This is a genomic window from Vibrio sp. TH_r3 (genome assembly GCF_033101115.1).
GTDB lineage: Bacteria > Pseudomonadota > Gammaproteobacteria > Enterobacterales > Vibrionaceae > Vibrio.
Map to the genome: position 1 here is coordinate 1 of NZ_JAWMPW010000021.1, position 54,307 is coordinate 54,307.

The 54,307-nt window shown below is 39.7% G+C and carries 54 protein-coding genes; 33 read left to right on the forward strand and 21 right to left on the reverse strand.

All coding sequences use genetic code 11. The features are described from left to right. Positions 1 to 146: 146 nt before the first annotated feature. The 4 genes from gyrB to dnaA are packed head-to-tail and all read right to left on the reverse strand — an operon-like array spanning position 147 to position 6,236. Positions 147 to 2,564: a DNA topoisomerase (ATP-hydrolyzing) subunit B gene (gyrB, locus tag R3X26_RS14910; protein WP_317718118.1), complete on the reverse strand. Its 2,418-nt coding sequence runs from the start codon at positions 2,562 to 2,564 to the stop codon at positions 147 to 149. Positions 2,565 to 2,567: 3 nt separating this feature from the next. After that, a complete protein-coding gene (gene recF / locus R3X26_RS14915; protein ID WP_317718119.1) occupies positions 2,568 to 3,677 on the reverse strand; it encodes a DNA replication/repair protein RecF in 1,110 nt (369 codons plus the stop codon). Positions 3,678 to 3,694: 17 nt separating this feature from the next. Further along, positions 3,695 to 4,795: a DNA polymerase III subunit beta gene (gene dnaN / locus R3X26_RS14920; protein ID WP_317718120.1), complete on the reverse strand. Its 1,101-nt coding sequence runs from the start codon at positions 4,793 to 4,795 to the stop codon at positions 3,695 to 3,697. A 28-nt stretch (positions 4,796 to 4,823) separates the two neighbouring features. Next, positions 4,824 to 6,236, reverse strand: a complete 1,413-nt coding sequence (gene dnaA / locus R3X26_RS14925) for a chromosomal replication initiator protein DnaA (protein ID WP_317718121.1) — start codon at positions 6,234 to 6,236, stop codon at positions 4,824 to 4,826. A 333-nt stretch (positions 6,237 to 6,569) separates the two neighbouring features. Here dnaA and R3X26_RS14930 point away from each other — a divergent pair, with 333 nt between their 5' ends. The 23 genes from R3X26_RS14930 (at position 6,570) to glmU (ending at position 27,076) form a co-directional block, all read left to right on the forward strand. Continuing rightward, positions 6,570 to 7,328, forward strand: a complete 759-nt coding sequence (locus R3X26_RS14930; protein ID WP_317718122.1) for an amino acid ABC transporter substrate-binding protein — start codon at positions 6,570 to 6,572, stop codon at positions 7,326 to 7,328. Positions 7,329 to 7,365: 37 nt separating this feature from the next. Further along, complete coding sequence (locus R3X26_RS14935) at positions 7,366 to 8,037, forward strand: amino acid ABC transporter permease (RefSeq protein WP_317718123.1); 672 nt, start codon at positions 7,366 to 7,368, stop codon at positions 8,035 to 8,037. Continuing rightward, positions 8,034 to 8,771: an amino acid ABC transporter ATP-binding protein gene (locus R3X26_RS14940; RefSeq protein ID WP_317718124.1), complete on the forward strand. Its 738-nt coding sequence runs from the start codon at positions 8,034 to 8,036 to the stop codon at positions 8,769 to 8,771. Before R3X26_RS14935 ends, R3X26_RS14940 begins: the two co-directional genes overlap by 4 nt. Positions 8,772 to 8,964: 193 nt before the next feature. Next, complete coding sequence (gene rpmH, locus R3X26_RS14945) at positions 8,965 to 9,099, forward strand: 50S ribosomal protein L34 (RefSeq protein WP_272132512.1); 135 nt, start codon at positions 8,965 to 8,967, stop codon at positions 9,097 to 9,099. Positions 9,100 to 9,111: 12 nt separating this feature from the next. Further along, positions 9,112 to 9,468: a ribonuclease P protein component gene (gene rnpA, locus R3X26_RS14950; RefSeq protein WP_317718125.1), complete on the forward strand. Its 357-nt coding sequence runs from the start codon at positions 9,112 to 9,114 to the stop codon at positions 9,466 to 9,468. After that, positions 9,435 to 9,692 (forward strand): membrane protein insertion efficiency factor YidD, encoded by a 258-nt coding sequence (gene yidD, locus R3X26_RS14955; protein ID WP_317718126.1) that lies wholly within the window; start codon positions 9,435 to 9,437, stop codon positions 9,690 to 9,692. Before rnpA ends, yidD begins: the two co-directional genes overlap by 34 nt. Before the next feature lie 2 nt (positions 9,693 to 9,694). Further along, on the forward strand, positions 9,695 to 11,317 hold the full coding sequence (yidC, locus tag R3X26_RS14960; RefSeq protein WP_317718127.1) for a membrane protein insertase YidC: 1,623 nt from the start codon (positions 9,695 to 9,697) through the stop codon (positions 11,315 to 11,317). A gap of 148 nt (positions 11,318 to 11,465) precedes the next feature. Then, complete coding sequence (mnmE, locus tag R3X26_RS14965; protein WP_317718128.1) at positions 11,466 to 12,827, forward strand: tRNA uridine-5-carboxymethylaminomethyl(34) synthesis GTPase MnmE; 1,362 nt, start codon at positions 11,466 to 11,468, stop codon at positions 12,825 to 12,827. A 379-nt stretch (positions 12,828 to 13,206) separates the two neighbouring features. Continuing rightward, a complete protein-coding gene (mioC, locus tag R3X26_RS14970; RefSeq protein WP_317718129.1) occupies positions 13,207 to 13,641 on the forward strand; it encodes an FMN-binding protein MioC in 435 nt (144 codons plus the stop codon). Between the two features lie 480 nt (positions 13,642 to 14,121). Then, positions 14,122 to 16,014: a tRNA uridine-5-carboxymethylaminomethyl(34) synthesis enzyme MnmG gene (mnmG, locus tag R3X26_RS14975; RefSeq protein ID WP_317718130.1), complete on the forward strand. Its 1,893-nt coding sequence runs from the start codon at positions 14,122 to 14,124 to the stop codon at positions 16,012 to 16,014. Further along, positions 16,015 to 16,650: a 16S rRNA (guanine(527)-N(7))-methyltransferase RsmG gene (gene rsmG / locus R3X26_RS14980; RefSeq protein WP_317718131.1), complete on the forward strand. Its 636-nt coding sequence runs from the start codon at positions 16,015 to 16,017 to the stop codon at positions 16,648 to 16,650. It begins immediately after the preceding gene. Positions 16,651 to 16,660: 10 nt separating this feature from the next. Next, on the forward strand, positions 16,661 to 17,434 hold the full coding sequence (locus R3X26_RS14985) for a ParA family protein (RefSeq protein ID WP_317718132.1): 774 nt from the start codon (positions 16,661 to 16,663) through the stop codon (positions 17,432 to 17,434). A gap of 25 nt (positions 17,435 to 17,459) precedes the next feature. After that, positions 17,460 to 18,341 (forward strand): ParB/RepB/Spo0J family partition protein, encoded by an 882-nt coding sequence (locus R3X26_RS14990; RefSeq protein ID WP_317718133.1) that lies wholly within the window; start codon positions 17,460 to 17,462, stop codon positions 18,339 to 18,341. 216 nt (positions 18,342 to 18,557) lie between these two features. Continuing rightward, positions 18,558 to 18,953 carry a F0F1 ATP synthase subunit I gene (locus R3X26_RS14995; protein WP_317718134.1) on the forward strand — a complete coding sequence of 132 codons (396 nt, stop codon included), beginning with the start codon at positions 18,558 to 18,560 and terminating at the stop codon, positions 18,951 to 18,953. 3 nt (positions 18,954 to 18,956) lie between these two features. Continuing rightward, entirely contained in the window at positions 18,957 to 19,787 is an 831-nt protein-coding gene (gene atpB, locus R3X26_RS15000) for a F0F1 ATP synthase subunit A (RefSeq protein ID WP_317718135.1), read from the forward strand. 63 nt (positions 19,788 to 19,850) lie between these two features. Further along, the gene (gene atpE / locus R3X26_RS15005) at positions 19,851 to 20,105 is read left to right on the forward strand and encodes a F0F1 ATP synthase subunit C (RefSeq protein WP_244358802.1); all 255 of its coding nucleotides are present in this window, start codon (positions 19,851 to 19,853) and stop codon (positions 20,103 to 20,105) included. A 75-nt stretch (positions 20,106 to 20,180) separates the two neighbouring features. Further along, complete coding sequence (atpF, locus tag R3X26_RS15010; RefSeq protein WP_317718136.1) at positions 20,181 to 20,651, forward strand: F0F1 ATP synthase subunit B; 471 nt, start codon at positions 20,181 to 20,183, stop codon at positions 20,649 to 20,651. Between the two features lie 14 nt (positions 20,652 to 20,665). Then, positions 20,666 to 21,199: a F0F1 ATP synthase subunit delta gene (gene atpH, locus R3X26_RS15015; RefSeq protein WP_317718137.1), complete on the forward strand. Its 534-nt coding sequence runs from the start codon at positions 20,666 to 20,668 to the stop codon at positions 21,197 to 21,199. 13 nt (positions 21,200 to 21,212) lie between these two features. Further along, positions 21,213 to 22,754: a F0F1 ATP synthase subunit alpha gene (gene atpA / locus R3X26_RS15020; RefSeq protein WP_317718138.1), complete on the forward strand. Its 1,542-nt coding sequence runs from the start codon at positions 21,213 to 21,215 to the stop codon at positions 22,752 to 22,754. A 64-nt stretch (positions 22,755 to 22,818) separates the two neighbouring features. Further along, positions 22,819 to 23,685 (forward strand): F0F1 ATP synthase subunit gamma, encoded by an 867-nt coding sequence (atpG, locus tag R3X26_RS15025; protein WP_317718139.1) that lies wholly within the window; start codon positions 22,819 to 22,821, stop codon positions 23,683 to 23,685. Positions 23,686 to 23,719: 34 nt separating this feature from the next. Then, on the forward strand, positions 23,720 to 25,123 hold the full coding sequence (atpD, locus tag R3X26_RS15030) for a F0F1 ATP synthase subunit beta (RefSeq protein ID WP_317718140.1): 1,404 nt from the start codon (positions 23,720 to 23,722) through the stop codon (positions 25,121 to 25,123). Positions 25,124 to 25,141: 18 nt separating this feature from the next. Next, positions 25,142 to 25,564, forward strand: a complete 423-nt coding sequence (locus R3X26_RS15035; RefSeq protein WP_317718141.1) for a F0F1 ATP synthase subunit epsilon — start codon at positions 25,142 to 25,144, stop codon at positions 25,562 to 25,564. A 150-nt stretch (positions 25,565 to 25,714) separates the two neighbouring features. Then, positions 25,715 to 27,076: a bifunctional UDP-N-acetylglucosamine diphosphorylase/glucosamine-1-phosphate N-acetyltransferase GlmU gene (gene glmU / locus R3X26_RS15040; protein ID WP_317718142.1), complete on the forward strand. Its 1,362-nt coding sequence runs from the start codon at positions 25,715 to 25,717 to the stop codon at positions 27,074 to 27,076. An 81-nt stretch (positions 27,077 to 27,157) separates the two neighbouring features. On the opposite strand, the gene ilvA is transcribed toward glmU, so the two are convergent. From ilvA to ilvG, 5 genes are read right to left on the reverse strand one after another with little or no spacing between them, the layout of a single operon-like run. Continuing rightward, positions 27,158 to 28,702, reverse strand: coding sequence for a threonine ammonia-lyase, biosynthetic (gene ilvA, locus R3X26_RS15045; RefSeq protein ID WP_317718143.1), 1,545 nt, complete (start codon positions 28,700 to 28,702; stop codon positions 27,158 to 27,160). Positions 28,703 to 28,707: 5 nt separating this feature from the next. Continuing rightward, entirely contained in the window at positions 28,708 to 30,558 is a 1,851-nt protein-coding gene (ilvD, locus tag R3X26_RS15050; protein ID WP_317718144.1) for a dihydroxy-acid dehydratase, read from the reverse strand. A 20-nt stretch (positions 30,559 to 30,578) separates the two neighbouring features. Then, complete coding sequence (locus tag R3X26_RS15055) at positions 30,579 to 31,532, reverse strand: branched-chain amino acid transaminase (RefSeq protein WP_317718145.1); 954 nt, start codon at positions 31,530 to 31,532, stop codon at positions 30,579 to 30,581. A gap of 14 nt (positions 31,533 to 31,546) precedes the next feature. Continuing rightward, the gene (gene ilvM / locus R3X26_RS15060) at positions 31,547 to 31,816 is read right to left on the reverse strand and encodes an acetolactate synthase 2 small subunit (RefSeq protein WP_317718146.1); all 270 of its coding nucleotides are present in this window, start codon (positions 31,814 to 31,816) and stop codon (positions 31,547 to 31,549) included. After that, the gene (ilvG, locus tag R3X26_RS15065) at positions 31,816 to 33,462 is read right to left on the reverse strand and encodes an acetolactate synthase 2 catalytic subunit (RefSeq protein ID WP_317718147.1); all 1,647 of its coding nucleotides are present in this window, start codon (positions 33,460 to 33,462) and stop codon (positions 31,816 to 31,818) included. The genes ilvM and ilvG overlap by 1 nt, the downstream gene beginning before the upstream one ends. Positions 33,463 to 33,886: 424 nt before the next feature. Between ilvG and R3X26_RS15070 the strand changes: the two genes are divergently transcribed. After that, positions 33,887 to 35,410 (forward strand): YifB family Mg chelatase-like AAA ATPase, encoded by a 1,524-nt coding sequence (locus tag R3X26_RS15070; protein WP_317718148.1) that lies wholly within the window; start codon positions 33,887 to 33,889, stop codon positions 35,408 to 35,410. A 48-nt stretch (positions 35,411 to 35,458) separates the two neighbouring features. Here R3X26_RS15070 and R3X26_RS15075 read toward each other — a convergent pair whose 3' ends face one another. From R3X26_RS15075 to R3X26_RS15090, 4 genes are all read right to left on the reverse strand, one after another. After that, a complete protein-coding gene (locus R3X26_RS15075) occupies positions 35,459 to 36,463 on the reverse strand; it encodes a serine/threonine protein kinase (protein ID WP_317718149.1) in 1,005 nt (334 codons plus the stop codon). A gap of 87 nt (positions 36,464 to 36,550) precedes the next feature. Next, positions 36,551 to 37,969, reverse strand: a complete 1,419-nt coding sequence (ccoG, locus tag R3X26_RS15080; protein WP_317718150.1) for a cytochrome c oxidase accessory protein CcoG — start codon at positions 37,967 to 37,969, stop codon at positions 36,551 to 36,553. Between the two features lie 197 nt (positions 37,970 to 38,166). Next, positions 38,167 to 38,433, reverse strand: coding sequence for a YihD family protein (locus R3X26_RS15085; RefSeq protein ID WP_317718151.1), 267 nt, complete (start codon positions 38,431 to 38,433; stop codon positions 38,167 to 38,169). Positions 38,434 to 38,546: 113 nt separating this feature from the next. Beyond that, the gene (locus tag R3X26_RS15090) at positions 38,547 to 38,693 is read right to left on the reverse strand and encodes a hypothetical protein (protein WP_317718152.1); all 147 of its coding nucleotides are present in this window, start codon (positions 38,691 to 38,693) and stop codon (positions 38,547 to 38,549) included. A gap of 294 nt (positions 38,694 to 38,987) precedes the next feature. Here R3X26_RS15090 and R3X26_RS15095 point away from each other — a divergent pair, with 294 nt between their 5' ends. Beyond that, positions 38,988 to 39,791 carry a sporulation protein gene (locus R3X26_RS15095; protein ID WP_317718153.1) on the forward strand — a complete coding sequence of 268 codons (804 nt, stop codon included), beginning with the start codon at positions 38,988 to 38,990 and terminating at the stop codon, positions 39,789 to 39,791. Positions 39,792 to 39,895: 104 nt separating this feature from the next. Further along, on the forward strand, positions 39,896 to 40,549 hold the full coding sequence (gene trhA / locus R3X26_RS15100) for a PAQR family membrane homeostasis protein TrhA (protein ID WP_317718154.1): 654 nt from the start codon (positions 39,896 to 39,898) through the stop codon (positions 40,547 to 40,549). 86 nt (positions 40,550 to 40,635) lie between these two features. Here the strand turns inward: trhA and R3X26_RS15105 are convergent, their stop codons facing one another. The 5 genes from R3X26_RS15105 to def all read right to left on the reverse strand — a co-directional run bounded on the left by R3X26_RS15105 (position 40,636) and on the right by def (position 46,400). Continuing rightward, the gene (locus R3X26_RS15105) at positions 40,636 to 42,081 is read right to left on the reverse strand and encodes a TrkH family potassium uptake protein (RefSeq protein WP_317718155.1); all 1,446 of its coding nucleotides are present in this window, start codon (positions 42,079 to 42,081) and stop codon (positions 40,636 to 40,638) included. A 13-nt stretch (positions 42,082 to 42,094) separates the two neighbouring features. Next, complete coding sequence (gene trkA, locus R3X26_RS15110) at positions 42,095 to 43,471, reverse strand: Trk system potassium transporter TrkA (RefSeq protein WP_317718156.1); 1,377 nt, start codon at positions 43,469 to 43,471, stop codon at positions 42,095 to 42,097. A 74-nt stretch (positions 43,472 to 43,545) separates the two neighbouring features. Continuing rightward, entirely contained in the window at positions 43,546 to 44,826 is a 1,281-nt protein-coding gene (gene rsmB, locus R3X26_RS15115; RefSeq protein WP_317718157.1) for a 16S rRNA (cytosine(967)-C(5))-methyltransferase RsmB, read from the reverse strand. 100 nt (positions 44,827 to 44,926) lie between these two features. Continuing rightward, positions 44,927 to 45,874, reverse strand: coding sequence for a methionyl-tRNA formyltransferase (gene fmt, locus R3X26_RS15120; protein WP_317718158.1), 948 nt, complete (start codon positions 45,872 to 45,874; stop codon positions 44,927 to 44,929). Between the two features lie 10 nt (positions 45,875 to 45,884). After that, positions 45,885 to 46,400 (reverse strand): peptide deformylase, encoded by a 516-nt coding sequence (gene def, locus R3X26_RS15125; RefSeq protein WP_317718159.1) that lies wholly within the window; start codon positions 46,398 to 46,400, stop codon positions 45,885 to 45,887. Positions 46,401 to 46,624: 224 nt separating this feature from the next. Here def and dprA point away from each other — a divergent pair, with 224 nt between their 5' ends. From dprA to R3X26_RS15140, 3 genes are read left to right on the forward strand one after another with little or no spacing between them, the layout of a single operon-like run. Then, positions 46,625 to 47,731, forward strand: a complete 1,107-nt coding sequence (gene dprA / locus R3X26_RS15130; RefSeq protein ID WP_317718160.1) for a DNA-processing protein DprA — start codon at positions 46,625 to 46,627, stop codon at positions 47,729 to 47,731. A 2-nt stretch (positions 47,732 to 47,733) separates the two neighbouring features. Then, positions 47,734 to 48,207, forward strand: a complete 474-nt coding sequence (locus tag R3X26_RS15135; protein WP_317718161.1) for a DUF494 family protein — start codon at positions 47,734 to 47,736, stop codon at positions 48,205 to 48,207. Positions 48,208 to 48,227: 20 nt separating this feature from the next. Then, on the forward strand, positions 48,228 to 48,821 hold the full coding sequence (locus R3X26_RS15140) for a type I DNA topoisomerase (protein ID WP_317718162.1): 594 nt from the start codon (positions 48,228 to 48,230) through the stop codon (positions 48,819 to 48,821). A 28-nt stretch (positions 48,822 to 48,849) separates the two neighbouring features. On the opposite strand, the gene R3X26_RS15145 is transcribed toward R3X26_RS15140, so the two are convergent. Together R3X26_RS15145 and purE are read right to left on the reverse strand one after the other, a co-directional pair. Next, the gene (locus R3X26_RS15145) at positions 48,850 to 49,998 is read right to left on the reverse strand and encodes a 5-(carboxyamino)imidazole ribonucleotide synthase (RefSeq protein WP_317718169.1); all 1,149 of its coding nucleotides are present in this window, start codon (positions 49,996 to 49,998) and stop codon (positions 48,850 to 48,852) included. A gap of 2 nt (positions 49,999 to 50,000) precedes the next feature. Further along, on the reverse strand, positions 50,001 to 50,486 hold the full coding sequence (gene purE, locus R3X26_RS15150) for a 5-(carboxyamino)imidazole ribonucleotide mutase (protein ID WP_317718163.1): 486 nt from the start codon (positions 50,484 to 50,486) through the stop codon (positions 50,001 to 50,003). Positions 50,487 to 50,788: 302 nt separating this feature from the next. Here purE and R3X26_RS15155 point away from each other — a divergent pair, with 302 nt between their 5' ends. From R3X26_RS15155 to R3X26_RS15170, 4 genes are all read left to right on the forward strand, one after another. Next, entirely contained in the window at positions 50,789 to 51,361 is a 573-nt protein-coding gene (locus R3X26_RS15155) for an L-threonylcarbamoyladenylate synthase (RefSeq protein WP_317718164.1), read from the forward strand. A 46-nt stretch (positions 51,362 to 51,407) separates the two neighbouring features. Then, complete coding sequence (hemF, locus tag R3X26_RS15160) at positions 51,408 to 52,316, forward strand: oxygen-dependent coproporphyrinogen oxidase (RefSeq protein ID WP_317718165.1); 909 nt, start codon at positions 51,408 to 51,410, stop codon at positions 52,314 to 52,316. A 138-nt stretch (positions 52,317 to 52,454) separates the two neighbouring features. After that, positions 52,455 to 53,288: a shikimate dehydrogenase gene (aroE, locus tag R3X26_RS15165; protein ID WP_317718166.1), complete on the forward strand. Its 834-nt coding sequence runs from the start codon at positions 52,455 to 52,457 to the stop codon at positions 53,286 to 53,288. Continuing rightward, positions 53,288 to 53,551, forward strand: coding sequence for a DUF1488 domain-containing protein (locus tag R3X26_RS15170; RefSeq protein ID WP_317718167.1), 264 nt, complete (start codon positions 53,288 to 53,290; stop codon positions 53,549 to 53,551). Before aroE ends, R3X26_RS15170 begins: the two co-directional genes overlap by 1 nt. On the opposite strand, the gene R3X26_RS15175 is transcribed toward R3X26_RS15170, so the two are convergent. Further along, positions 53,544 to 54,092, reverse strand: coding sequence for a gamma carbonic anhydrase family protein (locus R3X26_RS15175; RefSeq protein ID WP_317718168.1), 549 nt, complete (start codon positions 54,090 to 54,092; stop codon positions 53,544 to 53,546). The genes R3X26_RS15170 and R3X26_RS15175 overlap by 8 nt on opposite strands. Positions 54,093 to 54,307 lie beyond the last annotated feature (215 nt).

The following is a 54,307-nucleotide window of genomic DNA, read 5'->3' on the forward strand; positions in this document are numbered from 1 at the left end:
ACTTGAGAAACGTGCATAAAAAAATCCGATAAATAGGGTCTATCGGATTTTTACATGTTGGTAGGATCATTCAACTGATCTGCCGATTATTATCTTAACTGATCGGCATTACTGCCAAAGCAGTGTTTTTTATCACTCAAATAAAATTACACATCTAAGTTAGCAACTTTCAATGCATTATCTTCGATAAAGTTACGGCGAGGCTCAACTTGATCACCCATCAAGGTAGTAAATAGTTGATCCGCTCCAACAGCATCATCGATTTTAACTTGCATCATACGACGAGTTTCAGGATCCATGGTTGTTTCCCAAAGTTGATCTGGGTTCATCTCACCTAGACCTTTATAACGTTGTAAGCTCAAACCTCTACGCGATTCTTTTTTCAACCACTCTAAAGCTTGTGCAAAGCTGGTTACTTCTAAAGTACGTTCACCACGCTTAATGTAAGCACCAGCTTCAATTAACCCTTCTAATGCTTCAGATAAAGACGCCAATTTAGCGTATTCTTTGGTTTCTAATAGATCTAAACCAATCACATATTCATGTGTCACGCCATGTGTACGAATGACTATTTTAGCCAAAGAAACATTCAGTTCTTCGTGTCTTTCTACTTCAAGACTATATTGACTCGCACCAGTTTCTTTTTCTTTTAGTTGTTCAACTAAACGTTTACCCCACGCTTCAACTTGGCTTGCATCTTGACTCATTTCAACTGTTAGGCGAGGAACATAAACCAATTCATGTACAAGAGCACGAGGATAACGACGAGTCATACGATCAACAAGCTTCATACCAGCATTGTACTGCTGTACTAATTGCTCTAACGATTCACCAACAATCGCGGGTGCATCTTTATTAACGTGTAATTCTGCATTATCAAGAGCCAATGAAACTTGATACTGATCCATCGCATCTTCATCTTTAATATACTGCTCTTGCTTACCTTTCTTAACTTTATAGAGAGGTGGTTGGGCGATATAAATATAACCGCGCTCAATAAGCTCAGGCATTTGACGGTAGAAGAATGTAAGCAACAACGTACGAATATGAGAACCATCAACGTCGGCATCGGTCATGATGATGATGTTATGATAACGCAGTTTATCTGGATTATATTCGTCACGGCCAATACCACAACCAAGAGCGGTGATCAGTGTGGCAACTTCTTGAGAAGAAAGCATTTTATCAAAACGTGCTTTTTCTACGTTAAGGATTTTACCTTTAAGTGGTAGTATTGCTTGGTTCTTACGATTACGCCCCTGCTTGGCTGAACCGCCAGCAGAGTCCCCTTCCACAATATAGAGTTCAGAAAGAGCCGGATCTTTTTCCTGACAATCAGCAAGTTTACCCGGTAAACCTGCAAGATCTAATGCACCTTTACGACGTGTCATTTCTCTTGCTTTACGAGCCGCATCACGAGCACGAGCCGCATCAATGATCTTGCCACAAACGATTTTAGCTTCACCTGGGTTCTCAATTAAGAACTCAGACAGTTTTTCGCCCATAGCCGATTCCACTGCTGATTTCACTTCAGATGAAACCAACTTATCTTTTGTTTGACTAGAGAATTTAGGATCAGGCACTTTAACGGATACAACCGCAGTTAAACCTTCTCGTGCATCATCACCAGATGTCGCTGTTTTAGCTTTTTTAGAGAAGCCTTCCTTATCCATAAAGCTGTTCAATGTACGAGTTAATGCTGAACGGAAACCAGCTAAATGGGTACCACCATCTTTTTGCGGAATATTGTTGGTATAACAAAAAATATTCTCTTGGTAACCATCATTCCACTGCATTGCTACTTCAACAGTAATACCGTCTTCACGTTCAAAATCAAAATGAAATACTTTCTGAATAATAGGCGTTTTATTGGTATTTAGGTAATCAACAAATGCTTTAGTACCGCCTTCGTACATGAAGTGGTCCATTTTGTCTTCTTCTCGCTCATCAATCAATTTGATTGATACACCAGAGTTAAGAAACGACAATTCTCGTAAGCGTTTGGCTAAAATTTCGTAGTGAAATTTAACGTTAGTAAACGTTTCTTCACTTGGCCAAAAACGAATAACCGTACCAGTTTTGTCAGTATCACCTGTAACAGCAAGTGGCGATTGAGGCACACCATGAGAGTATGTTTGCTTGTGAACTTTTCCTTGACGATAAATAGTCAAATCAACCTGCTTAGACAAAGCGTTCACTACCGAGACACCTACACCATGCAAGCCTCCTGATACTTTATAGGAGTTATCATCAAATTTACCACCAGCATGCAATACTGTCATGATAACTTCTGCGGCAGACACTCCCTCTTCTTCGTGAATTTCTGTCGGAATACCACGACCGTCATCACTAACAGATACAGAGTTATCCTCATGGATGGTAATGATAATATCATTACAATGTCCTGCCAACGCTTCATCGATGGAGTTATCAACAACTTCGAAAACCATATGGTGGAGACCGGTACCGTCATCCGTGTCGCCAATGTACATTCCAGGACGCTTACGTACAGCATCCAATCCTTTCAGTACTTTAATACTCGATGAATCGTAATTTTCTGCCATGAGTTACTCTCTATTAGGGCTATCAGCCCGCTTATCAATACACTCTATTTTGCCATGTTCCACATGAAACATCCTGCCATTTTCGTCGTACATTTCTTCGATTTGGCTGGCGGTAATAGAACTTACAAAAACTTGTGCCCCCGTCTGTTTTAAACACGTTGCTAAACTTGCTCGACGTTGGCTATCTAATTCAGAGGCAAAATCATCTATCAAATAGAGACATTGCTTTCCTGTCACTTGAGTTAAATGTTGACCTTGTGCAACACGTAATGCACATACCATCAATTTTAACTGACCACGCGATAACACATCTTCAACCGGTGTGTTATTCACTTTAATTTTTAAATCTGCTTTATTCGGACCACTAAAGGTATATCCAAGTAGTTGATCCCTCTCGAAGTTTTTTTCGAGAATGTCTGCATAAGAGGTATTTTTTTCCCAACCACGATAATACGTTAATTTGATATCAAATTCTGGTAAAAAACCTCGACAAATCGCTTCTGCAACACATTTTAACTCATCGATATAAGCATTTCGCCATTTATCAATTTTTTCCGCAAGTTGAGCTAACTCTTGATCCCAATAGCTCAGCTCTTTATAACTTCTTGCTGATTTCAACAGCGCATTTCTCTGTTTGGCTAAACGTTTTAATCTACCCCATGCATCATAAAAACTCGACTCAGTGTGAAATACACCCCAATCCATAAATGCTCTACGATGTTTAGGACCTTCCGTTAATAAGTCAAATCCTTCAGGATGGATCAGTTGCAATGGCAGCACTTTTGCTAGTTGTGCAAGCTTTTGTCCTGATTGACCACCTATTTTAACTTCTGTTGTACCATCACGCTGTTTGTTTAAACCAACAGGCAGTTCAAAATGGTCAGCATTACGTAACTTTCCATGAATAAACAATTCTGACCGATCATTTTGAATTACACGGCCAGTTAACGAGCTCTTAAAAGATCGTCCGTGACCAAGCATGTATATCGCTTCAAGAACGCTAGTCTTCCCACTACCGTTAGGGCCAATAATAAAATTGAAGCCTGCCGATAGGTCTATATCACAAGCTTCGATATTCCTAAATTGTCGAACCATTAAACGGGTTAAAGACATCTATTTATCGTTTTCAACTATAACCGAATTGGCATAACAACATACATAGCGCTGTCATCGTCGACATTCTCAATTAACGCACTTGCGTTGGCATCAGACATAGAAACCCTTACCTTTTCACAACGTAATGTTCCTAACACATCCAGGACATAACTCACGTTAAAACCTATTTCTAAGTCTTCGCCTTCAAAGTTAACATCCAATAATTCTTCGGCTTCTTCTTGTTCTGGATTATTAGCAGTAATACGCATTTCACTACCGTATAAATTAACTCTTACTCCACGAAATTTTTCATTGGATAAAATGGCAGCACGAGAAAAAGCTTGTCGAAGTTCATCGCAACCAGCTTCTAATGTCTTAGTGGTACTTTGCGGCATAACCCGTCGATAATCAGGAAAACGACCATCAACCAATTTTGAAGTAAAAATAAAATTATTCACTTCTGCACGTATATTCGATTGGCCAATTTGTAACGTTACTGTATTTTCGGGTGCATCTAACAAGCGAACTAACTCTTGAACCCCTTTACGTGGAACAATCACTTGTTGTGAATTAACATCAGCATCAAGAGTGGTCTGAGAGACTGCCATTCTGTGTCCATCGGTGGCAACAGAACGTAGTGTAGAACCGTCAAGTTCAAATAGCATACCATTGAGATAATATCGAACATCTTGATTAGCCATTGAAAATTGAGTTTTTTCTATAAGCTTACGAAGTTCATTTTGTGAAAGTGTAATTTCAACCTCACTTTGCCAATCTTCAATATTTGGGAAATCAGCAGCTGGTAAGGTTGCTAATGAAAAACGGCTTCGTCCAGAACGGATTTGCAACCGCTCATTATCCAAAACGACCGTAATAATGGCATTATCAGGCAGCCCACGCCAAATATCTAAAAACTTACGTGACGGAACAGTAATACTTCCAGCTTCGAATTCACCCTCAAGATGGATTCGAGCAACCAGTTCGACTTCTAGATCCGTCGCTGTCATAGATAAGGTATTGTTTTCGACTTTTAAAAGTATGTTACCTAAAATTGGTAATGTAGGACGCCCACCCAAAGCACCTGATACTTGCTGTAATGGCTTGATAAGATGGTTGCGATCAATGGTAAATTTCATAATATTCTCTTTTCGACTTACCGTACTATTAAGAAGAAAGGGTACGAATTAAATTCGAATAATCTTCTTTTATATCGTGGCTCTCTTCACGCAGTTGTTCTATTTTTCTACAAGCGTGCAATACTGTCGTATGATCACGGCCACCAAAAGCATCACCTATTTCTGGCAAGCTATGATTTGTTAATTCTTTTGCTAGCGCCATCGCTAGCTGGCGTGGTCTTGCCACTGAACGTGAACGGCGTTTAGATAATAAATCAGCAACTTTAATTTTATAATATTCTGCTACTGTTTTTTGAATATTATCAATAGTGACGAGCTTCTCTTGTAAAGCAAGTAAATCTCTTAACGCTTCACGAACAAAATCAATGGTAATTGGACGACCGGTAAAATTAGCATTAGCAATAACGCGGTTAAGCGCCCCTTCTAATTCACGCACATTTGAACGTAAACGTTTAGCAATAAAGAATGCTACTTCATCAGCTAAATGAATCTTATGGTCTTCCGCTTTTTTCATTAATATCGCGACACGTGTTTCTAATTCTGGAGGTTCGATAGCAACCGTTAACCCCCAACCAAAACGTGATTTTAAACGATCTTCCACCCCATGAATCTCTTTAGGGTAACGATCGGATGTCAAAATAATTTGCTGGTTACCTTCTAAAAGCGCATTAAAGGTATGAAAAAATTCTTCTTGAGAACGCTCTTTATTAGCGAAAAACTGAATATCATCAATGAGTAAAGCATCCACGCTACGATAGTAACGTTTAAATTCCTCAATCGCGTTGTTTTGCAAAGCTTTAACCATATCTTGCACAAAACGCTCAGAATGCATATACACTACTTTTGCATTAGGTTTATTTTCTACAATGGCATTACCTACTGCATGCAATAAGTGTGTTTTACCTAAGCCTGTTCCACCATATAAAAATAATGGATTATAAGCCGCACCTGGATTACCAGCCACCTGACGAGCCGCGGCTAAACCTAATTGGTTAGATTTACCTTCAACAAAATTATTAAAATTATGCTTATGATTAACGTTAGAACGATGATTAATTTCAACTAATTCAGATTCATCATCCCAAGTTTTGTGCACTGACCGGCGAGCTTGAAGTTGTGCTGGAGCAGAAGATTCAGCTGCAACATCGGCTTTTGTCTTGGTAGGAACACGAGGAACAGTAGAAGCAATAGAAACGGGTTTACTGCCTACTTCAAATCGGAGGTTGGGTATATCGTTACCACAAAACTCTTTTAATAGACGATTGATACTATTTAGATACCTATCACGTACCCAATCTAAAACAAATCGATTTGGTGCAAATAGAGTCAGCGTATTATCATCCAATTCAGCTTCCAGCGGCCTTAACCACATACTAAATTCTGTCGCTGATAACTCTTCTTGTAGTTGTTGCAGACACTGTAACCATAGCGAAGATGACACTGTTACCCCACGATTATTTTTATGACTTGGAAAAGGACGGCAATTTTACTCCTTGTAAGACAAGATCGCCAGTAAATGATCGCTGATCCAGTGAATAAGATCTAAGTTATTCACATTTTTAATTTTTATATACCTAAAAACCACAGGATCTTCATAAAAATAAGCTATGTAACCATTTATTAAATAAATCATTTTTTAGTTATCCCCACAATTCACAGAGATCAGAGTAAAAAGCTTAATAATCTTAGTTATTTCTAATAACATCTGGTTATTATGTACATAAGAACATTTGCCAGTATTATGCATTCTATCAAACATAGAGGATTTAACAGAATGAAACACTGGTTTAGAAACTTATTCACACTTTTAGCACTATCTACATCTTTCGCTCAAGTATCTTATGCTGCAACTGACGTTAAAGTTGGTATGTCAGGACGCTATTTTCCATTCACTTTTGTAAAACAAGATAAATTGCAAGGATTTGAAGTGGATTTATGGGATGAAATTGGTCGTAGAAATGACTACAAAATTGAGTATGTGACTTCAAACTTTTCTGGCCTATTTGGTCTTTTAGAAACCAATAGAATTGATACTATCTCAAACCAAATCACCATTACTGATGTCCGCAAAGCAAAATATCAATTTGCCGACCCTTATGTAATTGATGGTGCACAACTAGCAGTACGTAAAGGAAGAGATGATATTCAAAGCGTAGACGATTTAGAGGGTAAAACCGTAGCAGTAAACCTTGGTTCTAACTTCGAGCAAATTTTACGTGATTACGATAAAGAAAACAAAATTAACATTAAAACCTACGATACAGGTATCGAGCATGATGTTGCCCTAGGACGTGCTGATGCATTTGTAATGGATAGACTTTCTATCTTAGAAGTAATCAAAAAAACTGGATTACCTTTACAACTTGCAGGTCAACCGTTTGAAACAATAGAAAATGCATGGCCTTTTGTTAAAAACGAAAAAGGCAATATCCTTAAAGCAGAAGTAAACCAAGCATTAAGTGCTATGAGAACAGACGGTACACTTGAAAAAATATCTGTGAAATGGTTCGGTTCAGATATAACCAAAAAATAACAACTAGATAACTAATACTTCCGCGTAGGAAAAGCTAATGCCTTTTGATTTCAATTATATGCTCGAACTTCTACCTATATTACTTAAATACTTAGGTACCACAATGGAGATGGCGATATGGGGATTATTTTTCTCTTTAATCCTTTCTATTGTTATTGCTAATATTCGGGTTTTTTCCATTCCAGTACTGGATCAATTAAGTCAGTTATACATTAGCTTCTTTCGTGGGACTCCTCTGCTTGTGCAGTTGTTTCTACTATATTATGGATTACCGCAAATATTCCCTATTTTAATAGGTATTGATGCATTTTCCGCTTCTATTATAGGCTTATCTCTGCACTTTTCCGCTTACATGGCAGAAAGTATTCGAGCCGCTATTATCGGTATAGATAGAAGTCAAATGGAAGCAAGTTTATCAGTAGGTATGACAACCAACCAAGCAATGAGAAGAATCATTCTGCCTCAAGCCGCTCGGGTCGCTTTGCCTTCTTTAATGAACTATTTTATCGATATGATCAAATCAACTTCGCTTGCCTTTACCTTAGGTGTAGCAGAGATAATGGCCAAAGCACAAATGGAAGCGGCTTCTAGTTTTAAATTTTTTGAAGCTTTTCTTGCTGTCGCTCTTATCTATTGGGTAGTTGTGATTATCTTAACAAGGGTACAAATTTGGGCAGAATTTAAACTCAATAAGGCATATCAACGATGATAAAACTAGATAATATCCATAAAAAGTTTGCTGAAACACCAGTACTTTCCGGAATTAGTTTAGAAATAAAGCAAGGTGAAATCATTGTTATTATTGGCGCAAGTGGTACCGGAAAATCAACACTACTTAGATGTTTAAATTTTTTAGAAACCGCTGATGTGGGACAAATTACCATTGATAATGTTTCCGTTAATGTAGAACAACACACCAAATCAGAAGTATTAGCTTTACGTAAAAAAACCGGATTTGTTTTTCAAAACTACGCACTTTTTGCCCATTTAACGGCAAAACAGAATATAGCAGAAGGATTAATTACAGTTCGAAGATGGAAAAAAGAACAAGCTTATCAACGTGCTCAACAAATTCTAGACAACATAGGCTTAGCAGACAAAGCGGAAAGCTACCCTGCGGCTTTATCTGGTGGACAACAACAAAGAGTGGGCATAGGTAGAGCCATGGCTTTGCAACCTGAACTCTTGTTATTCGACGAACCCACTTCCGCACTCGATCCTGAATGGGTAGGCGAAGTTCTCAGTGTAATGAAACAACTCGCCGCTCAACAACAAACCATGTTAGTTGTGACTCATGAAATGCAGTTTGCTCGAGAAGTAGCGGATCGAGTTATATTCATGGCTGAAGGTAATATCGTTGAACAAGGTTCTCCACAAGATATATTTACTAATCCACAAGATAGTAGATTACAAAAGTTTTTAAAAAACGTCGGGATCCAATAAAGATCCTTGAGCTTTGCTCCACACTACGTATAATCCGTCGACCGGAATAAAATAGCTTTTAAAGCCGAACAGTTATTGACTCTTTGATAGTCAGTGATTACAATTCCGCCTCTTTGTTGAGAGGCGTCGGATATATATTCCCACGCCGGGTTTAACAAGAACCTATAAACTACTGATCAGTAAAGGTATAAACATGAAACGCACTTTTCAACCTTCAGTTCTTAAGCGTAAGCGCTCTCACGGTTTCCGTGCTCGCATGGCAACTAAGAACGGTCGTAAAACAATAAATGCACGTCGTGCTAAAGGCCGTGCGCGCCTTTCAAAATAATTCGCGATTATTTTGAATTCGTACGCGTTCTATCGGGAGTTACGTCTGCTAACTCCCGAACATTATAAAAATGTATTCCAGCAAGCACACAGTGCAGGCTCCCCTCATTTCACTATTATTGCTCGTAAAAATACTCTTCCACACCCTCGTCTAGGTTTAGCTGTTCCGAAAAAACAAATTAAAACCGCTGTTGGTCGTAATCGCTTTAAACGCCTTACTAGAGAGAGTTTCCGCCATAAACAACATCAGCTACCCAATAAAGATTTTGTTGTAATAGCAAAGAAGAGTGCTCAAAACCTGAGTAATGAAGAAATGTTTAAATTATTAGATAAGTTATGGCATCGGCTTTCTCGCCCTTCACGTGGGTAGCTATTGGCTTAATTTATATATATAAGTGGGTTATCAGCCCGCTTATAGGCCCACGTTGCCGTTTTACACCAACGTGCTCTACATATGCGATAGAAGCATTAAAAATGCACGGATTTGTAAAAGGTAGTTGGTTATCTGGCAAACGTCTATTAAAATGCCACCCTTTGAATGAAGGGGGTTTCGACCCCGTTCCACCGAACCAAGATAAAGACAGAGACAAATAACGATGGATTCTCAACGTAATATTCTGCTTATCGCTTTGGCACTGGTTTCTTTTTTGTTGTTTCAACAATGGCAAGTTGAAAAGAACCCACAAGCTCCACAGCAAGTAGAACAAGAACAAAATAACGGTACTCTACCAGCACCATCAATTGCTAATGAGCTTGATCCTACCCCGGGCCAAGGACAATCAGCAAAACTAATTACGGTAACAACTGACGTTTTGACTCTGTCAATTGATACCTTTGGTGGTGATGTTGTTTCTGCGCAATTAAATCAATATGCGAAAGAAGAAGATTCGGAAGAACGATTCGTACTTCTTAAGAACGATGTTGATCATACTTATATTGCACAAAGTGGCTTAGTTGGTCCGCAAGGAATTGATTTAAGTAGTTCTAGTCGTCCAAGTTACTCAACCAGTGCCGATTCATTCACACTGACTGATGGCCAAGACGAAATTCGTGTGCCACTTTCATACACGGCTAACGGCATTAATTACGTTAAGACATTCGTATTAAAACGTGGGCATTACGATATTGATGTAACTTACGATATAGATAACCAATCTGGTAATAATGCTACCGTTGGTATGTATGCGCATTTACGCCAAAACGTTATGGATGATGGTGGAAGTTTAACCATGCCAACGTATCGTGGTGGTGCATACTCAAGCCAAGATACTCGCTACAAAAAATACAGTTTTGATGATATGCAAGATCGTAATCTTTCTATCAACTTAACAGATGGTCAAGGTTACGCCGCTATGCTTCAACACTACTTTGCAAGTGCTTGGATTCCACGTGAAGCGCCTGGATCAAACCTATATACTCGCGTTATTGGTAATTTAGGCGATATTGGTGTTCGTATGCCAAATAAAACCGTAGCGAGTGGTGATAATCTTCAGCTAGAAGCAACCCTTTGGATTGGTCCTAAACTACAGAAAGAAATGGCAGCAGTTGCACCAAGTCTAGATCTGGTAGTTGATTATGGCTGGTTGTGGTTCATTGCCAAGCCGCTGCATTGGTTACTTTCAATGATTCAGAGTGTCGTGGTTAACTGGGGTCTATCTATTATGATTCTAACTTTCGTTGTTCGTGGTGCGATGTACCCATTAACGAAAGCACAATACACTTCTATGGCTAAAATGCGTATGCTCCAACCTAAGCTTGCCGCTATGCGTGAGCGTATTGGTGACGATCGCCAACGTATGAGCCAAGAAATGATGGAATTGTATAAGAAAGAAAAAGTAAACCCGCTTGGTGGTTGTTTACCTATCTTCCTACAAATGCCAATATTTATTGCATTGTACTGGTCTCTAATGGAATCGGTTGAGCTTCGTCATTCGCCATTTTTCTTATGGATAACGGATCTATCGGCTCAAGACCCATACTACATCCTCCCTATTTTAATGGGTGCAAGTATGTTTATGATCCAAAAAATGAGCCCGACAACCGTTACGGATCCAATGCAGCAGAAGATCATGACATTTATGCCTATTATGTTTACAGGTTTCTTCCTGTTCTTCCCATCAGGCCTTGTTCTTTACTGGTTGGTTTCCAATGTCGTTACGCTTATCCAGCAGACTATTATTTATAAGAACCTGGAAAAGAAAGGCTTACATTCTAAGTGACAGTAAATAAATACTAAGAAAGGCGGCCTAAAGGTCGCCTTTTTAGTTTTAGCTGATTACAATCCATTCGATTACGTCAGTGAAAATAATGTATTTTCACTGAATTGTTATTTAGTAAGGTTGGTATAACCAATTGGGTAATAATAAGATGATTAAAGATACAATTGTCGCTCAAGCGACTGCACCTGGACGTGGTGGTGTTGGTATTATTAGAGTATCAGGGCCTAAAGCATCAGTAGTTGCTGAAGCAATAACAGGTAAACAACTTAAAGCCCGCTACGCAGAATATATCGCCTTTAAATCAGAGGATGGTACAGAATTAGACCAAGGTATAGCTCTGTATTTCCCTAACCCACACTCATTTACTGGTGAAGATGTATTAGAGCTACAAGGTCATGGTGGCCCTGTGGTTATGGATATGCTGATTAAGCGTATTTTACAAATTGACGATCTCCGCCCTGCACGCCCTGGTGAATTCTCTGAACGTGCATTTATGAACGATAAAATGGATCTTACGCAAGCAGAAGCGATTGCTGATCTTATTGATGCAAGTTCAGAAGAAGCAGCACGCTCCGCTTTACAGTCACTACAAGGTCAATTTTCTAACAAAATAAAAACGTTGGTGGATTCACTAATCTATCTACGAATTTATGTTGAAGCAGCCATCGACTTTCCTGAAGAAGAAATAGATTTTCTTGCTGATGGAAAAGTAAGTACTGACTTACAAAATATAATAGATAACTTACAGGCAGTAAAAGTAGAAGCTAATCAGGGTTCAATTATGCGTGAAGGCATGAAGGTAGTTATAGCTGGCCGACCCAATGCAGGAAAATCAAGTCTTCTTAATGCACTGTCAGGAAAAGACTCAGCCATAGTTACCGATATTGCAGGTACAACACGCGACGTATTACGAGAGCATATTCATATCGATGGAATGCCAATCCATATCATTGATACCGCAGGTCTTAGAGATGCTTCTGATGAAGTAGAAAGAATTGGTATTAATCGAGCGTGGGAAGAAATATCTCAAGCCGATCGAGTTTTATTCATGGTAGATGGCACGACCACTGATGCCACCGATCCAAAAGAAATTTGGCCTGACTTTATAGATCGATTACCCAGTAACATAGGAATGACAGTGATCCGAAATAAGGCGGATCAAACAAATGAAAGTCTTGGTATTTGCCATGTAAACGACCCTACACTTATTCGATTATCAGCCAAGACTGGTGAAGGTGTCGATGCTCTAAAAAGCCATTTGAAAGAGTGTATGGGGTTTACCGGAAGTAACGAAGGTGGATTTATGGCCAGAAGACGCCATTTAGAAGCATTAAACAAAGCAGCAGAACACCTTTACATTGGTCAGCAGCAACTAGAAGGTTTCATGGCAGGCGAGCTCCTCGCTGAAGAATTAAGGATATCTCAACAGTACCTTAATGAAATTACTGGTGAGTTTAGTTCCGATGATCTACTGGGTAAAATTTTCTCTTCGTTCTGTATAGGTAAATAAATTTATTGTTAACTTTTATCAATAATTAACAGTAAGTACTTACTCGTTACTTTATTTCAAGCTTTAATAGTAATAAACGCTTTAACGGTCATAGCCCTATTCACCTAGGTTTATGGTTTATGGCCATTTTTCTACCTTTCCCATCCTAAATAAGAAAAACTGGAACCCTCTGATTTTAAAAATACTATAAACTAAAAAGAGCCGTACAGAGAAACGTAAGTTCTCCTTATCTACTCCAATATAAGTAATAATAATCAACCTTTTATTCCTAACTTTGAGTAAATCCTGCATTTGAGAGCATATACCCAAAAATAGCATTGAATCATTACTAGCTTCATTTAATACTAACGGATAGAAATATAATAAAAGGAAAAAACTAATGATTCACATTATAACCGGCAGCACATTAGGTGGTGCTGAATACGTGGGTGATCACCTGAGTGATATCTTGCAACAAAACGGAAGAGAAACAACGATCCACAATAATCCTAACTTAGAAAGTATTCCGAACGAAGGAACATGGCTAGTCATCACATCCACACATGGTTCAGGTGACTATCCTGATAATATCCAACCTTTTATCAACAGCCTATTAGCTACTCCACCTAAAATGACTGATGTGAAATACGCTGTGATCGCAATAGGAGATTCTAGTTATGACACCTTTTGTGCTGCGGGTAAACATGCCTTTAATCTATTAGAAGATATAGGTGCCACACCAATTACGGACTGTTTTTTGATAGATATTCTACAACAACAGATCCCTGAAGATTCAGCAGAAAAATGGTTAAAAGATATGATAGATCATGTATAACCTTAATCTCTTTATTGGTATATTCATCGGTAATTCGTTATTTTTTATTCATACTTGTGGATAAGTTATCCTCATTTTCAATCAAGGTTATTCTTTTAATAAAACCCATTTTGTGGATAACTATAGTTAATTCCGGTGGTTAAGCTATAGTTATCCAAATAATAACTTTTTTATTCGCATCTATTTGTTAATAACTAATCATTTAGATCCCAGCTAATCCTCTCTTAGATCCAAGCAAGATCACAAGAAACGATCATGCAAAACTCCCTGATCTTGTTGATCATTTTGCTGTTACCCACAAGATCATGCTTTCTTAATAATAGATCCAATAAAAGATCTCTATATAGATCCTTATATATATTCATATAGATAACACGGTTTAAAATAGTGTTAAATAGATTTTCTACTCACTACAAAAAAGGTAGAATAGCGCTCCTTTTTTCATTCATGTTCTAATTAGAAATACCTTAAGGTCATTCCATGCTTTATCACGAAAAATTTGATGTCATTGTAATTGGTGGAGGACACGCTGGAACGGAAGCCGCATTAGCCTCAGCAAGAACAGGTATAAAAACACTATTATTGACCCATAACATTGATACTTTAGGTCAAATGTCTTGTAATCCTGCTATTGGTGGTATAGGTAAAGGACACTTAGTCAAAGAAGTGGACGCCTTAGGTGGAGCGATGGCACAAGCCATTGATCAAGCTGGAATTCAATTTAGAACACTTAATGCCTCTAAAGGGCCTGCTGTAAGAGCAACTAGAGCACAAGCTGATAGAGCACTTTATAAAACAGCAATCAAAAATAAATTAGAAAACACGCCTAATTTAACGTTATTCCAACAAGCAGCTGATGATTTGATTGTAGAAAATGATCAAGTGGTGGGAGTCGTCACTCAGATGGGACTTAAAATCCACGCTAAAGCGGTTGTATTGACTGTTGGTACATTCCTTGGTGGGAAGATCCATATAGGAATGGAAAGTTCTTCAGGAGGTCGTGCAGGCGATCCTCCTTCAATCGCGCTTGCCGATCGATTACGTGAATTACCATTACGAGTTGATCGTTTAAAAACAGGAACCCCACCTCGTATTGATGTTAATAGTGTCGATCTATCTGTATTAGAAGTTCAACATGGTGATAACCCTACTCCTGTATTTTCATTTTTGGGAAATCGCGCCCAACATCCTAGGCAAATTCCTTGTTATATCACTCATACCAATGAAAGTACTCACGATGTAATTAGAGCTAATTTGGATCGAAGCCCTATGTATGCAGGCGTTATTGAGGGAATAGGTCCACGTTATTGCCCATCTATTGAAGATAAAGTTATGCGTTTTGCTGATAAAAATAGCCATCAGATTTTTATCGAGCCTGAAGGACTAAACTCAACAGAACTCTACCCCAACGGAATTTCTACCAGTTTGCCTTTTGATATACAAGTCAAAATAGTTCGATCTATGAAAGGTTTTGAAAACGCTCATATTGTTCGACCAGGTTACGCAATAGAGTATGATTTTTTCGATCCAAGAGATCTCAAACAAACCTATGAAAATAAATTTATCAAAGGTCTTTTCTTTGCTGGTCAAATTAACGGTACAACCGGTTACGAAGAAGCCGCAGCTCAAGGGTTAATGGCAGGATTAAATGCAAGTCTATTTACTCAAGACAAAGAAGGGTGGAATCCACGTCGTGATGAAGCCTATATGGGCGTACTTATTGATGATTTATCAACAATGGGTACAAAAGAACCATATCGGATGTTTACTTCGCGTGCGGAATATCGCCTATTGCTTCGAGAAGATAATGCGGACCTACGTCTTACAGAAAAAGGACGAGAATTAGGCTTAGTTGATGACGATCGTTGGGCACACTTCAATCAAAAAGTCGACAACTTAGAAAAAGAGCGACAGCGTCTAAAAGATATATGGGTTAATCCAAATACTGATGGAATAGAGCAACTTAATGCCGTATTGAAAACGCCTTTAGTACGAGAAGCAAGTGGTGAAGATCTACTCCGTCGACCGGAAATTACCTATAAAAAACTGACGGATCTTGCGCTGTTTCAACCCCCTTTACAAGATGTTCAAGCTGCCGAGCAAGTAGAAATCCAAGTGAAATATGAGGGGTATATCCAACGTCAAAAAGATGAAATAGAAAAGTCATTGCGCCATGAAAATACTAAGTTACCTGTTGAGCTTGATTATCAACAAGTTCAAGGGCTTTCTAATGAAGTTGTTGCAAAACTCAATGAAGCCAAGCCTGAATCGATCGGTATTGCATCTCGTATTTCTGGTATTACCCCTGCCGCTATTTCTATTTTGCTTGTTTATTTGAAAAAGCAAGGTTTGCTCAAAAAAGGGGATGAATAATTGGATTTATTGAAAGAAAGATTAAACGATCTTATTAACGAAACCGATCTTGTTGTTAATACTCAGCAACAAGATCAGCTTGTAGGTTACGTTAAAATGTTAGATAAATGGAATAAGTCTTATAATTTAACCTCTGTTCGTAACCCAAAGGATATGTTAGTTAAACATATTCTTGATAGTATAGTTGTTAGCCCATATTTACATGGTGACAGACTGATTGACGTAGGAACGGGGCCGGGCTTACCTGGAATACCTTTGGCTATTATGAATCCAGATAAAACATTTTTTCTACTGGATAGCTTAGGTAAGCGTATTCGTTTTATAAAGCAAGTGGTGCATGAATTAGGAATAAAAAATGTCACTACAGTCCAAAGTCGGGTTGAAGAATTTCAGCCTGAAGAAAAATTTGATACAGTTTTAAGTCGAGCATTTGCGTCTTTGAGCGATATGGTAGAATGGTGTCATCACTTGCCTAAATCAAATTCAGGACAATTTCTTGCGTTAAAAGGCATACTTTCTGAAGCTGAGATTGAACAGTTACCAAAGTGGTGTAATGTGATCAACGTCACAACGTTGAATGTTCCTGAGCTAGAAGGTGAGAGACATCTTGTAACCTTAGCCAAGGTGGAAAAGTAGAGAGGTTACAGTGGGAAGAATTATAGCAATTGCTAACCAAAAAGGTGGAGTCGGTAAAACAACGACTTGCGTAAACCTTGCCGCCTCTATGGCCGCAACAAAAAGAAAAGTTTTGGTTATCGATCTCGATCCACAAGGAAATGCCACAATGTCGAGTGGTGTGGACAAATATCAAGTGGATTCGACAGCTTACGATCTTTTAGTTGAAAACGTGCCATTTGAAGATGTGGTTTGTAAATCCACCAGCGGAGGGTTTCATCTTATTGCCGCTAATGGTGACGTCACAGCTGCTGAAATAAAACTTATGGAAGTTTTTGCACGCGAAGTTCGGCTAAAAAATTCATTAGCTTTGGTTCGTGATAACTATGATTTCATCTTTATTGATTGTCCCCCAGCCTTAAATCTACTTACAATCAATGCAATGGCCGCTGCAGATTCTGTATTAGTTCCTATGCAATGTGAATATTTTGCACTAGAGGGCTTAACCGCTTTAATGGATACCATTAGTAAGTTAGCAGCAGTGGTAAATGAAAATTTGAAGATTGAAGGGTTACTACGGACCATGTTTGATCCACGTAATCGTTTATCAAATGAAGTATCAGATCAACTTAAAAAGCACTTTGGTGACAAGGTCTACAGAACCGTTATTCCTAGAAACGTACGTTTGGCAGAAGCACCAAGTCATGGTCGCCCTGCTATGTACTACGATAAGCACTCTGCTGGCGCGAAAGCTTATTTGGCTCTAGCTGGTGAAATTCTTCGTCGTGAAGAAGTACCAGCATGACAGAAAAACAAAAGGGATAACGATAATGTCTAAACGTGGTTTAGGAATCGGATTAGATGCTTTATTAGCAACCAGTTCTCTTGCAAGAGAAAAAGAAAAAACAGCATCTAGTAGCCAATCTATTTCAGTTAATGGTGATTTAGCTGAACTTCCGATTACAAATTTAAAGCCTGGTGTATATCAGCCTCGTAAAGATATGTCTTTAGAGGCTCTTGAAGAACTATCTGCATCGATAGAATCTCAAGGAATTATTCAACCAATCGTTGTTCGACAAGTTGATAATCAATTTTATGAGATAATTGCTGGTGAAAGACGTTGGCGCGCAGCTAAGCGTGTTGGGTTAAAACAAGTTCCTTGTATTATCAAAAATGTTGCTGATAATGCTGCTATCGCGATGTCGCTTATTGAGAACATTCAGAGAGAAGATCTGAATGTTATAGAAGAAGCACAAGCTTTAGAAAGGCTACAAGATGAATTTCAACTAACACATCAGCAAGTTGCTGATGTGATAGGAAAATCTAGAACAACGGTAACCAATTTACTTCGACTCAATCAATTAGATGACTCGGTTAAAAATTACGTAGAGAAAAAGCATCTTGATATGGGCCATGCCCGTGCCTTATTAGTTCTAGATACAGATAAACAGGGTGATGCTGCAAAAATTATTGCCGATAAAAATTTAACGGTACGTCAGGCTGAACAGTATGTAAAAAAATTACTGTCACCCAAAACTGACCAAAATAAAGTAAAAGATGAAGAAGCCTGTGCTATATCAGATAGGCTAAGTCAGAAAATTGGCTCAACAGTGAACTTGACTCGTGGAGCGAATGGAAAGTCTAAAATGACCATTACATTTGACGAACCTGAAAAATTAGAACAACTAATTAAATTATTGGAAACACACTAGTATTATTATTTGTTACTAAATATTAAAAATCTAAAGATGTTGTCAATTTAACTATTTGTTACAAGGTTTATTGCTAAAGTTGTAGGTTTGTAAACAGTTTTGTTATTTAATGACGCGTTTTTATTGCAAATGTAGTTATCAAACGTATAATTTTTTTCGGTTTTTCCAAGCTCATTTATAATGGTCTATTTGGAGTTGGTATAAAGGTATGAATACATGGTAGCTAGGCTAGTTCAACCAGGGCGAAGGCTTGCAAAGCGTTTGTTATTGATTCAATCTAGCGTGGTTACATTTGTGGCAGCAGGGATGGCTATGGCCGTAAGTGTTGATTGGGGAGTTTCTGCGTTCATAGGTGGCGGCATTTGTGTGCTTGCTAACGCTGTTTTCGCGCTATTTGCCTTTATGTTTAGTGGAGCTAGGGCTGCAAAAGCAGTCGCTGCTTCATTTTATACAGGTGAAGTACTGAAAGTTCTTATAACGGTTGTTCTTTTCTCTGTGGCTTACATGTATATGCAGGTGGAACTTGTTCCCCTGAAACTAACCTATTTGTTGGCATTAATTATTAATATATTTTTGCCAGCGCTATTCATTAACAAAAAAAAAATAGGATGAGTTATGGCTGCGCCAGGTGAAGCGCTAACAACGGCCGGATATATTGATCACCATTTGACTAATCTATCACTTGCTAATATTTCAGAGCATTTTGATTTGGGTTGGCAAATAACGGAGACCAGTTTCTGGAACGTTAATATCGATAGCCTGTTTTTTTCTGTGTTTACTGGGTTGATATTCCTTGGAATATTTCGTTCGGTAGCAAAGAAAGTAACAGTAGGTGTACCGGGTAAGCTGCAATGTGCTGTAGAAATGGTAATGGAATTTGTCGCCGATAACGTCAAAGAAACATTCCATGGACGCAACCCATTGATAGCGCCTTTAGCACTGACTATCTTTTGTTGGGTATTACTAATGAATATCATGGATTTAATTCCAATTGATTTCTTACCGTATCCAGCAGAACATTGGTTAGGTATCCCTTATTTAAAAGTGGTTCCCTCAGCTGATGTCAATATCACGATGGCTATGGCTCTAGGTGTTTTCTTCTTGATGATTTACTACAGCATCAAGGTGAAAGGTCTAGGCGGGTTTGCTAAAGAATTAGCTTTACATCCATTTAATCATCCAGTGATGATACCGTTTAACTTACTACTTGAAGTTGTTTCGCTGTTAGCAAAACCACTTTCACTTGGTATGCGTTTATTCGGTAACATGTTTGCTGGTGAGGTTGTATTTATTCTTATAGCGGCAATGTTACCGTGGTGGTTACAGTGGTTAGGTGCTCTTCCATGGGCAATTTTCCATATTTTGATTATTTTGATTCAAGCATTTGTATTCATGATGTTGACTATCGTTTATTTGTCGATGGCACATGAAGACTCGGATCATTAAATTAATTTTAATAAAGCTTTTTTTAGGCACATATAAGCCAACAACTATAAATTGGAGATAGTAATGGAAACTTTACTGAGCTTTTCAGCAATCGCCGTAGGTCTGATCGTCGGTCTTGCTTCTCTTGGTACAGCGATTGGTTTCGCAATTCTAGGTGGTAAATTCCTTGAAGGTGCTGCGCGCCAACCAGAGATGGCTCCTATGCTACAAGTTAAGATGTTTATCATCGCGGGTCTACTTGATGCGGTTCCAATGATTGGTATCGTAATAGCACTACTATTCACATTCGCTAACCCATTTGTTGGTCAACTAGGTTAATCAATAGAACAAAGTAAGCACTTTGTTGTTGAATAGCATTTTTTCGTTGGTGAACAAAATAGAGGGGTAGCTGTTGTGAATATGAACGCAACTCTGCTAGGTCAAGCAATAGCATTTGCACTGTTTGTGTGGTTCTGCATGAAATATGTATGGCCACCAATTATCGAAGCTATCGAAGAGCGTCAGAATAAAATAGCTGACGGTCTTTCTGCTGCTGAAAGAGCAGCAAAAGACTTGAATCTAGCTCAAGCCAACGCTTCTGAGCAACTAAAAGAAGCGAAGCGCAAGGCAACTGAGGTCATTGATTCAGCGAATAAACGTAAAGCTCAAATTCTTGATGAAGCTCGTGAGGATGCTCAGGCAGAACGCCAGAAAATTCTTATGCAAGCAGAAGCAGAAATTGAAGCAGAACGTAATCGCGCGAAAGATGATCTGCGCAAACAAGTTGCTACTCTGGCTTTAGCTGGTGCAGAGAAAATCCTAGAGCGCTCTATCGATAAAGATGCGCACAAAGATATTCTTGACAACATTACTGCGAAACTTTAAAGCGAGGGGTGCACATGTCTGAATTGACAACAATAGCACGCCCTTACGCTAAAGCAGCGTTTGACTTTGCGGTTGAAAAAGGGGCACTAGACCAATGGGGTCAAATGCTTACTTTTGCGTCTGAAGTTACAAGGAATGAAGATATAAAAGAGCTACTCAGTGGTTCTGTTTCTGCAGATAAACTCTCAGAAATCTTTATTGCCGTTTGTGGCGAACAGTTTGATGAATTTGGTCAGAACCTAATTAAGGTTATGGCTGAAAATGGCCGATTAATGGCTTTTCCTGATGTATGTGACGAGTTTTTAACTCTTAAACAAGAGTATGAAAAAGAAATAGATGTTGAAATTATTTCAGCAACTGAACTTTCTGAAAAACAACTTGCAGCAATCAGCAGCAAACTTGAGACGCGTTTTGAACGTAAAGTTAACCTGAATTGCAGTGTAGATGAGACCCTACTTGGTGGGGTTGTTATTCGAGCCGGAGACTTAGTCATCGATAACTCAACTCGCGGTCAATTAGGCCGTTTGAGCGATGCATTGCAGTCTTGATGGGGATTGGAGCATGCAACTTAATTCCACAGAAATAAGCGACTTAATCAAACAACGTATCGAATCTTTCGAAGTTGTAAGTGAAGCTCGTAATGAAGGTACTATCGTATCGGTAAGCGATGGTATTATTCGCATCCACGGTCTAGCTGACGTGATGCAAGGTGAAATGATTGAACTACCGAATGGTCGATATGCACTAGCACTTAACCTTGAGCGAGACTCGGTTGGTGCGGTTGTAATGGGACCATATGCCGACCTTAAAGAAGGCATGAAAGTTACTGGTACTGGTCGTATTCTTGAAGTACCTGTTGGCCCTGAAATGCTTGGACGTGTTGTAAATACGCTAGGTGAACCTATTGATGGTAAAGGACCAATTGAGGCTAAATTATCTTCTCCTATTGAAGTAATTGCGCCAGGTGTAATCGATCGTAAATCGGTTGATCAACCTGTACAAACTGGTTATAAGTCCGTCGACTCGATGATTCCTATCGGTCGTGGTCAGCGTGAACTTATCATTGGTGACCGCCAGACGGGTAAAACAGCGATGGCAATTGATGCCATTATTAACCAAAGAGATTCTGGTATTTACTCTATCTACGTAGCCATTGGTCAGAAAGCATCGACTATTGCCAACGTAGTACGCAAATTAGAAGAGCATGGCGCATTGGCTAACACCATTGTTGTTGTTGCATCGGCTTCTGAGTCTGCAGCGCTTCAATATTTAGCGCCATATGCAGGTTGTGCGATGGGTGAATACTTCCGTGATCGCGGTGAAGATGCTCTGATTGTTTATGATGATTTATCTAAGCAAGCGGTAGCTTATCGTCAGATCTCTCTACTACTTAAACGTCCACCAGGTCGAGAAGCTTATCCAGGTGATGTTTTCTATCTCCACTCACGTTTACTTGAGCGTGCTGCTCGAGTGAGTGAAGTGTATGTAGAACGTTTCACTAATGGTGAAGTAAAAGGTAAAACAGGTTCTCTAACTGCATTACCTATTATTGAAACTCAAGCCGGTGACGTATCAGCATTCGTACCAACTAACGTAATCTCGATTACAGATGGTCAGATTTTCCTACAGACTGAGCTGTTCAGTGCAGGTGTTCGTCCTGCGGTTGACCCAGGTATTTCAGTTTCTCGTGTAGGTGGTTCTGCTCAGACGAAAATTATTAAGAAGCTATCTGGTGGTATTCGTACTGCGTTAGCACAGTATCGTGAACTTGCAGCATTTGCTCAGTTCTCATCTGATCTTGATGATGCAACAAAACGACAACTAGACCACGGTCAAAAAGTAACGGAACTAATGAAGCAGAAACAATATGCTCCTATGTCTGTTTTTGATCAGGCTTTGGTTATCTTTGCTGCGGAGCGTGGATATCTACAAGACATCGAGCTTGATAAGCTTGCTGATTTTGAAGATGCGCTACTTTCGTTTGCTCGTAGCCAGTTTAGCGATTTTGTAAAAGAGATCGATACGACGGGTGCATATAATGATGATATTGAAGCTCAGCTTAAAAAGCTGGTGGATGACTTCGTCGCAACCCAGACCTGGTAATTGATAATGAGTAGGTGACCTTAGGGTCACCAATACTAAAGTTATCTAAAGAGAGAGTAATACGATGGCCGGCGCAAAAGAAATTCGTACTAAGATCGGGAGTGTTAAAAGCACTCAAAAGATCACGAAAGCGATGGAAATGGTAGCAGCTTCTAAAATGCGTCGTTCGCAAGACGCAATGGAAGCTTCTCGTCCATATGCTGAAACAATGCGTAAAGTGATCGGTCATTTGGCAAACGGTAATCTAGAGTATAAACATCCATACCTAGAGGAACGTGAAGCCAAACGTGTTGGTTACATCATTATTTCAACTGACCGCGGCTTGTGTGGTGGCTTAAACATCAACTTGTTTAAGCAAGCTATGATAGACATGCAAGAGTGGAAAGAAAAAAATGCTGATATTGACTTAGCCGTTATCGGTTCAAAAGCAACGGCATTTTTTAACAACAGTGGCGCTAAAGTTGCTGCTCAAGTCTCCGGCCTTGGTGATACTCCAAGCTTGGAAGATTTGATTGGTTCTGTCGGCGTGATGTTGAAGAAGTATGATGAAGGCGAGTTGGATCGCTTATACGTAGTATTTAACAAATTTGTTAATACTATGGTTCAGGAACCAACGATCGATCAATTATTACCTTTGCCAAAATCAGATAGCGAAGATATGAATCGCACTCATTCATGGGATTATATCTATGAACCTGAGCCTAAACCATTACTAGATGCACTATTGCTTCGCTATGTCGAATCTCAAGTGTATCAAGGTGTGGTAGAGAACCTTGCTTGTGAGCAAGCGGCTCGAATGATTGCGATGAAAGCAGCTACAGATAATGCAAGCGACCTGATTGAAGACTTAGAACTTGTGTATAACAAAGCCCGTCAATCGGCGATAACACAAGAACTGTCTGAAATTGTATCAGGTGCAGCAGCGGTTTAAGCTTAGGTAAAACTAATTAGTTAGAGGATTAACGATGGCTACAGGTAAGATCGTACAGATCATCGGTGCGGTAGTCGACGTAGAGTTCCCACAGGGTGAAGTACCTCGTGTATATGATGCTCTGAATGTTATTGAAGCGAAAGAACGTCTTGTTCTTGAAGTTCAGCAACAGCTTGGCGGTGGCGTTATTCGCGCAATCGTTATGGGCAGCTCTGATGGTTTACGTCGTGGATTAGTAGTAGAGAACACTGGCGCTCCAATCACTGTACCAGTAGGTACAAAAACTCTTGGTCGTATCATGAACGTTTTAGGTGATGCGATTGATGAGTGTGGTGAAATTGGTGCAGAAGAACACTATGCTATTCACCGTGCAGCACCAAGTTATGAAGAACAGTCCAATGTGTCTGAACTTCTTGAGACTGGCGTAAAAGTAATCGACTTAATTTGTCCATTCGCTAAGGGTGGTAAAATTGGTTTGTTTGGTGGTGCTGGTGTAGGTAAGACCGTTAACATGATGGAACTTATCAACAACATCGCGCTACAACACTCAGGTCTTTCAGTATTTGCGGGTGTAGGTGAACGTACTCGTGAAGGTAACGATTTCTACTTTGAAATGCAGGAAGCAGGCGTTGTTAACGTTGAAAATCCTGAAGAGTCTAAAGTAGCAATGGTTTATGGCCAAATGAACGAGCCACCAGGAAACCGTCTACGCGTAGCGTTGACTGGTCTAACGATGGCAGAGCGTTTCCGTGATGAAGGCCGTGACGTTCTATTGTTTATCGATAACATTTACCGTTATACCCTAGCGGGAACAGAAGTATCGGCTCTATTAGGTCGTATGCCATCTGCGGTAGGTTATCAGCCAACACTTGCTGAAGAAATGGGTGTTCTACAAGAACGTATTACATCAACTAAAGCGGGTTCAATCACTTCTGTACAGGCAGTATATGTACCAGCAGATGACTTGACTGACCCCTCTCCAGCAACAACGTTTGCCCACTTAGATGCGACGGTAGTACTTAGCCGTAATATCGCAGCTATGGGTCTATATCCAGCTATCGATCCATTGGATTCGTCGTCAAGACAACTTGATCCATTGGTTGTAGGCCAAGAACATTACGACGTAGCTCGTGGCGTTCAGTCTACTCTTCAGCGTTATAAAGAGCTGAAAGATATCATAGCTATCTTGGGTATGGATGAGCTATCTGAAGATGATAAGCTTGTGGTATCTCGTGCACGTAAGATTGAACGTTTCCTAACTCAGCCTTATCACGTAGCAGAAGTATTCACAGGTGACCCAGGTATCTATGTATCTCTTAAAGAGACATTACGTGGATTCAAAGGTCTTCTTGCTGGTGAATACGATGACATTCCAGAGCAAGCGTTTATGTACTGCGGTACTATTGACGATGCTATTGAGAATGCTAAAAAGCTATAAGGCTAAATAGGAGGCTATATGGCAGCAATGACCTTGCACCTTGACGTTGTTAGTGCAGAGAAAGAGATTTTTTCTGGGCTAGTTGAAACGTTTCAGGTGACCGGGAGCGAAGGTGAACTTGGTATTTTCCATGGACACACTCCGCTGCTGACCGCTATTAAGCCTGGTATGGTGCGTATAGTTAAGCAACACGGCCACGAAGAAATAATTTATGTTTCTGGTGGTATTGTTGAAGTTCAGCCTGGTACAGCGACTGTATTGGCTGATACAGCAATTCGTGGTGACGAACTAGATGCAGCGAAGGCTGAAGAAGCTAAACGCCAAGCTGAAGAGAAAATTAAAAATCAGCATGGTGATATGAACTTCGCGCAAGCGGCTAGTGAACTGGCTAAAGCTATTGCTCAACTTCGAGTAATCGAGTTGACAAAAAATAGACGTTAATCTCTCTTTTTTAATCTAAGAAATGAGAGTATTGCTACTAAAGGCGACCAATTGGTCGCCTTTTTGCAATTTTTTATCTCTATTATATTTAACACAATTGCGTGGAACGGTTAGAATTAACACCTAAATAATAACAATAAGGCTATTTTTATGAGTTTCAGTGCGGTAATACTCGCGGCGGGTAAAGGTACTCGTATGTATTCAAACCTACCTAAGGTACTGCATACCTTGGCGGGTAAATCCATGGTTAAGCATGTTATTGATACCTGTAACGATTTAGGTGCAAAAAATATTCACCTTGTCTATGGTCACGGTGGTGATCTTATGCAACAACAATTAAAAAAAGAATCAGTAACTTGGGTTTTGCAAGCTGACCAATTAGGTACTGGGCATGCCGTTGATCAAGCTTCAAATAAATTTGACGATGATGAAAAAGTACTAGTCTTGTACGGAGATGTACCGCTTATCTCTTCTGAAACACTTGAAAGCCTTTTAGATGCACAACCAAATGGGGGCATAGGTTTACTTACCGTATTGTTAGATGATCCAACAGGGTATGGTCGAATAGTGCGGGAAAATGGTTCTGTTGTTGCGATTGTGGAACAAAAAGATGCCTCAGAAGAACAACTGCTAATCAAAGAGATTAATACTGGAGTAATGGTAGCGACCGGTAGAGACTTAAAACGTTGGTTATCAGGGTTAAATAATAATAATGCACAAGGCGAATATTATCTTACCGACATTATTGCTGCTGCTCATGCAGAAGGCTGTGCTATTGAAGCGGTTCATCCAGCAAAAGAAGTGGAAGTTGAAGGGGTGAATAATCGAGTGCAATTAGCTCGTTTAGAGAGAGCTTATCAACAAATGCAAGCTGAAAAATTGTTAGAGCAAGGTGTTATGCTTCGAGATCCTTCTCGTTTCGATTTACGTGGTCAGCTTCAATGTGGTATGGATGTTGAGATAGACGCCAATGTTATTATCGAAGGCAGTGTAAGTTTAGGTGACAATGTTATTATTGGTGCCGGTTGTGTCCTTAAAGACTGTGAAATCGATGACAACACGCTTGTACGCCCTTATAGTGTGATTGATGGAGCAACAGTAGGAGAAGATTGCACTGTTGGCCCATTTACTCGCTTACGGCCCGGTGCTGAGCTTAGAAATGATGCTCATGTAGGTAATTTTGTTGAAGTGAAAAATGGGCTTATCGGTGAAGGCTCAAAGGCTAACCATCTTACTTATATTGGTGACACGGTTATAGGTAAACGGTCTAATATTGGAGCTGGAACAATCACTTGTAACTATGATGGCGCTAATAAATTCAAGACTATTATTGGTGATGATGTGTTTGTTGGTTCTGATACCCAACTTGTTGCACCTGTTACGGTTGGCAATGGTGCGACTATTGGAGCCGGCACGACAGTAACAAAAAATATTGATGAAGGTGAGTTAGTTATTACTCGTGCGAAAGAGCGCAGAATAGAAAGTTGGCAGCGTCCAGTTAAGATCAAATAACTATTATTTAGCTAATTAATTAGACAAACAGTGGTTAGGTAAAAACGTCCATTGTTTGTCTACAATTAGAGTCATTTTATATTAAGACAAAAAGAACTTATAAGCTGAATTATCCGATTCATCTTTATAAGGATAATCTAACTCATGTAAATGAGCAGTAAAGCGTGCTAAATCTGATTCTTCAAGTTCAAAACCGCACAATACACGACCATAATCAGCACCTTGATTACGATAGTTAAACAAGCTGATATTCCAATGAGTGCCAAGTGTACTTAAAAATTTAAGTAATGCGCCTGGGTATTCAGGAAATTCAAAACTGTATAATCTCTCTTCAAGGTTTTTGGCTGGTTTTCCGCCAATCATATAACGGATATGCAGTTTAGCCATTTCATCATCTGACAGGTCGATAACAGCGTACCCACCTTGTTTAAGATCGGCAATAATACTGTCTAGCTCTTCTTGACCACTTTGCAAACGAACACCAACAAAAATATTGGCTAGCCTTGCATCATTGTAGCGATAGTTAAACTCGGTAACCGCTCTGCCTCCAATGATTTGACAGAATTTAAAGAATGCGCCAGCTTCTTCCGGAATAGTTACCGCCAGTAATCCTTCACGTTTTTCACCTAATTCACATCTTTCTGATACATAACGTAAACCATGGAAATTCGTGTTGGCGCCGGAAAGAATTGTTCCCAGCTTGTTATTCTTGAGAGCATTCTGTTCAGCGAATTTTTTCAGTCCTGCTAAAGCTAGTGCACCAGATGGTTCGGCTATTGCTCTAGTGTCTTCAAAAATATCTTTAACTGCTGCGCAAATTTCATCGCTTGATACCGTTATATGCCCATCAAGATACTGATTGCAAAGCCTAAAGGTTTCATCTCCAATACGTTTAACAGCAACGCCGTCGGCAAACATATTGATCTGGTCAAGTACAACCGGCTCGCCAGCGTCTAGTGCGGCTTTCAAGCATGCTGATTCTTCTGGCTCTACGGCTATAACCTTAATATCTGGCATCAACTGTTTCACTAACACAGCTACGCCAGCGGCTAAACCACCACCACCAACAGGGACAAAAATATAATCTAAGTGGCCATTTTGCTGTAGCATTTCCATACCAATGGTACCTTGCCCTGCAATCACCAAAGGGTGATCGAAAGGAGGCACAAAAGTATAGTTATTTACCTCTGCCAGTCTTTCTGCTTCGGCTTTAGCTTCATCAAAATTACTGCCATGTAATACCACTTGACCACCAAAGCTTTTTACCGCTTCAACTTTGATATCAGGGGTGGTTTTAGGCATAACAATAACGGCTTTAACCGATAATTTTTGGCCAGAAAGTGCAATTCCTTGGGCGTGATTTCCCGCTGAAGCAGCAATGACACCAGCTTGTTTCTGTTCTTCTGTTAGGCTAGAAACCATGTTATACGCACCGCGCAGTTTAAAAGAGTGAACAGGTTGTCTATCCTCTCTTTTTATCTGTACTTGGTTGTTAATTCGTTCCGATAGCCTAGGCATGTCTTGCAGTAAAGTAACGGTCGCCACATCGTATACTGGGGCTCTAAGGATATGGCGCAGATATTCTGCGCCACTCCTTGGAAGAGTCTCTGACGGGTATTCAGTCATTAAAATTAGTCTTCCAACATTGATTTATCTCGTACAGCACCTTTATCTGCGCTGGTTGCCATGCTTGCGTAAGCTTTAAGTGCAAAAGAAACTTCACGAACACGACTTTCTGGTTTCCAACCCAATTTATTTCGTTCAGTTCGTCGAGCTGTTAACTCATCTTCAGATACATCTAAAGTGATTGAACGAGCAGGGATATCGATAGTGATAATATCACCTTGGTTTACAAGACCAATTGTTCCTCCATTGGCTGCTTCTGGAGAAGCATGACCAATCGATAGACCAGAAGTACCTCCAGAGAATCGACCATCAGTTAATAGAGCACATTCTTTACCTAATCCCATTGATTTAAGGTAAGTGGTTGGATAAAGCATTTCTTGCATTCCTGGTCCACCTTTAGGGCCTTCGTAACGAATAACAACCACATCACCTGCTTTTACTTTTCCACCTAGAATGCCTTCTACTGCATCTTCTTGGCTTTCGAATACGACAGCGGGTCCTTGGAATTTATGATTTTCTTCATCTACACCCGCAGTTTTAACGATACAACCATCAAGGGCTATATTACCTCTAAGAACGGCTAATCCCCCTTCTTGGCTGAACGCGTTTTCTTTAGTACGAATGCAGCCATCTTTACGATCGTCATCTAGCGTATCCCAGCGACAATTTTGCGAGAACGCTTCTGTCGTGCGTATGCCCGCTGGCCCCGCACGGAAAAAGGATTTAATCGCTTCTGATTGGCTTTGCATAATGTCGTATTGAGCTAATTGTTCTTGCATTGTTAAGCCTAATACCGTGTGCGTTTGGTTATTGATCAAGCCTGCTCGGTCGAGTTCACCAAGAATCGCCATTACACCACCGGCTCTATGCACATCTTCCATATGATATTTAGGAGTAGAAGGTGCCACTTTACATAGGTGAGGGACGCGACGTGACATACGATCTATATCTTGCATATCAAATTCAATTTCACCTTCTTGAGCGGCCGCTAATAGGTGAAGAACGGTATTGGTTGAACCACCCATAGCAATATCAAGTGCCATCGCATTTTCAAAGGCTTTTTTGTTGGCTATGTTACGTGGAAGGGCCGACTCATCGCCTTGCTCATAATAACGTTTAGTCAATTCAACTACACGACGGCCTGCGTTAAGGAATAATTCTTTGCGGTCCGCGTGGGTCGCTAACATCGACCCATTACCTGGTTGACTCAAGCCCAATGCTTCGGTTAAACAGTTCATTGAGTTAGCGGTAAACATACCAGAACATGATCCACACGTAGGGCAGGCACTGCGCTCTATTTGTTCACTCTGTTCATCAGATACTGACGGATCGGCGCCTTGAATCATGGCGTCGACAAGGTCGAGCTTGATTATTTGATCTGAAAGCTTGGTTTTTCCTGCTTCCATTGGGCCACCAGAAACAAAAATAACCGGAATATTTAGACGTAATGCCGCCATCATCATTCCTGGTGTTATTTTGTCACAGTTTGAAATACACACCATTGCATCAGCACAGTGAGCATTAACCATATATTCAACGGAATCAGCGATGAGTTCTCTAGAAGGTAAAGAGTAAAGCATGCCACCATGACCCATTGCGATACCATCATCAACAGCAATGGTATTGAATTCTTTGGCTATACCGCCAGAGGCTTCTATTTCTCTTGCAACAAGTTGGCCCATATCTTTTAAATGTACGTGACCAGGAACAAACTGAGTGAATGAGTTAACAACGGCAATAATTGGCTTGCCAAAATCTTGCTCTTTTACGCCAGTGGCACGCCATAATGCACGAGCTCCAGCCATGTTGCGTCCATGAGTGGTTGTGGCGCTACGATATTTTTTAGGTGTAGACATTGTACTTAAATTCCTTCTATCTATTTATCTGAGCCAACAGTATTTTGTGGGTAGATATAATCTAACCAGCCCCATTTGTCTTCTGTTGTTCCGTTGAATAATCCAAAGAATGTCGATTGAATTACTTCGGTTATAGGTCCGCGTTTTCCTTCGCCAATCGTGATTTGGTCGACGCTTCTTACTGGGACGATTTCGGCAGCAGTACCAGTCATAAATATTTCATCAGCAAGATACAGCGCTTCACGCGCAATGTTTTCTTCTTTTACTTCATAACCCAGTTCTTTGGCTAAGATCATAATAGAATCGCGAGTTATACCTGGCAAAATTGCACTGGTTGCTGGTGGTGTATGAAGAACACCATTTTTGATAATAAAAATATTCTCTCCCGCACCTTCAGAAAGATAGCCATCAACACTTAATGCGATACCTTCTGCGTAGCCGTGACGACGAGCTTCACCACCAACTAATAAAGATGAAAGATAATTACCACCAGCTTTTGCTGCGGTAGGAATGGTATTTGGTGCTGCTCTATTCCAGCTTGATATCATTGCATCAACACCACTAGCTAACGCTTCTTCACCTAAGTAAGATCCCCATGGAAAAGCCGCGATAATAAGATCCATTTCAGTGTCAGTTGGAGGACATACACCTAAGCCAACATTACCGATAAACCCTAGTGGTCTAATATAGGCTGATTTTAGTTTGTTTTCTCTTAGTGTTTCGCGACAAGCTTCCATAAGTTCATCAAGGCTATATGGAATAGGAAAACGATAAATTTTTGCAGAATCTTTTAGACGTTGCATATGTTCTTTATGTCGAAAAACAATAGGACCATTTGGTGTATCGTAACAACGGATACCTTCAAAAACCGATGTGCCGTAATGCATAGCGTGGGTTAATACATGAACATTAGCGTCTGCCCATGGAACCATCTCACCATTGAACCAAATGTAATCCGCTGTATTTGTTGCCATTTTAGAGTCCTTCCTTAAATTTTATATGCACTGAGCATTTCATCTTTTTTCAGTCGCGTAGTATGAACGTTTGTCACATCCCAAAGCTTTTCAACTTGATTGGTAATTAGTGTAATGGGACGATCGCTGTCAACGACAAGTTCTATTTGTGCAACTTTACTCTCATGATTCTGTGTAGCAAGTATTTGCTTAATGGTAAAACCACGGTGTCTCACCACTCGAAGAATACGCTCAACTAAAACAGGTTTATCGTTGGCTTCAATTTTCAATAGGTATCTATCCATTAGGTATTCTCCAACATATCTTGGTTTGCTGCGCCCGGTGGAACAAGTGGCCAGACATTTTCTTCTTCATCAATAAGAACATGCAGTAGATAAGCCGTTTCACTGGCTAACATTTCTTCGAGTGCCGGACCGACTTCTTGTTTGGTAGTTATAGTTTTGCCAGGAATATTAAAGGCTGCGGCCAATGCTTGGAAATCAGGGTTATCATCTAAAATAGTTTCACTATGTCTGCCATCGAAAAATAGAGACTGCCATTGGCGAACCATACCTAAGCGTTGGTTGTTAAGCAGAATAATTTTAACCGGTACCTGTTTTCTTTTTATTGTACCAAGCTCTTGAATATTCATCATAAATGATCCATCTCCAGTGATCAGAATTGATTGATCATCTGGGCGAGCTATTTTGGCACCTATTGCGGCAGGAAGACCGAAACCCATGGTACCTAACCCTGCAGAGGTAATGTAATTTTGTGGTTCCCTTGGCTGAATATGTTGAGCCGCCCACATTTGATGCTGGCCTACATCTGTAGAAATGATAGAACTATCAGGCATAGAGTCAGAAAGTTGCTTTAATAACAACGGCGCGTAGATCAGATCTCCTGGATGATCATAACGCCATGTAAATTCTTTTCTGAGAGTAGAAGTATGGTTTAGCCAAGATGAAATATCGTGTTTTAACGAGAGTTGAGGCAGGATCACGTTAATATCGCATTGTAATGATGCATTGGCACGACGCAGTTTATTAAATTCAGCTGCATCAATATCGATATGAATAACTCTCGCATCTGGTGCAAATGAATCTAATCGCCCAGTGACTCTATCATCAAAACGAGCACCAACAACGATTAATAAATCAGATTCTTGTACAGTTAAATTAGCTGCTTTTGTACCATGCATCCCAACCATACCCAAGTAATACGGGTCATGCCGTTCTACACTACCTAACCCTTTTAATGTACTGACAGAAGGCATTGGATTATTTTGCAAAAATTCTCGTAGTGCATTTGTTGCTTTAGCTATCTGAACGCCACCACCAATATAAAGAACAGGTTTATCTGATTTGTTGATTAAGTTTTGTGCTTTTTCAATGGCTTCAGGAGAAGCGACAGGAATAGCTGGTGGTTCAATAAATGGAAGTAGATGCGTGGGAGCTTCTGCTAACTGAACATCTTTAGCAATGTCGACAACAACTGGACCCGGTCTACCTGATTTAGCTACTTCAAAGGCTTCGGCAAGTGTTGGCGCTAAATCTTCAATATCGGTAACTAAATAACTGTGTTTAGAGCAAGCTAAAGACATACCAATAACATCCATTTCTTGGAATGCGTCGGTACCGATAAGCGGGGTCGCAACTTGGCCAGTAATGGCGACTAAAGGAACAGAATCAAGTAAAGCGTCTGCTAATCCTGTTACTAGATTGGTTGCACCGGGACCTGATGTAGCAAGACAAACTGCCACATCTTGAGTTGAGCGAGCCATTCCAATTGCAGCCATTGCGGCACCTTGCTCATGTCGACATAGAATGTGTTCTACACCTCCATCATAAAGGGCATCATAAATTGGCATGATTGCGCCACCAGGATAGCCAAATACTGTCGTTATCCCTTCTTGTTTAAGGGCTGCGACGACTAAATCTGAACCGTTCATAAAGCCCCCTCGATTCTTTGCTGTTTAATTCCTGCAAAATTAGCTCTGCACATATTGTGTTCCTATACTTCTCGTCTTGCTTTTAATAGCAAAAATTATGGTATTTAATTGTAAAAAGCCCCCGAACTTTTCAGTGCGGGGGCTTTTTAAATGCTGTTGTTATTTTCTTCCGCTTGCCCGCCCCCGCGTGGTGTCAATAATGACCACGATAATCAGGATAATGAGCGTATTTAGGCGAGCGATTAATTTCATTTACTGTCTATTTTTTTAGCGAATAGGTTTGCATTCCTAGTGGTAACATAAATAGTTGTTAACTGACAAGGAAAAACTCAGTCTTTTTCCATATTTATTCCATTTCTATACAGGTTATACAAAGGGAGTTACGTAACATGTATTTGAATTTTAATTAATTATAAGGAAAAGTATGGTTTTAGCTGTCATTCATAGTCGTGCAAGCGTTGGAGTTGAAGCGCCGTCGGTTACGGTTGAGGTTCATATCAGTAATGGTATGCCGGGCTTTACCTTGGTTGGTTTACCTGAGATTACGGTGAAAGAATCGAGAGATAGAGTAAGAAGTGCCATTATTAACTCAAATTTTGAATACCCCAGCAAAAAAATCACAGTAAATCTTGCACCGGCTGATTTACCTAAAGAGGGAGGACGGTTTGATTTACCCATTGCGTTAGGTGTTTTAGCTGCGGCAGAACTAATAGAGGTGGATAAGCTTGAAAATTATGAATTTATTGGTGAATTAGCACTCTCTGGTGACTTGAGAGCGGTAAAGGGTGTACTGCCTGCGGCTTTAGCCGCACTAAAAGCACGTCGTTGTTTGGTTGTTCCTTATGAAAATGGAGATCAAGCGGCACTGGTAGGAGAAAACATACATAAATCGGCTTCAAGTTTGTTAGAAGTCTGCTCTGCTCTATGTGGTCAAAAAAGTTTACTATTAAATCAACTAGAAACACCGAATCCAAGTAAGAAATCTCAGCAAGATTTGCAAGATATTATAGGACAGAAGCAAGGAAAGCGCGCGTTAGAAATTGCTGCTGCGGGAGGGCATAACTTGCTATTCCTTGGGCCTCCTGGAACTGGAAAAACTATGCTAGCTTCAAGATTGTGTGATTTACTGCCAGAAATGAGTGATGATGAGGCACTTCAAACCGCTTCTGTCGCTTCATTGACTGAACAAGAAATTAATAAATTTAATTGGAAGAAAAGACCTTTTCGTGCGCCTCATCATTCTGCTTCTATGGCAGCATTGGTTGGTGGTGGGTCTACTCCTCGTCCGGGAGAAATATCGCTTGCTCATAATGGATTACTCTTTCTTGATGAAATGCCTGAATTTGAGAGAAAAGTACTCGATTCAATGAGAGAGCCACTTGAATCTGGAGAGATTATTATTTCAAGAGCAGCAGGAAAAACAAAATTCCCCGCCAGGTTTCAATTGATAGGAGCATTAAACCCAAGTCCCTCTGGTTACTACGATAGCGATACATCCAGAGTGAACCCACAAGTGGTTTTACGGTATTTAAGTCGGCTATCAGGGCCGCTTTTAGATCGGTTTGATATGTCTTTAGAGATCCCATTGTTACCTAAAGGAACGCTTGCAGAAGGTGGTGATAGAGGTGAAAGTACTGAGGTGGTTAAAGGTCGTGTTCAACAAGCCAGACAGAGAATGTTAATGCGTTCGGGAAAAATAAATGCGCTTTTAAGTAATAGAGATATTGAGAAATACTGTGTATTGACCAAACAAGATGCAGAATTTTTGGAGAATGCGTTACACCGATTAGGTTTATCTATTCGTGCATATCACCGAATCATAAAAGTGGCTCGTACTATTGCAGATTTAGATGAGCAGGAACTAATAGAGCGGAAAAATTTAGCAGAAGCATTAGGCTATCGTTATATGGATAGGTTACTCAAGCAGTTAAACCATCAAGTGGTTTAACTTTTTATATTGGCTATTTAGCGGAGTGGGTACTCCGCTGTTATGGGTTTACCATTGGGGTGATAATGATAACGGCGGTTCCTGTAATACTGAAATTTGCTCTTTGAAGCCTAATACTTGATTTTCCCAGTATTTAGGATCGCCAAACCAAGGAAATGCTAATGGAAATGCGGGATCTTGCCATCGTTTGGCTAACCAAGCCATATAGTGCACCATTCGCAACCCTCGTAAAGGTTCAATGAGCTTTAACTCTGATGGGTTAAAATCGCAAAACTCTTCATAACCTTCTAATAAGATGTCCAGTTGCACCAGTTTTTCTTGTCTATCGCCATTTAATAACATCCATAAATCTTGAATGGCTGGGCCATTTCTCGCATCGTCTAAATCGACAAACATTGGGCCATCTCGCCATAAAATATTACCTGGGTGACAATCTCCATGTAGACGAATTGGATTGAAATCGTTGTTCCAATTGTCTTCGATCCGATTGATCAGCATGTCGAGATCGCTAAAAAAGCTGCGTTCTAAATGTGATGGTATAAAGCTTGACGATTGTAATAACTTACGTGGTTGGTAAAGGTATTCATCGAGGCTAAGAGTAGGTCGATGTTGGAAAGTGTTTTTTCGACCAATATTATGTATTCGCCCCATAAAGCGTCCCACCCATTCTAGATGATTTTCGTTATCAACTTCGAATTGTCTACCGCCAACACTTTCAAATAACGTAAAGAAGTAACCTTGGTATTCATGAAGAGTACGACCATTGATAATACAAGGTGGAGCAACAGGAATCTCTTGTTCGAGTAACTCAAGGGTAAAATCATGTTCTTCTTGGATCTGTTCGATTGTCCATCGTTGTGGGCGATAAAACTTAACCACATAACGTTGTTTTTCTTCATCTACAAATTGGTAAACACGATTTTCGTAGCTATTGAGCGCAAGTAACCCTGACTCAGCTTTGATGCCAATACTTTCTATTGCGTACCACATAAAATCGGGTGTTAAAGCATCAAAATTAAAGGCAGTATTATTTAATGTGTCTATTTTAATCATAAATGGATCCGTAAATAAAAAGGGCTCTTAGAGCCCTTTTTTTATTTTGTTGCTAGGTGAAGTATGACTAAGTTAAGTATTGCTAGATTAAAGTTTCTTTATAAACCGGCTCTCAACTTCGACAGTAAATTGGTTACTATCGGTGAGTATAAACTGAATTGTGGAAACAGGAGAGTTTAAATTCTCATCTGCTACTCCTAAGCTTATTGGTAAATTGACCACTTCACCTGGTTCTGCTTGGATAGTGTGGCTTCCATACCAAGTCACCTCATTTAACCCAGACACATCGAGAGTATAGGTTTGTGTTTGTTGAGTTTTATTAATTACTTTTAAGTTATAGGTATTTTCGACATACCCTGCCGAGTTGACTTTATAGAGTTGGTTTCTATCCCGTAATACGCTCATTCCTACTGGCTCTACATTGACTACTTGAACAACAAATAGTATGACCATTAGTAGCATAATTCCGCCGTACCCAATCAGCTTTGGTCGCATAACTTTAGTCTGTTTGCCGGATAGTTTGTGCTCAGTGGTATAACTTATTAAGTTTTTTTCATAGCCCATACGATCCATGGTTTTATTACAAGCATCAATACAAGCACCACAGTTTATACATTCGTATTGAAGTCCATCGCGTATATCAATACCAGTAGGACAAACCTGAACACATAAGTCGCAATCAATACAATCGCCTAGGCCTAATTTTTTATGGTCTGCTTTACGAGAGCGTGGGCCTCTCGCTTCGCCTCGTTGTTGGTTATAACCAACAATAAATGTGTCGCTATCAAACATAGCAGACTGAAAGCGGGCATAAGGGCACATGTGAAGACAAACAATAGAGCGCATCCAAGCTGCATTTGCATAGGTACATACGGCAAAAAATATAACCCAAAAGCTGGCCCAAAAGGTCGCTTCAAAAGTTAAAAAATCGGTCACTAGGTCTTTTATTGGCGAGAAATATCCGACAAAAGTAAAGCCCGTAACCAATGCAATGACTAACCAAGCAATATGCTTGATGGTTTTCCTTAATAGAAGATTTGGCGTCATTTTACCACTATCTTGTTTACGCCTTTTGTTTGCTGACCCTTCAAGTTTTTCTTCGAACCAGATATACATGAAAGTCCAAACCGTTTGTGGACATAAATAACCACACCAGACTCGCCCTAAAAAGGTTGTAATAAAAAACAGTCCGAAAGCAGCTATCATAAATAAAAGCGCTAGCAAGGTTAAGTCTTGGGGGTATAAGGTAGTGCCGAAAAAATTAAATTGCTGGTGGCCAATATCCAGTAATATGGCTTGCCTTTCTCCATAAGGGATCCAAGGTATTAAGCCAAATAAAAGTAACAAAAACCATGCACCATATCGCCTGAGTTTCTGGAAGGCTCCCTTGCTTTCTCTAACATAAATTCCATCACTAGGATTAAACCTATCTTTTTTTCCTTTGTGTGTTTTAGGGTTAAATGTTTTGGGAGTCACATCTTTTATATCTATTTTATCTTGACTCATGAATGGTCCTTTTAGGCTTTATTAAAGCGCTATTTAGCTTATTTGACATTACTTTTTATGCTTAGAATATTTATTAGATTTTGATTATATACTTGTTAACAGTTTTGTTTCTTTATTGATGTCTATTTTTAACAAAAATTTCCGGCGTATCATAAAAGCAACACTAGAGAGTGTCGCTTTTATTGGATATTATTTTCTTATTTAATGATACCGCGTGCTTTTAATATGGCGGTTTTGAAATCATCTTCTTGGTCTTTTGCTAGTCCTGGGATCATTTCATTCTTGGCACTATTTCTCATTTTTAGATGGTAGATAAGAACATCGTCTGTCAAATCTTCAAGGTTTCCCTCGTATCCAGCTTCTTTACATAATTTAAGTATGAAAGGAATCAAGTTGGTTTCAGGATCTTTTTGCCATTCAGGGTGAAGTAATTCAATTACTTCATTAACTCGGTGACACTTCATTATTTCTCCACAATTTTTAGGCAGTTTATTGCCTACGTTACCAAATAGCGCGCAAAGAAAAAAGCGCAGTATTTTAGGCTACGCTTTTTTAATTATGCTGCTTTAATAACAAATTATTTACTTTGCTTAATGGTTACGTTTTTTTCTACCAATGTCTTTGCAGGCTTTGGTGATTTTGCAACGGGAGCAGAAACAATTCCGCAGCGACGTAAAGACACGCTTCTAGTGGTGCGTGAAAACCTGACAGATGTTGGTCGCATCAAAATACCTACCAGTCAGGCAACTCCTTTGCCAATTTAATGGCCTGATTATTTATGAGATAAATCTCTTTGGTATAAGCCGTTCCGAAAAATAATCAGGAAAATTGATATGCGTACATATCAATATAAATAATATCACTTAGGTAGGATCTTATCGAGATATGGCTCAAGAATGTACATTTTTACAATAAATAGTCATACGTAGTGAAGTTAAGTTACTTTTACTATTTAGTGGTTCGTTTTTTTGTTTTACAGTAGATATTATCAATGCGTCATACCCTTAAGGAGCAAGTTATGTCATTTCTGAAAAAAACTTTAGCGAGTTTTGGTATCGGTTCAGCGAGGGTTGATTCAACTTTGCAGCAAGAATTTATACTACCAGGTGAAAAGGTTAGCATTTTAATTGAGGTGTATGGAGGCGCTACAGCGCAGGATATTGATAATATAGATTTGAAAATATTTTGTCGCTATGTGGATGAAGTTCCAATAGATAATGATAAAAATAGTCATAACTCTCATGCAAGGAGAACCAGACGCGTTCCCCGTAATTATGTCCTCGCTCGTTGGCAATTGCCTTATGCTTTTACTATTGAAGCGGGTCAACACCGAACATTTGATGCTCAGCTAGACGTTCCAATGAATACGCCTGTTACTATAGGTGACACCAAAGTTTGGCTCGAGACTGGATTAGATATTTTGACTGCCAAAGATCCAACTGATAAGGATATGTTGACTGTAAGGCCAACGCCTATTTTGGATGGAATTTTTTCTGCTTTAGAAGAAGAAGGTTTACGGATAAGACAAGTTGAGTGCGAAGCAACCAAGGGTTTTACCTTGCCTTTTGTGCAAGAATTCGAATTTGTGCCAACTACAGGGCCATTTCATGGGCGTTGGAGAGAGCTAGAGATCGTTGCGTATCAGCATGAAGCAGAACTAGAGCTTTGGTTTGAAATAGATAGGCAGAAAAAGGGAGTAGGAGGAATGTTGTCAAACTTACTTGGTACAGGGAAATTGAAAAGAAATTTGTGCATTCCGCAAAATATCAAAGCTGAGGATGCCGGTAAAATGGTTGTGGATTATTTACAAGAAACCACTTGATCAAGGCTTTTATGTTGCTCTTATTTCAGCTTACACTTGTAAGCTAAACCTGTCATACTGAGTATATAGTTTCGTTTCAGGTTTGTTCTTTTCAGGAAAATCGAATGTCTACCAATAGTGAGTGTGAATACAGCCGTAATGAAGAAATAGCCAACAGCCTTTCGCATTTATTAGGTGTTATGTTTGGTTTGGTGGCTTTTGTACTGTTGCTTGATAAGGCGTTTGAAAACAATGCAGATGCGCTAACAATAGCGAGTATGGTTGTTTATAGCTTTAGCATTATAGTGTTGTTTCTGGCGTCAACACTTTATCACTCGATACCTAACCCTAAGATAAAACGTACTTTAAAATTAATTGATCATTGTGCTATTTATCTATTGATTGCAGGTAGCTATACCCCTTTTTTGTTGGTTGGTTTAAGAACACCATTATCTGTTGGCTTAATGGCGGTTATTTGGTTACTTGCGGTGTGTGGGGTACTGTTCAAAATCGTTTTTATCTCTAGGTTTGAAAAGTTATCACTGGCGACTTATCTTACAATGGGTTGGTTGTCTTTGGTTGTCATTTATCAATTGGTTGTCACGATACCATTAGGTGGAGTGGTTCTTTTAGTTGTTGGAGGAGTGATTTACTCTCTGGGTGTTATTTTTTATATGCTAGATAGGATGCCATTCAATCATGCAATTTGGCATGGATTTGTTCTTGCTGGATGCATGAGTCATTTTTTAGCAATTTACTATTATGTCGAACCTATTTAGCCGAAGTTAACCTAATTTAGTCAAATGCTGATACTAATTTTAGTTCTTTTAGTTCTTTTTGTTCTTTTTGTTCAATAGGTTGAAATTTATGTGCGCCAAAAAGCAGGAAAAAATAGTACAAGAATAGTGAGTATTTCCAAACGACCCATTAACATCCCCAAGCTTAATATCCATTTGGCCACGTCAGGTAGTGTTGAAAAGTTACCTGTTGGTCCAATAACCGTACCCATTCCAGGCCCAACATTCGCAACAGCAGTAATGGAGCCTGAAATACTAGTGGTTGGGTCTAAGCCAATCGCTGATAGACAGCCGGCTATTATTATTATCGTCGCAAAAAAGGTAATGCCAAACGCAACCATAGAACGAACAATGTCATCATTTACCGGGCGTTTGTTGTAGCGTTGTACAAAAACACCAGAAGGGTGGATCAATTTCATCATTTGCTTATTAAACAAACTCATGGCTATTTGAAAACGGAATATTTTGATTCCGCCAGATGTTGAACCAGAGCATGCTCCTACCAACATAAGAAAGGCAAAAAGTACGGTTGGTAATGCGCCCCATGCGGTGAAATCTTCTAATCCGAAACCAGTGGTGGTGACTATCGATACAATATTGAACATTGAGACTCTAATCGCATCTGAAAAGTTGTAGTGGTTGTGAAGGATCAACCAACTTGCAACAATCATACTTGTAACAATAAATAGCAGTGTAAAGCCCCTTACTTGCGCATCTTGATAAATAGATGTCAGGGTTTTATTTCTTACTGCGCTTACAAAAAGTAAAAATGGTAAACCACCTAAAAACATAAATAATGTTCCGACCCAGTGAGCGCCATTTGAAAAATGATTCATCGAGCTGTCAGAGGTGGAATAACCGCCGGTTGATAGCGTAGTGAAGCTATGGTTTATTGCATCGAAAAAACCCATTCCGGTTATCAAGTAGCTAATAACACAGGCAGTGGTTAATGCTAAGTAAACAGAAACAATATTTTTTGCGACAGTTTTTGCTCGCGGATCGCTTTTATCTGACCAATCTGAAGATTCAGTTTGGAATAGCCGCATTCCACCTACATTTAACATAGGTAGAATTGCTACCGCCATGACAATGAAACCAATACCACCTAGCCACTGTAGAGTTGAACGCCACAGTAATATACTGGGAGCCATTGTATCTAAATGACTTAGAACAGTAGAGCCCGTCGTGGTAATGCCCGACATGGTTTCAAAATAAGCGTCAGTGAAGCTAATATGATTTATAAATACAAAAGGCAGAGCGGCAAACACACTGGATATCATCCAAACTAACGAGGTAATAAGAAACATATCTCTTACCCCAAGTCTAAACGGTTTTGTTTTACCGAAAGATAAACAAAGAAAAGCGGCAAGGTGAGTAATAATCACCGCTTTAGAAAATTCCAGAAAACCGTCCGTACCAGAAAAGAAAGCTACTAAAGTGGGGATATACATAAATAAAGCGAGTTTGGATAAAACTAACCCTATAACAAATGTAATCGGACGAAAGTTAACCATGATTGATACTTTCCTACAAAAAGAAAGGACTTGGTTGGAATAGTAATTCTACGTCAGGTACATATTTCTTATCTACTAGGAACATAACCACGTGATCATCTTGCTCTATAACGGTTTTATCGTGAGCTATCATGACCTGTTCTCCGCGAACGATTGCACCTATTGTTGTTCCTGGTGGTAATTTTAATTCACCAATTGGTCTTCCGACAACTTTAGAGGTGGTTTCATCCCCATGAGCTATCGCTTCAATCGCTTCTGCTGCACCACGCCTCAGTGACGAAACATTAACAATATCCGCTCGTCTAACATGTGTTAATAGAGCAGATATTGTTGCTTGCTGTGGTGATATAGCGACATCAATGACACCACCTTGCACCAAATCTACGTAAGCACCTCGTTGTATTAACACCATCACTTTTTTAGCCCCCATACGTTTAGCAAGCATGGCCGACATTATGTTGGTTTCGTCTTCATTAGTAAGGGCAATAAAGGCATCAACCTGATCAATACTTTCTTCTATAAGTAACTCTTGGTCTGCCGCATCGCCACAAAATACGATGGTTTTTTCTAGTTCTTCAGAGAGCTTTTCTGCACGATTAAAGCTGCGCTCGATAAGCTTTACACTATAGTCTTGTTCTAGGCGTTTGGCTAAGGACGATCCTATATTACCACCACCGACTATCATGATTCGACGATAAGGCTTTTCTAGCCTCTGTAATTCACTCATGATTGAGCGAATATGGAAGCTATCTGCAACAAAAAATACTTCATCATCGGCTTCAATAATGGTTGTTCCTTGAGGCCGTATTGCTCTTCCTTGCCTAAAAATTGCTGCTACGCGAGTATCTATATGTGGCATATGATCACGCAGTGTCGAAAGAGCATTGCCGACTAAGGGGCCACCATAATAGGCTTTTACTGCTACTAAGCTGACTCGTTTATCTGCAAAACTGACAACTTGAAGCGCTCCGGGATATTGAATGAGTCGCTCTATATAGCTAGTCACTAACTCTTCAGGGGCTATTAGATGGTCTACTGGAACTGCACCAGAATGAAATAGTGCTTCTTTTTCTTGTAAATACTCATGAGAGCGGATTCGAGCGATACGATTTGGTGTATTGAATATAGTAAAAGCTATTTGACAAGCAGCCATATTGGTTTCGTCTGAGTTAGTTACCGCTACTAACATATCGGCATCTTGAGCACCTGCTTCACGTAAAGTCCCTGGGTGACTTGCATGGCCATTAACTACTCGTAAATCATATTTATCTTGAAGCTCTCGTAGACGGTCACTATTTTTGTCTACAATGGTAATATCGTTGTTTTCACCAACCAAGTTTTCAGCAAGTGTACCTCCAACTTGACCTGCTCCAAGTATAATGATTTTCATAATGTTATGATCTCTTTTAAACCATTGTTTAGTTGTTTAAGCTGATATACGGTCTTGTTTTCACCAGAACATCATTAAGCGAGTTTTTTGATAACGGCATAATAAAAACCGTCCATATCTTCTTCACCTGGCAGAATCTGTCTGCCAGGATTTGCCCGGTCCGAATCAATCAAATCTGCATTTTTTGTCCTACTGAGAAAGTTGATAACTTGTTGAATATTTTCTTGCGGAGTAATAGAGCAAGTAGCATAGACCATGGTGCCGCCAACTTTTAATTGTGACCACATTGCATCAACGATCTCTTTTTGTAGCTCAGCTAGCGCTTCTATGTCATCGGCTCTACGTAGCCACTTTATGTCGGGATGACGACGAATAACGCCAGTGGCAGAACAAGGAGCATCAAGCAGTATTCGATCAAATTTTTCGCCCTGCCACCACTGTTCTGGTTTTCTTGCATCGGCACAAATAACTTTTGCTTCGAGTTTAAGACGCTCTAAATTGTCATAAACTCGTTTGAGTCGAAATTCGTCACAATCAATGGCAACAACTTGACTGTTCTTTGTTCTTTCTAATATATGAGCAGTTTTTCCACCAGGAGCTGCACAACAATCTAGAATCAGCTCATTGTCTTGTGGTTTTAAAAAATCCACCGACAATTGCGCTGCAGCATCTTGCACTGAAACCCAACCTTGATCAAATCCGGGTAAGTTGGTTACATCACAAGGCTTATCTAGCTTCAGCGCATTTCTTGCTTCTGAATGTACCGTAGCAGAGATATCTTGTTGTTGTAAAAGAGCTAAATATTCATCACGGCTATAATGTTGTTCGTTTACTCTAAGCCACATTGGTGCTTTATTATTGTTTGCAGAAACAATGGTTTCCCAATTATTTGGATAAGCTTGTTTAAGTAATTTCAGTAGCCAGCTAGGGTGGCCGTATTTACCTGCATCATGACTAATGGCCAGTTGATCTAACTCTTCTTGCTTACGCTGATAATTGCGTAAAACAGCATTAATAAGACCTCTTAAGCTTTGGCCTTTTAGGTTCTTAGCTGCTTCAACCGTTTCACCTACTGCGGCATGGGCTGGAATTCGCATAAAACTTAATTGGTAAATACCCACAAGAATTAAATGATGAAAAACTCGCCTTTTACCTTTTAAAGGGCTATCCATAAGTTTGTTAGCTGTGCTTTCAAGCCTAGGCAAATAACGAAGGCAGCCATAACATATCTCTTGAAGTAAGGCGTGATCACGCGGCTTGATAGTTTGTTGAGCAGCAGGAAGCGCGGTAGATAAAGATTGCCCTTTGTCTATAACTTGGAAAAGCACTGTGGCTGCGGCAGCACGAACATTCATTAATAAAAACCTAATTTAAGTATGCCGATGTTCATTATAAACTCACATCGATAATGTCTAAAAATAACTAACCCAATTCCTTAGTTAGTATTGTCCATTTCTAATTTAATTGACTGCCAACTTCAAACCAGTTACTGCGAGCATTAAGAACATCTTGCACAGACAACGCTTTTTTACCTGGAATTTGAATCTGTTCTAATACCAAAACAGATTTTCCTGTGGTTACGTATATGCCGGTTTTATCTGCTTTTAGTATCGTCCCTGCTGTTTGGTTGTTTGTTATATGTTCTACTCGGCTGCGCCAAACTTTGATGTTGTTATCAGCAATCGAAAAATAACTCATTGGCCAAGGATTAAAGGCACGAATACAACGTTCGATGAATTCAGCGTCTTGAGACCAATCAATTTTAGCCTCTTCTTTGGATAATTTTTTTGCATAGTTGGCTAAGGCATCATCTTGTTTTTCAGGTGACACCTGAGAGTTTGCTATGTCAGATAAGCATTCAATTAATGCTGTTGGACCAAGTTGCGCTAACTTATCGTACATAGAAGCACTTGTGTCATCTGCCTCTATCGGTAGCTTAGCTACTTTGAGCATGTCACCAGTATCTAGTCCAAGGTCCATTTGCATGATGGTTACACCAGTTTCGGCATCGCCCGCCCATATGGAACGTTGAATAGGAGCCGCTCCGCGCCAACGAGGAAGTATTGAACCATGAACATTGATGCAACCAAGTTTTGGTGTGTCTAATACTACTTGGGGAAGCAGTAGTCCATAGGCGACAACGACCATAATATCCGCGTTCAGCTCTGCAAGCTGTTGCTTTGCTTCGTCTGATTTGAAATTTTCTGGTTGAAAAACAGCGATATTATTTTCTAAAGCAATATTTTTAACTGGGCTTGCTGTCAGTCTTTTACCTCGACCCGCAGGTCGATCTGGTTGTGTGTATACGGCTATAACCTTGTGCTCTGAAGACAACAACGCCGCCAAATGGCGGGCGGCGAAATCGGGTGTGCCAGCAAAGACAATACGTAATGATTGACTCAAAGAAACCTCGTTATTCGTTGTTTTTTTCGTTGAAACGCTTAATTTTTTGCAACTTATCTTTAATTCGCTTGCGCTTTAAAGGTGATAAGTAATCAACAAAAAGCTTACCTTCTAAATGGTCGAGTTCATGCTGGACGCAGATCGCTAGTAGGTCATCCGCGTCAAAGGTAAATTCTTCACCATCACGATTTAAGGCTTTGACGGATACTTCAGATGCTCTTGGTATCAAAGCTCTTGAACCTGGAACGGATAAGCAACCTTCTTCTATACCATCTTCCCCTCGTTTTTCTACTATTTCGGGGTTGATCAACACTAGCGGTTCATCTCTTGTATCTGAAACATCGATTACTACAACTCTTTGGTGAAAATCTACTTGAGTTGCGGCTAGCCCTATACCTTCTTCTTCGTACATGGTTTCAATCATGTCGTCGATGAATTTATTAAGCTCTGGTGTTATTTCTTTTACCGGCTTTGCTACTGTTCGTAGGCGATCATCCGGGAATGTTAAAACTTGTAGTACAGACATATATAACTCGAAAAATTGAACTGTATCGAAACAGCTAAACGTTTAATGGCACAATTCTAGACATTTTATGCTTGGAATGACAGCATCCTTAATTCTAATAATAAAGATGACAAGACATTATCTTATTATTTTACCCTTTTTTGCCTCTTTTAGTATTTTTTTTGCTCTTTTCTACTTTCTATAATGATTTTTATATGCAAACTTAGCCGAAAGGTGCAGTGTAAATGAATGAAAATAAGCTTTCAGCATGGTTAACATTAAGTTTTACCCCTTCCATTGGGAGTAAAAGTTTTAGCAAATTAGTCGCTATAGATTCAGTCGAAAATATTGTTAATTATCCTACCAAAAATTTAGAAATGCTTGGTTTTAATAATTTGCAAATAGATTACATAAAACATAAAGCGAAAAAAGAGATTGAAGCTTGTTTATTTTGGCAACAACAATCCCCTAGCCATAGAATCATTACTTTATTAGACAGCGAATACCCTAGGCTTCTTAAACAGATAAATCTTCCGCCACCAGTTTTGTTTGTTAAAGGAAAAATCGATGTTTTATCTGAACCTCAAATTGCCATCGTAGGAAGCAGAAACGCCAGTGTTGATGGACTCAATAATGCTAAATTGTTTGCAGGCGATTTGGCTCGCAAAGGAATAACCGTTACCAGTGGTATGGCTTTAGGCGTAGATGGCCATGCACATGATGGCGCGTTAAAGTCTGGTGGCGAGACGATCGCGGTTTTAGGTTCAGGTTTAAATAATATTTATCCCGCTAAGCATAGGGTGTTATCAGAAAGAATTGTAGAAAATGGAGCGCTAGTTTCAGAATTTAGGCCGAATGGTGTGGCGAGACCGGAAAATTTCCCGCGTAGAAATAGAATTATTAGTGGTTTATCGATGGGAGTGTTAGTAGTTGAAGCAACCAAAAAAAGCGGTTCATTAATTACGGCCCGGTATGCAATGGAACAAGGAAGAGAAGTGTTTGCTTTACCTGGATCGATCCATAATCCATTGGCTAAAGGTGGAAACGCATTAATCAAAGATGGGGCAAATCTTGTCCAGTCCTCTAATGAGATGCTTAAAGAAATAGACGTCTTACTTAATTGGTCGTTAAATAGCCAGAAAGAGCTTTTTGCTGATGAAGTTAGTAATGAGCAATTGCCATTTTCTCTCGTCTTGGCTAACGTAGGAGAGGATGAAGCAATATCAGTTGATATTTTGGCACAGAGAACCCATATTTCTGTACATGAAATTATGATTCAACTTTTGGAGCTTGAACTTCAGGGGCAAGTCGCTGCTGTATCTGGCGGGTATATTCGAACGAGGAGGACCTAACAATGATGGACATTTTGATGTATTTGTTCGAGACCTATATCCATAGTGATGTAGAGTTAATGGTCGACCAAGACGAACTTGAAGATGAACTGTTACGAGCAGGATTTCATCAGGAAGAAATATATAAAGCGTTAGATTGGCTAGAAGATTTAGCCGCACTTCAGCAAACGGATCAGCGCTCAGCTATCGCAAAAGGAGCTTCTACTTCAACAAGAATTTATACTACAGAAGAGATGCACCGTTTAGACGTAAAAAACCGAGGTTTTTTACTGTTTCTTGAACAGGTAAATGTACTCACTACCGAAACCCGTGAAATGGTTATTGACAGAGTCATGGGGTTAGAAACTCAAGAATTACAACTTGATGATTTAAAATGGATTATCTTGATGGTGTTATTTAACGTACCCGGTAATGAAAATGCTTATACGTTAATGGAAGAATTATTGTATACCGCAGAAACGGGAATACTACATTAACTTCAACATCTAAGGTATGTATGAGTGCAAAGATAAATAATCAGTTGTTTGAAGCACACGAGCAAGCGCTTGAGCATGGTGAGTGCCCATCTTGTTCAAAGACTCATGGCGGTGAATTGATCTTACGCCATGGTAAGCTTGGGCCATTTTTAGGTTGTAGTCGTTACCCTGAATGTGACTACATTAAGCCTTTACATCATAACGATGGACACATAGTCAAATATTTAGGTGTACCTTGTCCTGAATGTGGTGAAGAGTTAGTTCTTCGCCAGGGTCGGTATGGCATGTTTATTGGTTGTCATGGCTACCCTGATTGTCAACATATCGAGTCCCCAACCCATACTACGGAAACTAATCAGGAAGAGTTACAATCAATCAGTTGTCCTGAATGTACCAAGGGAAAACTTGTCGAAAGACAGTCACGATTTGGTAAAACTTTTTGGGCTTGTGATAATTATCCTAGTTGTAAGTTTGCGATTAACTCAACGCCTGTACAAGGTCAATGTGAACAATGTCACTTTCCATTGTTGGTTGAAAAAAACAGCAAAAAAGGTAAAAGCATTCAATGTGCTAGTCGTAAGTGTCAACATATACAAAAAATAAACGGCGCCTAATGCGCCGCTTTAGTGTGAATATTTATTGTTAAATTGATTTTTCGTTAGCTTGTTGCTTTATGACAAATTGTCTTAAAGCAGGGTAAACTTCAGGATCAAGAGTATTTGACAGTGTAAGTAAATACTCACTTAGCTTTGCTTTATTATCAGCACTAACATTAATATGCCCCATTTTTCTTCCCGGACGTTTTTCTTTTCCATACCAATGTACATGACATGCTGGCTGTTTTAATACATCGATTGGTACGCTATCTTCACCGAGAATGTTGATCATAGTGGTCGGGCGAATTAATGATGCGCTTCCAAGTGGTAATCCACACACTGCTCTGAGATGGTTTTCAAACTGACAAACTTCGGCACCTTGCTGTGTCCAGTGACCAGAGTTATGAACGCGAGGCGCTATTTCATTGACTAATAGATCGCCAGCAACATCAAAAAACTCTATTGCGAGTACGCCAACATAGTTAAGCGTTTCTGCAACGTTGGCGAACATCTCTTTAGCTTGGGCTTGCAGATCAATATCAGTTATCGCAGTAGAAATTGAGAGAACACCATTAGTGTGAATGTTTTCGGCTAATGGATAGACTTCTATTTCTCCATCTTTTCCTCTGGCTCCAACAAGAGAAACTTCACGGTCAAATGGAATGAATGCTTCTGCAACGATGGCTTGTTCTGGAGATTCCGCTATACAATCTGCTAATTCAGGCCATAGGTTATCAGCATCAGACAATGACATTAGTCGCCATTGACCTTTTCCGTCATACCCTCCTAACGTGCTTTTTAAAACCATTGGAGCGCCGACTATCTCTAATGCTTGAGCGAAGTCTTGCTGACTATTGATTATGTGGTATTTAGCGTTTGCAACCTTTGCTTTATCTAAGAGTGCTTTTTCTAGTCGACGATCGCCACCAATTTTTATTGCTTCGGTACTTGGTAAAAATCTTCCGCTTGCTTGGCAAATATTTAAAATGTCATGTGGAATGTGTTCAAACTCAGCAGTGATTACATCTGCTTGTTGAATGGCATTATCAAGTCCATGACCCAGTACCGCTTGAGTTAGTGGGTGAACAATTTTTTCACTTGTTACGTCAAACGCAGAAATTTTAATATTAAGTGGTGCACCAGCAAGAGCCATCATTCTAGCAAGTTGCCCAGCGCCTAATACAAGAACATGCATCATTAATCCTCGGCAGGGTTTGGGTTGGCTAAAACGGTGTCAGTTTGCTCATTGCGAAAGGCTTCGACTTTAGCCATTACGTTTTCATCACTTGTACCGATAATTTGCGCCGCAAGTATACCGGCATTAGCTGCACCTGCTTCACCTATGGCTAGAGTTCCAACTGCAATGCCTTTAGGCATTTGTACAATAGATAATAATGAATCCATCCCTTTCAACGCACGAGATTGAACCGGAACCCCTAATACTGGAATACTGGTAAACGCTGCTGCCATGCCTGGCAGGTGAGCCGCACCACCCGCGCCAGCAATAATAACTTTTAATCCACGTTCTTTGGCACTGTTAGCGTAATCTGCTAATAATTGTGGCGTACGATGTGCTGAAACAACTTTTGTTTCATATGGAACTCCAAAAAGATCAAGCATCTCCGCAGCAAGTTTCATTGTTGGCCAATCTGACTTTGAACCCATAATAATTCCGACTTTCATGTTTAACTCCTACAGATTTATGATAATGCGCGGATATTTTTCGCGCATTATAAGGTTAAAACGGCGCAAGGAAAACGTTTGCGTCGGTTATTTTTGTTTCTTGTAAAGATTTACCGTAACTTTCGATAGGCTGTAATGGTTGATATTGTTATAACCGTGAGTAAAGTGGCACTGCTCAACTTTTATTTGTTCCAAGTAGATGGGTATTATGTCTGATTGGACTAACTTAGGTGAAATAAATTTAGTCGCTTGGACAAAGAATTTGTACACTAAACAAAATAAAGAATAATTTGAATAGATTTATGACTCATTTTAACCAAGTTAACCTTGATCAAGTTGTTAATGCCCTACATAACGGGGATGTCATTGCGTATCCTACCGAAGGTGTTTTCGGTGTTGGTTGTGATCCTGATAATGAGATGGCAGTTAAGAGACTCTTACAAGTGAAAAACCGGTCGGTAGATAAAGGACTGATATTAATAGCCGCTTCCTATCAACAGGTTCTACCTTATATTGATGAATCTAAACTGACCAAAAAGCAATTAACAGAAATAAAAACTACATGGCCAGGCCCTGTTACGTGGGTAATGCCAGTCAGCACTAAGACATCAAAATTAGTCACAGGTAAGTTTAATTCAGTCGCGGTGAGGGTCACAGATCACCCTTTAGTTAAATACCTGTGCACCTTGTTTGATAAGCCTATTACCTCAACCAGTGCAAACTTATCTGGTATGCCGCCTTGTATGACTACGTCTGAAGTGCGAAATCAGCTTGGTCAATCGGGTGTAGTTATTCTATCGGGTGAAACGGGTGGGCGAAATAAACCTTCAGAGATACGAGATGCAGTAAGCGGAAAAATTTTGAGGCAAGGTTAATTAGGTCTTTGGTAATAAATAGTGTTTGTATTGATAAAGGTTAGGTATGTCCACGGTAAATAAACAAGCAGTAAAGTCATTTCTTTTGCAACTGCAAGATGATATTTGTCAGCAACTTGAACAAATCGACGGTAAAGGCAAATTTGAAGAAGATGCTTGGCAAAGAGAATTAGGTGGTGGGGGAAAAACTAGAGTACTTAAATCTGGTGACGTTATTGAACAGGGTGGCGTTAATTTTTCTCATGTATTTGGTGATAAAATGCCTGCTTCAGCAACGGCTCACCGACCAGAATTAGCAGGTCGAAAATTTGAAGCTATGGGAGTATCTTTAGTTCTCCATCCAAATAACCCTTATGTTCCAACATCTCATGCAAATGTCCGCTTTTTTATTGCCGAAAAAGAAGGTGAACAACCTATTTGGTGGTTTGGAGGAGGATTTGACCTTACTCCATTCTACCCTTTTGCAGAAGACTGTGTTTACTGGCATCAAACGGCAAAATCTATTTGTGACGATTTTGGTGAAGGCGTTTACTCTAAGCATAAAAAATGGTGTGACGAGTACTTTTACCTACCACATAGAAATGAAACTCGCGGCGTCGGCGGATTGTTTTTCGATGATTTAAATTCATGGGGTTTTGATAAGAGTTTTTCTTACATTAAAGCCGTTGGTCAAGGTTTCACTCGCGCTTATTTACCTATTGTGGAAAAAAGAAAAGAGATCCAATACGGAGAACGAGAACGCCAATTTCAACTTTACCGTCGTGGACGCTATGTTGAGTTTAATTTGGTTTATGACAGAGGAACATTGTTTGGTTTACAAAGTGGCGGAAGGACAGAGTCTATTTTAATGTCGATGCCTCCTTTAGCTCGTTGGGAGTATGATATTCAATTAGAACCCAATAGCCCTGAAACTGAGCTCTATAGAGATTACCTTAAAGCTAAAGAGTGGATATAAATTATTGTCGATAAGAGATGGTTTTATTATTTGGCCTTGTTAATTACAAGACCTGGGCTTCAGTGATTGAAAAGTCTCTGTACTTTAAAATTAGAGGGTTATAGACTTTCTCCTTAAAAGTTCAGGTTAGGTAAGAATATGGCTAGCACTATTGATAAATACGTAGTATTTGGTAATCCAATTTCACAAAGTAAATCTCCATTTATCCATACACTGTTTGCAAGGCAAACGATGCAAAAGATGCAGTATTCTAAATGTGAACCTGAGGAAAATGGTTTTTTAGCTGCTGTGACCGCATTCTTTGAACAAGGTGGAAGAGGTTGTAATGTCACTGCACCATTTAAGGAAGAGGCGTACCAATTCGCCGACCGGTTGACTGAGCGTGCAAAATTAGCGGGCGCAGTAAATACGCTTAAAAAATTAGATGATGGCGAGATTATTGGTGATAATACTGATGGCGAAGGATTGGTTCAAAACCTCCTTCAATATCAGGTTTCGTTGAAAGATAGCCGTATTTTATTATTGGGTGCTGGTGGTGCAGCCAGAGGAGTAATAAAACCCCTATTAGACCAACAACCTTACCAACTTACTCTAGTTAATCGTACCGTTGAAAAAGCAGAACAACTGGCAGAAATATTTATGCCGTTTGGTAAGATTAATGTTGAGCATATGGACCGGGTAAATGCGCCTTTTGATTTAGTTATCAACTCAACTTCCGCTAGCTTATACAAACAACTACCGGATGTGAGCAGCAGTATATTTAGTCCTACCACAACCGCATACGATATGAGTTATGGAGCGGGTATGACGGTATTCAATCAATGGGCGAGAAACAATGGTGTTGCGCAAGCATATGATGGCTTAGGGATGTTGGTTGGTCAAGCGGCTGAAAGTTTTATGTTGTGGCGTGGGTTACGTCCTGGAACCAAGCAAATATTACGTGAACTCAGAAAAAACTTAGAAGGCCTGTAATGAATCAAGCTATTTTGTTTGCTGATATCCAAGATTGGAATGATGAGCTGAATATCGTCGAGTTCTATGCTCAGAATGCAGGTACGTTAATAGAATGCAGCATTTCTAAACAAAAATTAGCCGCTATTTCTGGTGTTAGAGAGATAAACTCATCTAACGCAGTGAATATTTTCTTGCAGTATCGTTTCGATATAGAAGAAATAGCAGAAGATATGATCGAAGATGAGCAGTTTAATCATCTCGATCAAATCCAAATTAGATAACAGGTTTCATTTCTAAAAGGTAATTATTTTTGGTTTCGACGTAATTACTAGCAGATTTTTTCAAAAACGCTCGTTCGTCATTAGTTAACCGTCTTACCTGTTTTACTGGAGAGCCAACATATAGATAGCCACTTTTGAGTACTTTATTGGGCGGAACTAAACTACCTGCGCCAATCATGACATCGTGTTCTATTGTTACTCCATCTAATACGATAGCCGACATACCAACAAGAACCCGATCTTGAATGACGCAACCATGTAACATAACTTTGTGCCCAATAGTGACATCATCGCCGATAATAAGCGGAAATCCTTCGGGATTTTTTTCGGATTTGTGGGTAACATGCAACACACTGGCATCTTGTATATTTGAACGACGGCCAATAGATATAGAATTAACATCGCCTCGAGCCGAAACAAATGGCCAAATGCTCGAATCCTCTCCGATTGCTACTTGTCCAACTAATATAGCACTTGTATCTATATAGACATTTTCTCCAATGTCTGGTGATATTCCTTTATAACTCTTTAAATTAGTCATAGTTTATCCTTTGATAAGTGAGTAAATAGAGTATAGATAAAGAGTAAAGTGAGTAAAACTAGTCTTTAGTGGACAAAAACTGTTCGAACAGTAAAAAAATCAGTAAAAAGTGCAAAAAGAGGTTGCCAATGTGATTCAGCTCTCTATAATGCGCCTCACTGACACGGCAGAGCCCACAAGGGTTACCGCTAAAACCAGTAAGACGAGCTGCTTGA

What these genes read in the sequence shown, in the direction of transcription:
- rsmB (WP_317718157.1), bottom strand. Translation starts at nt 44,826, where the DNA reads ATGAATGTTCGTGCTGCCGCAGCCACAGTGCTTTTCCAAGTTATAGAC.
- atpA (WP_317718138.1), top strand. Translation starts at nt 21,213, where the DNA reads ATGCAACTTAATTCCACAGAAATAAGCGACTTAATCAAACAACGTATC.
- trkA (WP_317718156.1), bottom strand. Translation starts at nt 43,471, where the DNA reads ATGAAAATCATTATACTTGGAGCAGGTCAAGTTGGAGGTACACTTGCT.
- glmU (WP_317718142.1), top strand. Translation starts at nt 25,715, where the DNA reads ATGAGTTTCAGTGCGGTAATACTCGCGGCGGGTAAAGGTACTCGTATG.
- R3X26_RS15140 (WP_317718162.1), top strand. Translation starts at nt 48,228, where the DNA reads ATGAGTGCAAAGATAAATAATCAGTTGTTTGAAGCACACGAGCAAGCG.
- R3X26_RS15170 (WP_317718167.1), top strand. Translation starts at nt 53,288, where the DNA reads ATGAATCAAGCTATTTTGTTTGCTGATATCCAAGATTGGAATGATGAG.
- recF (WP_317718119.1), bottom strand. Translation starts at nt 3,677, where the DNA reads ATGTCTTTAACCCGTTTAATGGTTCGACAATTTAGGAATATCGAAGCT.
- trhA (WP_317718154.1), top strand. Translation starts at nt 39,896, where the DNA reads ATGTCTACCAATAGTGAGTGTGAATACAGCCGTAATGAAGAAATAGCC.
- ilvM (WP_317718146.1), bottom strand. Translation starts at nt 31,816, where the DNA reads ATGGATAGATACCTATTGAAAATTGAAGCCAACGATAAACCTGTTTTA.
- hemF (WP_317718165.1), top strand. Translation starts at nt 51,408, where the DNA reads ATGTCCACGGTAAATAAACAAGCAGTAAAGTCATTTCTTTTGCAACTG.
- R3X26_RS14990 (WP_317718133.1), top strand. Translation starts at nt 17,460, where the DNA reads ATGTCTAAACGTGGTTTAGGAATCGGATTAGATGCTTTATTAGCAACC.
- R3X26_RS15090 (WP_317718152.1), bottom strand. Translation starts at nt 38,693, where the DNA reads ATGCGACCAACATCTGTCAGGTTTTCACGCACCACTAGAAGCGTGTCT.
- R3X26_RS15095 (WP_317718153.1), top strand. Translation starts at nt 38,988, where the DNA reads ATGTCATTTCTGAAAAAAACTTTAGCGAGTTTTGGTATCGGTTCAGCG.
- R3X26_RS15055 (WP_317718145.1), bottom strand. Translation starts at nt 31,532, where the DNA reads ATGGCAACAAATACAGCGGATTACATTTGGTTCAATGGTGAGATGGTT.
- ilvA (WP_317718143.1), bottom strand. Translation starts at nt 28,702, where the DNA reads ATGACTGAATACCCGTCAGAGACTCTTCCAAGGAGTGGCGCAGAATAT.
- R3X26_RS15145 (WP_317718169.1), bottom strand. Translation starts at nt 49,998, where the DNA reads ATGCATGTTCTTGTATTAGGCGCTGGGCAACTTGCTAGAATGATGGCT.
- R3X26_RS15035 (WP_317718141.1), top strand. Translation starts at nt 25,142, where the DNA reads ATGGCAGCAATGACCTTGCACCTTGACGTTGTTAGTGCAGAGAAAGAG.
- R3X26_RS15135 (WP_317718161.1), top strand. Translation starts at nt 47,734, where the DNA reads ATGATGGACATTTTGATGTATTTGTTCGAGACCTATATCCATAGTGAT.
- mioC (WP_317718129.1), top strand. Translation starts at nt 13,207, where the DNA reads ATGATTCACATTATAACCGGCAGCACATTAGGTGGTGCTGAATACGTG.
- rpmH (WP_272132512.1), top strand. Translation starts at nt 8,965, where the DNA reads ATGAAACGCACTTTTCAACCTTCAGTTCTTAAGCGTAAGCGCTCTCAC.
- R3X26_RS14995 (WP_317718134.1), top strand. Translation starts at nt 18,558, where the DNA reads ATGGTAGCTAGGCTAGTTCAACCAGGGCGAAGGCTTGCAAAGCGTTTG.
- R3X26_RS15075 (WP_317718149.1), bottom strand. Translation starts at nt 36,463, where the DNA reads ATGATTAAAATAGACACATTAAATAATACTGCCTTTAATTTTGATGCT.
- gyrB (WP_317718118.1), bottom strand. Translation starts at nt 2,564, where the DNA reads ATGGCAGAAAATTACGATTCATCGAGTATTAAAGTACTGAAAGGATTG.
- mnmE (WP_317718128.1), top strand. Translation starts at nt 11,466, where the DNA reads ATGATTAAAGATACAATTGTCGCTCAAGCGACTGCACCTGGACGTGGT.
- def (WP_317718159.1), bottom strand. Translation starts at nt 46,400, where the DNA reads ATGTCTGTACTACAAGTTTTAACATTCCCGGATGATCGCCTACGAACA.
- atpE (WP_244358802.1), top strand. Translation starts at nt 19,851, where the DNA reads ATGGAAACTTTACTGAGCTTTTCAGCAATCGCCGTAGGTCTGATCGTC.
- R3X26_RS15155 (WP_317718164.1), top strand. Translation starts at nt 50,789, where the DNA reads ATGACTCATTTTAACCAAGTTAACCTTGATCAAGTTGTTAATGCCCTA.
- ccoG (WP_317718150.1), bottom strand. Translation starts at nt 37,969, where the DNA reads ATGAGTCAAGATAAAATAGATATAAAAGATGTGACTCCCAAAACATTT.
- yidC (WP_317718127.1), top strand. Translation starts at nt 9,695, where the DNA reads ATGGATTCTCAACGTAATATTCTGCTTATCGCTTTGGCACTGGTTTCT.
- purE (WP_317718163.1), bottom strand. Translation starts at nt 50,486, where the DNA reads ATGAAAGTCGGAATTATTATGGGTTCAAAGTCAGATTGGCCAACAATG.
- R3X26_RS14930 (WP_317718122.1), top strand. Translation starts at nt 6,570, where the DNA reads ATGAAACACTGGTTTAGAAACTTATTCACACTTTTAGCACTATCTACA.
- R3X26_RS15085 (WP_317718151.1), bottom strand. Translation starts at nt 38,433, where the DNA reads ATGAAGTGTCACCGAGTTAATGAAGTAATTGAATTACTTCACCCTGAA.
- yidD (WP_317718126.1), top strand. Translation starts at nt 9,435, where the DNA reads ATGGCATCGGCTTTCTCGCCCTTCACGTGGGTAGCTATTGGCTTAATT.
- ilvG (WP_317718147.1), bottom strand. Translation starts at nt 33,462, where the DNA reads ATGAACGGTTCAGATTTAGTCGTCGCAGCCCTTAAACAAGAAGGGATA.
- ilvD (WP_317718144.1), bottom strand. Translation starts at nt 30,558, where the DNA reads ATGTCTACACCTAAAAAATATCGTAGCGCCACAACCACTCATGGACGC.
- R3X26_RS15105 (WP_317718155.1), bottom strand. Translation starts at nt 42,081, where the DNA reads ATGGTTAACTTTCGTCCGATTACATTTGTTATAGGGTTAGTTTTATCC.
- dprA (WP_317718160.1), top strand. Translation starts at nt 46,625, where the DNA reads ATGAATGAAAATAAGCTTTCAGCATGGTTAACATTAAGTTTTACCCCT.
- atpG (WP_317718139.1), top strand. Translation starts at nt 22,819, where the DNA reads ATGGCCGGCGCAAAAGAAATTCGTACTAAGATCGGGAGTGTTAAAAGC.
- atpB (WP_317718135.1), top strand. Translation starts at nt 18,957, where the DNA reads ATGGCTGCGCCAGGTGAAGCGCTAACAACGGCCGGATATATTGATCAC.
- aroE (WP_317718166.1), top strand. Translation starts at nt 52,455, where the DNA reads ATGGCTAGCACTATTGATAAATACGTAGTATTTGGTAATCCAATTTCA.
- R3X26_RS14940 (WP_317718124.1), top strand. Translation starts at nt 8,034, where the DNA reads ATGATAAAACTAGATAATATCCATAAAAAGTTTGCTGAAACACCAGTA.
- R3X26_RS15175 (WP_317718168.1), bottom strand. Translation starts at nt 54,092, where the DNA reads ATGACTAATTTAAAGAGTTATAAAGGAATATCACCAGACATTGGAGAA.
- atpH (WP_317718137.1), top strand. Translation starts at nt 20,666, where the DNA reads ATGTCTGAATTGACAACAATAGCACGCCCTTACGCTAAAGCAGCGTTT.
- R3X26_RS14935 (WP_317718123.1), top strand. Translation starts at nt 7,366, where the DNA reads ATGCCTTTTGATTTCAATTATATGCTCGAACTTCTACCTATATTACTT.
- dnaN (WP_317718120.1), bottom strand. Translation starts at nt 4,795, where the DNA reads ATGAAATTTACCATTGATCGCAACCATCTTATCAAGCCATTACAGCAA.
- mnmG (WP_317718130.1), top strand. Translation starts at nt 14,122, where the DNA reads ATGCTTTATCACGAAAAATTTGATGTCATTGTAATTGGTGGAGGACAC.
- atpD (WP_317718140.1), top strand. Translation starts at nt 23,720, where the DNA reads ATGGCTACAGGTAAGATCGTACAGATCATCGGTGCGGTAGTCGACGTA.
- R3X26_RS15070 (WP_317718148.1), top strand. Translation starts at nt 33,887, where the DNA reads ATGGTTTTAGCTGTCATTCATAGTCGTGCAAGCGTTGGAGTTGAAGCG.